A 57031-nucleotide genomic window follows, 5' to 3' on the forward strand; every position below is an offset into this window, starting at 1 on the left:
GCCGCAGGAAAAGCGCACAGCGTCGCCCTGATCGCTTGCGCCAGGAAGCTCCTTATCTACGCCAACACCGTTGTTGCCCGAGGTACGCCCTGGCGTGAAAATACCGCCGCAACTTAATGGTTGCTACAAGACTGCCGTCGGAGCCTCACTCCGCCAGTTGAAACCGCTCGAAACGGTCGAGCTCCTCCTCGATCACGCGCTTCAGCTCCTTGCGGCCCGCCGTCTTCCTGCCCTGCCCGACCCAGGTCCATTTCTGCATCAACAGCTTCTTGTTCTGCCGGTCGGTCTTGAGATCGAGCGCGGCGACGATCTCGTCGCCGACCAGCACGGGCAGCGCGAAATAGCCGAGCTTGCGCTTGGCTTTCGGCACATAGGCTTCGAACAGGTGGTTGTAGCCGAAGATGAGGTTGGTGCGCTTGCGCTGGATGATCAGGGGATCGAACGGCGAGAGGATGTGGACGAGATCGGGCGACACCTCATGCGGCTCAAGCGCTGCGGGCGAAGCCCAGTGCTCCTGCTTACCGGCGCCCTCGATCGCGACGGGCACGAGCTCGCCGCGGCGGACGCGCGAGGCGATCAGGCGCGCGACCGGCTTCTTGCTGGGCGCATCGAGATGGCAGACCGAATCGAGGCTGACCACGCCCTGCGAGCGCAACGCGCGGTCGAGCAGATAGGCCGTGATCTCGCTTGCCGGCGCCGGCTTCGGCAGCCTGTCCCAGCCGAAATGACGCGTCGTCAGCTCGTAGGTCTTGAGCATGCCTTGGCGCGCGCTGATGGTGACCGCCCCGGTATAGAAGGCGAGCTGCAGCGCCCGCTTCGAGGGCTTGCGGCTCTGCCACAGATGCTCCTTCTCGACGAGCACGTCGTCGTCAATGTCACGGATCGTCAGCGGCCCGCCGCGCAGCAGCCGCATCACCTTGCGCGTGTCGGCCGGCTTCACCGCGGCGAACCATTTGTGCCCCTCGCGGCGGTGCTCGCGCATCGCCGGCAGGAAGAAGCGGAAGTCGTTCGCCGGCACGTAGGAGAGCGCGTGCGTCCAGTACTCGAACACGGTCTTATCGATGCTCTGGGCCTGGCGCAGATCGGCGCGGCGGTAGGTCGGGATCCGGCTGAACAGGATGTGGTGATGGCAACGCTCGATGACGTTGATGGTGTCGATCTGCACATAGCCGAGATGGGCGACAGCGGCCGAGACGGCCTCTGCGCCTTCGCCGAACGGAGCGCGGTCGGTCAGCCGCTGGGCATGCAGCCAGATCTGCCGGGCCTGTGTCGTCGAGAGCGGAAGCGGTTTGGACGTGCGGGGCATTGCAGCGTGCAATGTAGCGGGATTCGCCGCGAGGCAAAGAAGCAGGGACGCGAAAAAGCCGCGCTGCCATCTGCTGGCAGCGCGGCCATGACGTGTGGGATCGGCGGAAGCCTACTTCTTCATCGCCATCGCCTTCTCGGCGCTCATATAGTGCTTGCACGCTCCACGCATGTTGCCCTTGCTCATGTCGGAATTGGCCGCGGCCATCGACTTCCTCGCCGCGATCTTGGCGGGCGTGTCTTCGCCGCCCATGCCGGCAACGAGCTTTGCCATGTTTGCACTGGTGCACGCCATCTTGGCGGCGGATGCGGGGGACAGAGCAAGTGCGGCGAATGCCGTCGCGAGCAACAGGGTCTTCATCAAGTTCTCTCCTCGAGTAGGCAGCCGGCCTGATGCCGGCCAACGCACCGCCATTCTTCAGCCACAAGTTTGCAGGGAAAAGACAATTTCGTTGCTGCGCTGCAGTGATACCCGCTTTTCAGCGTGCGGCTTTTGGGCGCTCCCCGACGCTGCCGGTGGCGACCTCCGGGTCGCAGATGGCCTTGCCACGTCCTTCTGCCTGGCAGCGATAGACACTGCCGGTGAGGCGATCGACCAGCCAGACGTTCTCGTCTGTCGGCCCTTCGAGCCCGACATAGCGGTTGGTCAGCCCGGTGATCAGGGTCGACAGCAGGATGGCCACCGCGATCATCGCCGCACCGATATAGATGGGCATTGCGTTCAGGGTCACTGTCCGATCCGGCGGGCCGCTGCGATGGAATTGATAGTCGCGCTGATAGTCACTTGGCCTCGGCACAGGACGGAACTCGGCTCCCCTCGCGTCAAATTATCGAATGATTGAAGTGTGTTAGGCGGACATCTGGACGAATTCTTGTTCGCGGGCGGGCGGTGAGGCGACGCCTTTGCGACGTTCGGGTTTCCCGGAACCCAGTACGGCCGGCTCTAAGCAAACTGTGAATGATCGAACCGGACCACAGTGCCCTCGGCTCGCCGCTTCCAATGTGACCAAGATCACATCAGAGCCGTTGAACCTGCCCTACGCTCGCAGCATCAAATCGCCATCAGGCGTAACAGCGAGGATACCACCATGACCCATTTCAATAAGTCTTTTGGACTGACGGCGATCACCCTGACAGCCGTCCTGTCGATGACGGCCGGCCTTGCGCTGGCTGGCGACAACAACATCTCCGCCGGCCAGATCGTCGATGCGCTGAAGCCGAAGCCGGCGACCCGCGGCCTGTCCGTTGGCCCCCAGACCGACACGACCGTGCAGGCCAAGGAGGCGACCTTCCTGAACACCGTGCGCAACCGCTCGACCCGGTCGCTCTCGACAGGCGAGCGCGAGCAGATCGCCGAGCTCGCTGCCACCAAGCCGAAGATCGATCTGGAGATCCAGTTCGACTACAACTCGGCCGACATCGCCAAGACCTCGATGGCCTCGGTGCAGGCGCTCGGCAAGGCGCTGTCCGATCCGGCGCTGAAGGGCTCGACCTTCGTGGTCGCCGGCCACACCGACGCGACCGGTGGCGAAGCATACAATCAAGGTCTCTCCGAACGGCGCGCCGACACCATCAAGAAGTACCTGATGCAGAATTACGGCCTCAACGGCAACGATCTCGTCACCGTCGGCTACGGCGAGACCAAGCTGAAGGATGCCGCCAACGGCGCTGACGCCATGAACCGCCGGGTCCAGGTCGTGAACATGGACACCAAGACCGCAGCGAAATGATTCTCGGCTCCTGGAGTAAAACACGCCGCCTGCCGCAGCCCGGCGGGCGGCGAACTCATATCCAGCTTTGGAACAGCATCAGCCGGTTGAAGCCCCCCATCGAGGTGCCGACGAAGGCCGCGGAAATCGGCAGCATCACCGCAAAGCCGGCCGCCGCGACGCCGACATAAGCCCACAACAGCCAGCGCGGCAGACCCTCGCGGCGCAGCACATAGACCAGTGCCAGGGACGCCGCGGTCGCGGCCGGCAGATAGTAATAGATGAAGCCCAGCGTGCGCGGCAGCAACGCCCAGGCGAGCCAGGGACCGAAATAGAATGTGGCGATCAGGAATGCATCCCAGCGCCGCGCCACGATGAAATCGCGCAGCACCATGGCGAGTGCAGGCAGAGCCGGCCACAGCACGAGCGGATTGCCGAGGAAGACGATCGCGGCGATGTGGTCCTCCGCGGTCTTGTCGAACAGGAACCAGACCGGGCGCGCGAGCAGCGGCCAGGACGGCCATGCGCTCATATAGGTGTGGCCGGCGATGGCCGTCGTGGTGTTGTCGGCAAAGATCCGCCGCTGCGCCTCGATCAAGTCCGGCAGCGATAACCCGTAGAGCGGAACGAAGGCGGCAAGATAAGCCAATGCCGGCAGGACGGCGAAGCAGAGCGCGACATGATGCAGCTTCAGGCCGGGCCAAAGCTCCGGCCGATACCAGTCGTCCGGCTTCGCGTCGGCGAACAGCGTATGCCAGCCCTGCATCAGGCGGATCACCGCAACAATGACGATGCAGACGCCGAGCGGGAACAGGCCGCTCCATTTACACGCGGCCGCAAGGCCGAACAGGCTGCCCGCCACCGCGAACAGCGCTTGCGGCCGCTCTCTGCGAAACCCATGCATGAAGGCGGCGGTGGCGAGCAGGCCGAAGCCGAGCGCAAAGACATCGAGCATCGCGATGCGCGCCTGGACGTACAGCATCTGGTTGAAGGCTGCGATCAGCGCGGCGGCGATCGCCGGCCCCTGCGCGGCGAACAACGCGAGTCCGCACAGATAGATCGCGACGATCGCGAGCGCGCCGAACAAGGTCGCGGGATAACGCCATCCAAGCGCGTTGTCGCCGAACGTTGCGATCGATGCCGCGATCATCTCCTTGGCCAGCGGCGGATGCATCGGATTGAGCATCGGCTGCGACATCGCGGGCGTCAGCATCTGGCGCGCCGCCGGCACGTAATGCACCTCATCGAACACGAATTTTTCCGGCGTGACGACGCCGATCAACAGCGCCAGATGCGCGACCAGGAAGATCGCGACAGCAATCACTGCACTCCGCGACACCTCAGGAACCGCAGGCAATTCGCGCATCTTTTCTGGGGCTGTCTTGCGTGGCAAATTGGCTTCACCGCGGAGAAAAATAAACTGCTTCCCGTCATTGAACGCATTCTGCCGCAACTGTCACTAAGCATGACGCAGGTCCTGCGCCGCTTGTGATAATTCCGCCACATCAGAAGCGCGCGCGATCCGGTACGATCAGGGACACATCGATCGGTTGCGAAATGAATTTGCGTTTTTGCCTTTTCTCCACACTGCTCACGGCCGCAATCTGTGCGGCATCCGGCGCCGAAGCGCAGACGCGCGTCGGCCAGGCTGTCGTCATTCAGAACGAAGTGGTGCGCGTCGCCGCGACCACGACGCCGATCAATGTCGGCGACAGCATGCTGCGCGACGAGACCGTGCGAACCGGCGCCGACAGCGCGGCGCGTTTCGTGATGGCCGACAGCACCAATCTATCACTGGGGCCGAGCGCCACGCTGAAGCTCGACCGCACCGTCTTCAACGACGAGCACAGCTATCGTGACGTCGCGATCCGCATGACCACCGGCGCCTTCCGCTTCGTCACCGGACGCTCCGACAAGGCCGCCTACAAGATCACGACACCGCTCGCCACCATCGGCGTGCGCGGCACCACGCTCGACATTCTCTCGCAGCGCGGGCGCTCCGTCGTTGTGCTTCAGGACGGCGCGGCCAGCGTGTGCACGAAGAGCGCCCAGTGCGTGCAACTCACCCAGCCCGGCGACACCGCCATCATCACCTCGACTGGCGGCAAGGTGAGCATCACCAAGAGCAACACGCCGCCCTGGACCTTCGCCGCCAATTGCGCCGCGAGCGCCGGGTTGTGCGCAGTCAACCAGTATGCCGGCGCCTCGCCGACCATCACGCCTGCCGTCGAGGACGACGCCATGCTGTGCGGGCGCTGACGATGGCGAAATTCACCGTTCGGCGCCTCATCCTTGCCGCTGCGCTGGCCGCATCTGCGGCGTTTGCGCTCGTCACGTTCGATGCCCGCCCGGCGGCTGCACAGGCCTCGGAGTGCGGGTCCGAGTGCGGTGAACCAGAGCCCACTCCGTCCCCAACCTATTCGCCGTCGCCATATCCGTCCCCGACCTATTCCCCGTCGCCGAATCCCTCGCCCACGCCGACCCCCTCCCCATCGCCCAGCCCCTATCCGTCGCCTTCACCGAGCCCGGCTCCGTCGCCGTCGGGACCGACGGGCGCGGATTCCAGCGGCAATTCGATCGGCGGCCTTGCCAATCAGCGCTTCAATCAGATGATCACCAACCGGGTGCTCGGCACCGTGCTGCTCGGCGTCAACGAGCAGATCAATTGCGGCGACTGCATCAGCGCGTTCGGCTCGGCCGGCTCGTTCTCGGCCGGCATCCATGGTCGCAAGGCGCTGACCAACAATCTCTCGCTGCTCGCCGGCATCGCCTATACGCACTACGAAGGGCGCGGCTACGAGATCACGAGCGCACCGATCGGCGCTTTCGCGCTGCGCTACGACTTCACCGACTGGGGCTCGTCGCGCCCGTTCTTCGACGTCGGCGCGATCCTGACGCCATGGGAGAAGGCGCGCTACACGCGCAGCTACGACACCAGCCTCGGGCCGGTGACCGTGACGAGCTCGACCAACGCGTCCAACTACGCCGTTTACGGCCGCGCCGGCTGGATGAGCCGCCTCTCGCCGCGCGACGAGGTCGCGGCCTCGATCGAGGTCTGGCAGCTCTGGCAACGCGTCTCCGGCTATCGCGACAGCGCGGTGGCGTTCAATCCGTTCGACGCCAGCATCGCTGATGGCACCGACCGCACCAGCCTCGTCAAGATCGGCGGCCAGTGGACGCATCTGTTCGGCAGCAGCATCGAGACCAACATCAATGGCGGCTGGGTGCAGTCCTTCGCCAGCCACAGCGGCATCGTCGCCACAGTGACCGGCCAGGGCACGGTGGTGCCGACCATGGGTAACCAGGGCTGGTTCGAATATGGCGGCCGCCTCGGTTTCCGCGTGCAGAAGGGCTGGATCGTGGACCTCTTCGCCAACGGCACGCTGGGCCCGCAGCCGGTCGGCAACACGATCCATGGCGGCGTGGGGCTGCGGATTAATTATTAGCCGGCGAGAATCCCGCCTCACATTCCGCTGTCATGCCCCGGCTTGACCGGGGCATCCAGTACGCCGCGGCCCATCGGTTTAATCACTGCCGTCTCGGAGTACTGGATCGCCCGGTCAAGCCGGGCGATGACAGTGAGTATGTGGCGAGAGCGACCTGCCCTCACGCCGCCGACTTGCCCTCGAACGCGCGCCGCAACACCTCGACATCCAGCTTGACCATCTTCATCATCGCGTGCATCGCGCGCGCGGCTGCGGCCTTGTCCGGGCTCGACAGGAACTCGAACATCACCTTTGGCACGATCTGCCAGGCCACGCCCCAGCGATCTCTCAGCCAGCCGCACTGCTCCGCCTTGCCGCCATGGGCGAGGAACGCGTTCCAGACACTGTCGACCTCTGCCTGGTCGTCGCAATGAATCATCAGCGAAATGGCGTGGGTGTATTCCATCTTCATGCCGCCATTGAGCGCGACCAGCTTCTGTCCGGCCACGGTGAACTCGACGACGAGCACGGAGCCTTCCTTGCCGGAGGGGCCGTCCGAAACGTTGCGCTGAACGTGTGTGATCGCCGAATTCGGGACCAGCGAGACGTAGAATTTTGCAGCGTCCTCGGCATCGCCGTTGAACCACATGCAGGGCACGAGCTTGGACATGGTGAATGCTCCTCTTGAGGTCTGCTGTTTCGGCTCAGGCGTTCGCCAGGTCGGGCTGCAGAGGGGCGGCTGAAAGGTCCATCCAGTTCACGCCCCACATGTGGCCGTCCGGATCCTCGAAGCTGCGGCCGTACATGAAGCCGTATTCGTCCTTCGGGCTGGGATCGGCAACGCCTCCTGCAGCCTCCGCCCTGCCAACGATGTCATCGACCTCGCTGCGGCTGTCCGCGGACAGGCAGAACAACGCTTGGTTCGAGGTCCTGGCGTCCGCGATCGGCTTCGGCGTGAACTGGCGGAATTTGTCGTGGGTCAGCAGCATGGCGAAGATGGTCTCGGAAAAGACCATGCAGCTCGCGGTCTCGTCGCTGAATTGCGGGTTCTTGACCGCGCCGACCGCCTCATAGAAGGCAGTCGCGCGCTTGAGGTCGGTCACCGGCAGGTTGACGAAGATCATCTTGGGCATCGGAAGCTCCTTGGCGGGGTTCTGGCCAAGGACGGATGGCCAGGCCGCCATCCGACATCACTTCCGACAAATTTTTCGGACCCCGACTGCGGGGGCCCTGTCGCGCCGCTCTCCGCGCCCCTGAAGGGACTTACTTCTTCTCGTTGGGATCCCGGTGCACCGGGTCGATCCACAGCACGGTCTCGGGCTTCTCGACCGGCTCAATGTCGAGGTTGATGGCCACCGCCTCGCCGTCGCTGCGCACCAGCACGCATTCCAGCACCTCGTCCGGGCTGGCGTTGATCTCCTGGTGCGGCACGTAGGGCGGGACGAAAATGAAGTCGCCGGGGCCGGCTTCCGCGGTGAATTGCAGGCTCTCGCCCCAGCGCATGCGCGCCTTGCCCTTCACGACATAGATGACGCTTTCGAGATGGCCGTGGTGATGCGCGCCGGTCTTGGCATCCGGCTTGATGCTGACGGTGCCCGCCCACAATTTCTGGGCGCCGACGCGGGCGAAATTGATCGCGGCCGCACGGTCCATGCCCGCTGTCGACGGCACGTTGGTATCGAGCTGATTGCCGGGAATGACCCGCACGCCGTCATGTTTCCAGCGGTCATCATGATGATGACCATGGTCATGGTGGGAATGCGAATGGTCAGGGCCGGTCATGGGACTTGCTTTCTGTTGGTTCCGTGCGCGGCAAACTAACCCAAAGCCGCAGCCGCAAGCCATGCCAAAATCGGAACCCTCGTAGCCATCAGGCGTTGTCATTCCAAGCAAATCGAAAGGAGATTTCCATGGGCAGCACGACCGACAAGATCAAGGGCACCGCCAACGAGGCGATCGGCAAGGCCAAGCAGGGCGTCGGTGAAGCCACCGGATCCGATCGGATGAAAGGCGAAGGCGTGGTGCAGGAAGTGAAGGGCAAGGGCCAGCAGGCCATGGGCGATGCCAAGGACGCCGCGAAGGATGCGATGGATCGCGCCGCCGCTGCGGCTCGCCGCGCGGCGGAGTGACGCGCGTAAGATTGAAAGTGAAAAGACCGGCCCTAAGGCCGGTCTTTTGCTTGTATCGATTTCATCCGTCATGGCCGGGCTTGACCCGGCCATCCACGTCTTGACCGCGGGGCACGAAGATCGTGGATGCCCGGGACGAGCCCGGGCGTGACGACGTCAGTTATTTCACCGCGAGCAATTCCACGTCGAACATCAGCGTCGCGTTCGGCGGGATCACGCCGCCGGCACCGCGGGCGCCGTAGCCGAGCTGCGGCGGGATGATCAGCGTGCGCTTGCCGCCGACCTTCATCGAGGCAACGCCCTCGTCCCAGCCGGCGATGACGCGGCCCTTGCCGATCGGAAACTCGAACGGCTCCTTGCGATCGACGGAAGAGTCGAATTTCTTGCCCTTCTGGCCGTTCTCATAGAGCCAGCCGGTATAGTGCATCACGCAGATCTGGCCAGGCTGCGGCGAGGCGCCGGTGCCGACGGTGGAGTCGATGATCTGCAAGCCTGAAGCTGTGGTCATGGTCTTTCCTGCGGTCTGGGCCGAGGCCGTTGTGGAAACGAAATGCGACACGTTGGCGATCACGGTGATCGCGAGTGCCGACATCAGGGCGAGGAGCGCGCGCTGGAAACGCTGCATAAAACACCTTCCGTTTGAGGCGGGAGGTGTCTAACCCAAGGCGGTCGCCGTTTCCACCCCCTTTAGAGCTCGATATCTTCGAGCCGGACCGGCAGCCTGCGGATACGCTGTCCCGTGGCATGGTAGACCGCATTGCAGATCGCAGCATTGGTGCCGACATTGCCAAGCTCGCCGAGGCCCTTCACGCCGACGGGGTTGATGCGATCATCCTCCTCGGAGAGCAGAATGACCTCGACACCGGGCACATCGGCATTCACGGGCACGAGGTAATCGGCAAGATTGTCGTTGACGTAGCGCGCATTGCGCTCGTCGATCTCGGTGGCCTCGAGCAGCGCCGAGGACATGCCCCAGATCAGGCCACCCATGAGCTGGCTGCGCGCGGTGCGCGGATTCATGATCCTGCCTCCCGCGAACGCGCCGACCAGGCGGGGGCAGCGGATCTCGTGCGTGAAGCGATTGATGCGGACCTCGACGAACTCGGCGCCGAAGGCATAGGCGATCTGGTCCTTCATTTGATGGCCGCCGATCAGCCGGACCTGCCCGCTGTGCATGGCCCTGAAGGAATCCAGCGGCGCGCCCTCCGGCTTCCACTCGCCATATTCTTCGACCACGCCGACGCCGAGCGCATCGAACGCCTTCTCGATGTCGAGCGAGCGATCGCCCTTGGCCGCCTGGGTCGAGGGAGCCGGGCTGATGCCGACGGTCTCCTTGGCCTTGTCGGCAAGGCTGTCGCTGGGCATCAGCGCCTTGAACAACCGCTGTCGGATCTGATCGCACACCATCATCACGGCCGAGCAGGTGCTGGCAGTAGAATTGGAGCCGCCGGCAACCGGCGCGGGCGGCAGGTCGCTATCGCCCATGAAGACCGCCACCTTCTCAAGGGGCACGCCGAGCCGCTCGGCAGCCGTCTGGGCGATGACGGTGTAGGCGCCGGTCCCGATCTCATGGCCAGCGATCTCGACGCGCGTGCGGCCGTCGCGCTGCAGGCGCACGCGCGCGGCGGACGGTCCCGCCAGCGTCGGATAGCACGTGGCGGCGCAGCCGTAGCCGATCAACCAGTCGCCATCCGACATCGATTTCGGCTGTGGCGAGCGCTGCGACCAGCCGAACGCCTTGGCGGCTTCGTCGAAGCACGCCATGAGCGATCGCGACGTGTAGGGCTTGCCATCGATGGGATCCCTGGTGGCGTCGTTGATGCGGCGAAGCTCCACCGGATCCATGTTCAGCTTCACGGCGAGCTCGTCCAGCGCGCTCTCCAGCGCGAACAGGTACGGCACCTCGGGGGGCGAGCGCATGAAGCCCGGCGTGTTGCGATCGGCACGCACGATCGAGACCAGACTATCCACGTTCGGGCAGGCATAGAGGCGGGTCGTGGTCTTGGTGCCGCCGACGCAATAGGCGTCGGGGCGCGAGGAGACTTCGGCCCCCTCATGCCTCAAGGCGACCAGCCTGCCGTCGCGGCTCGCACCAAGTTTGATCTCGTGACGGGTCTCGGCGCGATGAGTGGTAATGGTGAAGCCCTGGTCGCGGGTCGGGACCAGCTTGATCGGACGGTTCAGGCGCCTGGCCATGGCGGCGATGATGGCGGTGCGCGGCGTCATCGAACCTCGCGAGCCGAATCCGCCGCCGACATAGGGATTGACCACGCGCACCTTGTCGGCGTCGATCCCGAGCTGCTCTGCCACGCCGTTCTTCAGGCCATGGACATACTGGCTGCCCTCGTAGATGACGAGATTGTCGCCCATCCAGGTGCAGCTGGTCGTGAACAGCTCCAGCGGATTGTGATGCTGCGTCGGCGTCTCGTAGGAGGCGGTCAGCTTGACCTCGGCCGCGTCGAACGCCTTGGCGAAATCCCCGACCTTCGGGTCTTCCTTGAACTGCGAGTTTTGTCCTTTCGCGGCGGCTGTCGTCGTCCCCGGCGAATCGAAAGTCGCGCTGGGCGTAGCAGCGCTATAGCTGACCTTGACGCGGTTGGCCGCTTCGCGCGCGGTCTCGTAACTCTCCGCCACCACTACGGCGATGATCTGGCCGTCATGGGCGATCTCGGCCGATTTCAACGGCTGGATCGTGGTGCCGGCATAGCCGCCATTGCTGTACAGTTTCGACTCCTTCAGTTTCGGGGCGTTCTCGTGCGTGACGATGTCGATCACGCCGCGGACGCGCTTGGCATCGTCGAGGTCGAAGCGGTCGATCCGGCCCTTGGCGATGGCGCTGGTGACCAGGAATGCGTAGGCCGGATTGTCCAGCGGCATGTCCGAGGCATAGGTCGCCCGCCCCGTCACCTTTGCGGCCGCATCATAGCGCGGCACGGGCTGCCCCATATTCGTCCTTGGCCCGGGAGCTGCAGCGGTCATGGTCAGATCTCCATCGTTACGGCCTGCTGGAGCGCGCGTGCCACGACACGCTTGCCGAGCGCGATCTTGAAGCTGTTGTGCCGGCGCCCGCGGGCGTCTGCGAAAGCTGCATCGGCGACGCGCTGTGCCAGAGCTTCGTCGAACCTCTGTCCCTTCAACAGCGCCTCGGCCTCACGCGCCCGCCACGGTACGGTGGCGACGCCACCGAGCGCGACGCGCGCGTCGCGGATCGTGCCGTCTTGGACGTTGAGCGCGATCGCGGCTGACGACAGCGCGAATTCGTAGGATTGCCGGTCGCGGGCCTTCAAATACACGGAGCGTGGCCAGCGGCCGGAGATCGAGAACGCCGAGATCAGCTCGCCGGGCTGAAGCGCAGTCTCGATGTCGGGCGTGCTGCCTGGTGCCCTGTGAAGCTGCGCGAACGGCATGCTGCGCGTACCGGCCTTGCCGGTGATCTCGACCATGGCATCGAGCGCGATCAGCGCCTGCGCGAAATCGCCAGGATACGTCGCGATGCACTGATCGGAGGTCCCGAGCACCGCATGCATGCGGTTAACGCCGTCCATTGCGGCACAGCCGGAGCCTGGATTGCGCTTGTTGCAGTTCTCATAGGAGACATCGCGGAAGTAGTTGCAGCGCGTCCGCTGCATCACGTTGCCGCCGAGCGTTGCCATGTTGCGCAGCTGGGCGCTCGCGGCGAGCTTCAGCGAATCCGCGATCACGGGATAGCTGCGCTGGATCTCGGCGTGCGCGGCGACGTCGGACATCTTGGCGAGCGCGCCGAGGCGCAAGCCGTCGCCGCCTGGCGCGATCGCCGACCAGGCGGGGGCCAGCGGATTGATGTCGACGATCGCGGTGGGTCTCATCACGTCGAGCTTCATCAGATCGATCAGGGTGGTGCCGCCGGCAAGCGGCTGCGCCGCCGCCTTCGTCAGCGGATTGTTTGCAGCTGCGGCGACGCCGAGCGCCTGCACGGCCATGTCGGGGTCTGATGCCCTTTGATACGAAAACGGTCGCATGCGCCTAGCCTTTCATGATCTCGGGCGCGGCCTGCTTCACGGCAGCGACGATATTGGGATAGGCGGCACAGCGACAGATGTTGCCGCTCATGTATTCGCGGATGTCGGCCTCGCTGCCGGCATGGCCCTCCTTCACGCACGCGATCGCCGACATGATCTGACCGGGCGTGCAATAGCCGCACTGGAACGCATCGTTGTCGATGAAGGCCTGCTGCATCGGATGCAGGCGGTCGTCGGTGGCGAGGCCCTCGATGGTCGTGATCTCCTGCCCTTCGGCGGCGAGGGCCAGCGTCAGGCACGACACCACGCGGCGATCGTCGATCAGCACCGTGCAGGCGCCGCACTGGCCGTGGTCGCAGCCCTTCTTGCTGCCGGTGAGCTTGAGATGTTCGCGTAAGGCATCGAGCACCGTGGTGCGCGCATCGATGCTCAGGCGCTTGTCCTTGCCGTTGACGCGCAGCGTGACCTCGACGGGAAGCGACGGATCCTGCGCGGCCGGCGCCCGGGCATCCTCCGACGCCGCGCGCGCCGTGATCGGGATCAGCGCGCTGCCCGCCGCGCCGGTCATGAAGGCCCGCCGGTCGAATCCGGATGATCTGGAACCTGGTTTGTCGGGCATGGCAGGCCTCCGCCGCTGATCTGCAAAGCAGCGCACGCCTGCACCGCTCATCGCCCCTTAACCTGGAGCAATGGGCGCAGTTCCGGATGAGAGAAGGGCGGCGCAGCAAATGCCGCGCCGCCCTTCGTCAACTTTTCCTGATCTTGCGTGGGGAACTGCGCCGGCGATCAATAACCCAGCGCGCAGCCGTCCTTGCGCGGATCGGAGCCGCCGGTGAGCGTGCCCTTGTCCCAATCGATCCAGATCGCCTGGGCGCCGCCGAGCGGGCCGACCACGCTGGTGGTCTTGTGGCCGAGCTTCTTCAGGCCCTCGACGACGGCCGCCGGCACGCTGTCCTCGAGCTGATACTGTCCCTCGTAGTGCAGGCCGCGCGGCATGTCGATCGCCTCCTGCACGTCGCAGCCGTAGTCGAGGATGTTGGTCAGGAGATGAGTCTGGCCCGTCGGCTGGTACTGGCCGCCCATGACCGCGAACGACATCGTGGAACGGCCGCCCTTGGTGAGCAGGCCCGGCATGATCGTGTGCAGCGGGCGCTTGCCGCCTTCGATGCAATTGGGATGGCCCGGCTGGATGCGGAAGCCGCCGGCGCGATTCTGGAACAGGACACCGGTCTTGTTCGAGACAATCGCCGAGCCGAAGGAATGCGCAACCGAATTGATGAACGAGCAGACGTTGCGGTCCTTGTCCACGACCGTGATGTAGATGGTCGAGGGATTCATCGGCGGCGCGACGTTCGGCAGGTCGAGCATGCCGTCCAGGCGGATCTTGCTGATGTACTCGTCGGCAAAGCCCTTCTCGAGCATCTCGGCGACGTTGATCTTCATGTGCTCGGGAGAGGCGACATGCATCTCGCGGTTCATGTAGGCGATGCGTGCCGCTTCCGCTTCGAGATGGAAGCGCTCGACGCTCACGGGCGCGTACTTGGTCAGATCGAACCGCGACAGGATGTTGAGCATCAACAGCGCGGTGACGCCCGGGCCGTTCGGCGGGCACTGCCAGACGTCATAGCCCTTGTACATGGTGCCGATCGGCGTGGTCACTTCGGTCGTGTGCGCGGCGAAATCGTCGAGCGTGTGCAGGCCGCCGATGCCCCTGAGGGTCTCGACCATGTCCTCCGCGATCTCGCCCTTGTAGAACGCGTCGCGGCCGTCCCTGGCGATCGCGCGCAGCGTCTTGCCGAGCTCGGCCTGGCGAATGACGTCGCCGGCGACCGGCGGCTGGCCGCCCGGCAACAAATAGCGCACGGTGTTGGTACCGTTCTTCAGCTTCTCGAACTGGTTCTTCCAATCGAAGGCAATGCGGGGCGCGACGACATAGCCTTCCTCCGCTGCCTTGATCGCGGGCTGGAGCAGCCGGTCGAAACCGAACTTGCCGTGATCGCGCAGCACGGTCGCGAAGGCATCGATCACGCCAGGGATCGAGACCGCATGCGCCGAGGTGAGCGGCACGGAATTGATCTTGCGTTCGAGATACCAGTCGGCATTCGCCGCCTTTGGCGCGCGGCCGGAGCCGTTATAGGCGACGATCTTGCCCTCGCCCCGCGGCTGGATCAGCGCAAAGCAATCACCGCCGATGCCGGTCGATTGCGGCTCGATCACGCCGAGCAGGGCCGAGCCGGCAACCGCCGCGTCCACCGCGGTGCCGCCCTCGCGCAGCACCTCGATCGCGGCGAGCGAGGCCTGCGGATGCGAGGTCGCCACCATCGCGTTGGTGGCGTGGACCGTGGACCTGCCGGGGAAATGGAAGTTTCTCATCGAATGTCTTGCTCTCTTGGCCGTCGGCGCGGTTGGCGCGCCATCTCGAAAACCGCGTCTACATGGCACATTCCCGCCCCGCGGGGCAATGCTGGCATACCAGGAAAATGGCTGCTATCCGCTGGGCGTATGGACCTTTTGCAGGCTCTTGCGATGCGGGTTTTCCGGGCGCGAGCCGCCTGCTAAACGAGCGGCCATGACGTCGAGCAATACGCCTTACAAGGTCTGCGCCTTCTATCAATTCGTCGCCCTCCCGGATTACCGCGAGCTGCGCGAGCCGCTGCGCGCCTGCTGCGCCGGCCTTGGGCTGAAGGGCAGCGTGTTGCTGGCGCAGGAGGGCATCAACGGCACGGTCGCCGGCGCACCGGAGGCGATCGAGGCCTTCGCTCACGGGCTCGCACGCGGCGACATGTTCGGCGGCAGGCTCGACAATCTCGAATTGAAATTCTCCGCCGCGGAGGCGATGCCGTTCGGACGGCTGAAGGTGCGGCTGAAGAAGGAGATCGTCACCCTGGGCGATGCGGCCGCCGATCCGACGCGTCAGGTCGGCACCTATGTCGATCCGCACGAATGGAACGCGCTGATCGCAGCACCCGATACGCTCGTGCTCGACACCCGCAACGCCTTCGAGGTCGCGATGGGCACGTTCGAGGGCGCGCTCGATCCCGGCATCAAGAGCTTCGGCCAGTTCAAGGACTTTGCCGCCGAGCGGCTCGATCCGGCACGGCACCGCAGGATCGCGATGTTCTGCACCGGCGGCATCCGCTGCGAGAAGGCGAGCGCGCATCTGCTCGCGCGCGGCTTTGGCGAGGTCTATCACCTCAAGGGCGGCATCCTGAGATATCTGGAAGACGTGCCGGAGGCGGAGAGCCGCTGGCGCGGCGAATGCTTCGTGTTCGACGAGCGCGTGGCGCTCGGCCACGGCTTGCGCGAGCGAAACAAGGACGTAACGCGTGACGAATGAGATCAAGACGCTGAGCGAGCGCATCGACACGCTGGAGACGCGCCTCGCCTATCAGGACGATACGATCGAGACGTTGAACCAGACCATCACCGCGCAGTGGAAGCAGATCGACAGGCTGACGCGGCAGATCACCGAGCTTAATGCTCGGCTGCAGGACGCCGAGGCAAATGCGCCAGGGCCTGCCAACGAGCCTCCGCCGCATTACTGAACGGTGTTACTGGCCGGACGCCTTGGGCAGCAGATCCATGACCTCGCCGGACATCACCAGGCGGTTGCGGCCTGCGGCCTTGGCGGCATAGAGCGCCCGGTCGGCAGCTTCGACCAGCGCAGCGACCCCCGCGGTTCGTTCGAACGCCGGCCGGCAGGCTGCGCCGCCAAGCGAAGCGGTGACGCATCCAGCCGCCTCATTGCTGCCATGCGCGAGGCCGGCCTCGTGAATGGCGTTGCGGATCCGTTCGCCGATCCGGGCGCAGCCGGCGGCATCGATGTTCGGCAGCAGCATGGCGAATTCCTCACCGCCGTAACGCGCCGCCAGATCGCCGGCGCGCTGCGCTTCGGCCGCGATGATCTTGGCGATCAGGCGCAGGCAGGCATCGCCCGCGGGATGGCCATATTCGTCGTTGTAGGCCTTGAAGTGGTCGACATCAATCATCAGCAAAGCAAGGCTGGAGCGGTCGCGATAGGCACGCGCCCATTCCTCCTTCAGGCGCTCGTCGAAGCGGCGGCGATTGGCAAGGCCGGTGAGGCTGTCCTCGATCGCAAGCGTCTCGAGCCTGGTTTCCAGCCTCTTGTGCTCGGTGATGTCGCGGGAGATCGCGACCACGCCATCGACCTGGCCATTGTCCTTGCGCGTCACCCGCATGGTCGATTCGAGCCAGATCTCGCCGTTCTGCCGATGCGAGTTGCGGTAGGTGAGACGCGCCTCCTCCTTCTCACCGCGCTTCATCGCGTCGACGATCGCCTGGACTTCCGGCAGGTCCTCCGGATTGATACCCGCAAGAGCCGGCGTGCCGATCAGTTGATTGGGACGCCAGCCGACGATGCGGACCGACGAGGGCGAGACATAACGCAGTCGCTCATCGAGGCCGATCCGCGTCACCATGTCGCTGGAGCCTTCCGCGAGCAGGCGGAAATGCGCCTCCGTCTCGGTCAGCGCGACAGCCATGCGCTGGCCGCGCTGCAACTGCCGCACCAGCACGCCGCCGATGACTGCGATCAGCATCACCAGCGCGAACACGTAGAGCATGCGGGAGATCGCCGCCGCGCGCCACGGCGCGAGCAGCTCGTCCTTGTCGACGGTGGCGAGCAGGAGGAGCGGGAACCGACCGCTGCGATTGAAGAAGCTGACGCGTTCGACACCGTCCAGCGACGAGGTGAAATGATGGGCGCCGCTCGGCCGTTGCAGGCTCGGCTCGCGGAACAACGGCTTGTCGGCGACGCTGCGCCCGACGAATGTCTCGTTGCTGGGATTGCGCGCGACGATCAGTCCGTCGCCATGCGCCAGTGACACGGAGCTGTTGCGGCCGATCTCGAACTGCTTGTAGAAGTGCGACAGATAGTTCGAGCTGATGGTCGCGAGCACCACGCCGCCGAAGCTGCCGTCCTGCTTGCTGAAGCGGCGTGACAGGGTGACGACCCATTCGCCGTCCAGCAGGCTCTTCACGGGACGGCCGACATGGGCCTCGCGCTTCGGCGAGAGCTGGTGATGTCGGAAGAAGGCATCGTCGCTGAAGGTCGTGCCGATCGTACCGGGTGAGGTCAGCCAGTTGCCCTGATCGTCGATGATGGCGAGGCTGTGAATGCGCGCGATCGCCTTCTTGCGCACATCCAGCAAGGTGCGCAGCTTCGCGATCGTGACCGGTGCGGTGCCGTCCATCTCCAACCGGCTGACCACGCCGACGACACCGGAATCCAGGAGATCGAGGCTGTCTTCGGCATGCTGGGTCAGCGAACGGGCCACGTTCGCCATCTCCATCTCGGCGGCCTTGAGCACCGCATCGCGTGCCGTCCATTCACGCCAACCGCTGACGCCGAGGATCGTCGCGCAGGTCAGCGCCACGAAGGCCGCCGCGCGCAGCGGCAGGCGGCTCCATCCGGCTCGTTGGGTAGCGCTCATGTGGCAGGGTTCTCCGATCGTTCGGAAACCTCTGCCGCTTCTGTTATTTAATTCTGAAATCGCTACCAGACTACGCGGCGCTTTCAGCCCTTTCCAGTAGTCTTACGGACGCGGCGATCGGTGCATCGCTAACAAGACATTAGCGGGCCGATCGGAATCCGGCGCCCGCCGCCGCTAGCTGAAGATGGCCTTAACCTTGGCCCAGAGCGAAGGATGCTCGGCATCGGCGTCGGCCTTCGAGGGCGTCGGCTGCGCCACGCTCACGGGATCGGACGCTGGGAACGTGTCCCTCAGCCCGTCGTCGAGCTTGGACTGCCGATCGGCAGCGAGCGCCTCGCGCAGGTCTTCGGCGTGCTTGTCGTGCGGCGCGGGATTGAATGTCTCAGCCATGATCTCCTCCATTGGCTGGTCAACGCGGCCCGATCATCCAGGTTCCCCTGTTCCGCTGCGGGCCGCGGCGGTGTATCAGGAAGCACAACCTGCTTCAGGACCATTCGTGCCCCAGTCTTCGACGAAACCCTTCATCGACGTCCTCTCCGGCCAGCGCCAGACCGTCCCGCCCATGTGGATGATGCGCCAGGCCGGGCGCTACCTGCCGGAATATCGCGAGGTGCGCGCCAAGGCGGGCGGCTTCCTCGATCTCTGTTTCAACCCGGAGCTTGCCGCCGAGGTGACGCTGCAGCCGATCCGGAGGTTCGGTTTCGATGCGGCGATCATCTTTTCCGACATCCTGGTGATCCCCTATGCGCTCGGACGTTCGGTGCGGTTCGAGGTCGGCGAGGGCCCGCGGCTCGAGCCGCTGGACGATCCGGCCAAGGTGGCGACGCTGGCGCCGCGCGCCGATTTCGGCAAGCTCGAGCCGGTGTTCGACGCGTTGAAGATCGTGCGCGGCGCGCTCGATCCCAGGACCGCGCTGATCGGCTTCTGCGGCGCACCGTGGACGGTGGCGACCTACATGGTCGCAGGCCACGGCACGCCGGACCAAGCGCCGGCCCGGATGATGGCCTACCGCCATCCGGAAGCTTTTTCGCAGATCATCGACGTCCTGGTCGAGAACTCTATTCAGTATCTGCTGGCACAGCTCGACGCCGGGGCCGACGCGTTGCAGATCTTCGACACCTGGGCCGGCGTGCTGCCGCCGACCGAGTTCGCGCGCTGGTCGGTCGAGCCGACGCGGCGCATCGTCGAGGGCGTAAGGGCCAAGGTGCCGGACGCGAAGATCATCGGCTTCCCGCGCGGCGCCGGCGCGCAGCTCCCCGGTTACGTCGAGGCCACCGGCGTCAACGCCGTCAGCATCGACTGGACCGCGGAGCCTGCCTTCATTCGCGAGCGGGTGCAGAGCAAGGTCGCGGTGCAGGGCAATCTCGATCCACTGGTGCTGATCACGGGCGGCGCCGCGCTCGATGGCGCGGTCGACAACGTGCTGGCCAATTTTGCTGCCGGGCGGCTGATCTTCAACCTCGGCCACGGCATCCAGCCGGAGACGCCGATCGCCCATGTCGAGCAGATGATCCGGCGCGTGCGGGGGTGATTTGTTTTGCTGCTTCGGGCGCGGCAAAACAAGAGTCGAAAAACAACCCCATGCACAGTAGGCAAGTCGTTGAAAATACTAGGCGGGCATGACTCGCCCGTGCGTTTTGACTTGTCGGGCAAAACAGGTGCAAAATGACATCATCAGAGATCGTGATTTCGGCATGCTTACCGCGGCCGGCTGCGCTCGATGATCTCCGCCGCACCCTTCGTCAGCAGGTCCAATCCCACCGCGCGGCCGAGCTCGCGCGGACGGTTGGCCGGCCCCGTATGCGAGGCTTCGATGATGGTGTTGCCGGAGAGATCGAGCACCGAGGCGGTGAGCGACATCCGATCGCCCGTGATGGTCGAGAAGCCCGCCACCGGTGAATTGCAGTGGCCGTTGAGCACCCACAGCACCTCGCGCTCGGCGTCGGCGGAGGCGTGCGCAGCGGCGTCGTCGATCGACGACAGGATCTGTCGCGTCTGCCAATCCTGCGCGGCGCATTCGACCGCGACGATGCCCTGCCCTGCCGCGGGCAACATCTCCACTGCTGTGAATTCGTAGGCGATGCGATGGGACAGGCCGACGCGATCGAGGCCCGAGCGCGCCATGATCAGCGCATCGGCGGGCCCCACAGCGCCGCCATCCGGCAGGCGCTGTTTCTCGCCATTGTCGAGCTTGCGCACACGCGAGTCGGCGGCGCCGCGGAAGTGAATCACCTCGACATCAGGGAACAGCCGCCGCGCATAGGCTGCGCGGCGCACCGCGTTGGTGCCGATCTTGAAACCCTTGCCGCGGGACTGCCGCAGCGCCTCCAGCGTCACACCCTCGCGCAGCACCAGCGCATCACCAGGCGGATCGCGCGACAGCGTGGCACCGATGACGAGGCCGGGCGTGTCCTCGTTGCCAGGCATGTCCTTTAACGAATGCATCGCCGCCTGGAGCTCACCCGACAGCACGGCGGCACGGATCTGCGCCACGAAGGCGCCGCCTTTGCCGCCATGCGGCAGCAGCTTGCTGGTCTGGTCGAGATCGCCCGTGGTATCGAATTTGACGATCTCGACGTCGAGACCGGGCACCGCGGCGGTCAGGCGGCGCGCAATCTCTTCCGTCTGTGCCAGCGCCATGGCGCTCTTGCGTGTGCCGATCTTCAGTCGCGTAGCCAAGTCCGGATCCTTTCAAAGCGCGAATTTAACGCGCATCCTCCAATATCATGTCGGAGGCCTTTTCGGCGATCATGATGATCGGCGCATTGGTGTTCCCTGACACCAGATCGGGCATGACCGAGCCGTCGACGACACGCAAGGCTTCGAGTCCCCTCACCTTCAGCCGCTGATCGACCACCGCGAGCGCGTCATTGCCCATACGACAGGTCGAGGTCGGATGATAGATGGTGCTGCCGCGTTCGCGGCAGTAATCCAGGATCTCGGCATCCGAAGATACTTTCGCGCCGGGGTCGTACTCGCTGACCACGAACGGTTTCAGCGCCGGAGCGTTCAGGATCTTGCGCAAGATCTTGATGCCCTCGACGTTGGTGGTGCGATCGGTCTCGGTCGACATGTAGTTGATGCGGATTTCCGGCGGCACGGCCGGGTCGGCACTCTTGATGCGGAGGGAACCGCGACTTTCAGGACGGAGCTGGCAAACCGAAGCGGTGAAGCCGGAGAAATCGTGCAGCTTCTCGCCCATCTTGTCGGTCGAGAACGGCAGGAAATGAACCTGGATGTCGGGCGAGGCGAGGCGCGGACTGGTCTTGAAGAAGGCGCCCGCCGTGCCGGCTGCGATCGTCAGCCATCCCTTGCGAAACAGCGCATAGCGTGCGCCGGCCATGGTGCGGCGAAGCGGATGATTGATGGTGTCGTTGAGCGTGATCTTCTGCGAGCAGCGCATGACGATGCGGACCTGCATGTGATCCTGCAGATCATGCCCCACGCCGGCAGCATCGAGCACCACCTCGATGCCATGCTTGCGCAGGAGATCGCCGGGCCCGACGCCGGAGAGCTGAAGCAGCTGCGGCGAGTTGTAGGCGCCGCTCGACACGACGACTTCCCGCCGCGCGCGGGCGCGGCGCAAGGTGGCGCCTTGCCGGTATTCGACGCCTGCGGCTCGGCGCCCTTCGAACAGGATGCGCTGAGCGTGGGCGGAGGTCTCGATCTTCAGATTGCTGCGCGCCTTCGCGGGACCGAGATAGGCCACCGACGTCGAGGCGCGCCGGCCGTTGCGCGTCGTGGTCTGAAACAGGCCGACGCCTTCTTGGGTCGCGCCGTTGAAATCAGGATTGTAGGGCAGACCGCTCTCGACGGCAGCGTCGATGAAGGCCTTCGACAGCGGATCGGTCACGATCATGTTGGACACCGGCAGCGGCCCGCCCGTGCCGTGATACTGGTCGGCGCCGCGCGACTGGTTCTCGGCCTTCTTGAAATAGGGCAGCACGTCGTCATAGCCCCAGCCGGTGTTGCCGAGCTGGCGCCAGCGGTCGTAGTCCTCGTGCTGGCCGCGGACATAGAGCAGGCCGTTGATCGAGCTCGATCCGCCCAGCGTCTTGCCGCGCGGCTGGAACACCTGGCGACCCTTCAGCTCCGGCTCCGGCTCGGTCTGGTACATCCAGTTGACGCTCTTCTCCTTGAACAGCTTGCCGTAGCCGAGCGGGACGTGGATCCAGATGTTGGAATCCTTCGGGCCGGCCTCGAGCAGCAGCACGCTGTGCTTGCCGTTCGCGGTGAGGCGGTTGGCAAGCACGCAGCCGGCGGAGCCGGCGCCGACGATGATGTAGTCGAATTCGGGATCGGTGGGTGTGAGGGCGGAATTTGCGTTCATGCGCTACTGTTCTTCTTGTTAGAGCGGGCGTTTCGAGTTTGTGAGTAGCACACTCAGGCCTTGACGCGCAGCGCCTCGACCAGCGACTTGAACGCACGGGCATATTCCGCGCCCGCCCTTGCGATGTCAGCGCGACCAGCGCAGGCGACTGCGGCTTCCGTCACCGCGCCGAGCAGGAGGCGCGCCAGCGGCTCGACCGGCTGACGCGCGATCAGGCCGACCTCCATCGCGGCGGAGAGCGCGCGCGGCATCTTGCCGCCAAAGTGCTGCGCGTCGATCTCGCGCCAGCGCTCCCAGCCGAGCACGGCGGGGCCGTCACGCAGAATGATCTGGCCGGTCGGCCCCTTCGCGGTCGCGGCAAAGTAATGCTGGGTGCCGGCGACCATGGCGGCGAGTACGTCCTTCTCGGCGCGTGCCGTGCGGTCGATCTCGGCAACGAGGTCGCGCGACACCTGGTCGAACACAGCCTCAAACACCGCCTCCTTGGTCTTGAAGTGATGATAGACCGCGCCTTTGGCCACCGAAGCGCCTTCGGCAATGTCGTCCATAGTGGTCGCGGCAAAGCCTTGCGTCCCGAACAGGCGCCGCGCCGCCGTCAGGATCGCCTCCGATGTCGCCGCCCGCCGCTCCGCCTGTTTGGCCATAAGCTCTCGTCTAGTCGAATTCGCGAGAGCCGGCCAGTTGACTTTTCGACTATCGGTCGGTAATTACCGACTATTAGTCGGTTTTAAATTGTGAGGTCACCATGCCGAGCCGTGAGATCGTGGAAGCCTTTGCGAAGCGGCTGGAGGATGGCGACTTCGTCGGCGCGATCCTCGACTACTACACCGCTGATACCGCGACCTATGAGAATCTCGCCGCGCCGGTGGTCGGGCGCGACAAGCTCGCGGATAAGGAGCGCGGCGTGCTGGCGGCGTTCAAGGAGGTCACTGCCGTGCGCCTCGGCCCGAGCCTGATCGATGGCGACGTCGTCGCCAGCCGCTGGAAGTTCTCCTTCACGGGCGCCGACGGCGCGACGCGGACGCTGGAGGAGATCGCATGGCAGACCTGGCGAGGCAATGAGATCATCGAGGAGCGCTTCTTCTACGATCCGAAGCAACTCGGACGCTGAGCGGGATTCCCCTATCGGTACAGCATGACCACGGCCAGACCGACGAGAGGCGCAAGAAACTGAACGGCCTGCCACCGAGAGCCATCGATCGACCACCGTCCGTAGAAGACGGTGCCGCCGCGTTGGGGCGGCGATGCCGGTTGATCCCGAAATGTCTTCCACCGCGCCTCGGCAGGCCCGAGAAAATCTTCCGCTTTGACCGCCATGTTGGCGCTGCTCAGCACCACCTGGATCGCCTCGCCTTTCGGCTGGAACATGGCCTCGGCCCCGGGTGGCGAGAAGAAGCTGCGCTTCGGGGCGATATGCTGCTCATAGAAGTTTTGACCGACCGTGACGGCCGCAGCGTATGGACTGACATACGGCACCCCCGAGATGCCGGGAACGACCAGATGGCCCACCCCGCGCACCTCCTGCCAGGGAATGAAGAGACCCTTGAGCCATGGCCTGTGAAAGTGGATGCCCGCGGAAGACATGGAGACGACCGCCCGATCCGAATAGAAGTGCCGGTAAGCTGAAAACGCGATCCATCCCAAACCCAGATAGAGCAACATCCAGCCGAAAACGTTCAGCGATGGGTTCACGAGATGAGTCCAATAGTGACTGCGCATGGTGCCGACATAGCTGGAGCCGCCGCTTGGCCCGCCGACGAATACGCTGATCACACCGATCAAGCCGGAGACGATGATCAGGACCAGGACGCCGATCAACAACTCAAGCAGCAAGGGCAGGCCGGACCGCCCGATCAGGCTCGTCAGGGCATAGCCTGCGAATGCCAGCCCCAGCAGAGCCACATAGACGACTGCCAAAACCGCTCCATTCTGGCCGCGGCTCTCGGCGTGCAGCGCGATCGCAAGGCCGGCGACGCAGGTCCACATGGCCCAGGGGACCCGGTCCATCCGCCATTTGTCCGTCGTGTATTCGACAATTGCCGACACGTCGGCTGAAGGCTCGCTCATGGACAGGCCCTCGGAATTTCGAACGCATCCGGTGCCGACGCGGCGCACGGTGGCCTGCCGGTCCACGAAACGTATCACGCGATCGAGGGGGCGTCTCGATCCGCTGACGAGAAGAAAACATCAGCGCAGATTCCGGTGTTGAGGTCCGGATAGGAGGCTGATGATCCCCCGGAGCTTGGGCTTGTCATTTAATGACTGATCGGTCTATATATCGGCATGAGACAAAATACTGCAACGCCGATGCCCCGTGGCCGGCCGCGAAGTTTCGACGTGGACGCCGCCGTCGAACGCGCGATGGATGTGTTCTGGTCGCGCGGCTATCACGCCACGGCGCTGCCCGATCTCCTGCGCGCGACCAGGCTGTCGCGGGGCAGCCTCTACGCCGCTTTCGGTGACAAGCATTCGCTGTTCTTGCGGGCGCTCGATCGTTACATCGCAGATGCCTTGGCGCGGATGGATGTCGAATTCGACCCCCGAAACGATCCGGTCGAGGGTCTGCAGGCCTACCTCGCCGGTTACGTCGAGCGCACCAGCGGGAGCAACGGTCGGCGTGGATGCCTCCTGGTGGCCACGGCCATGGAATTGGCTGGCGGGGATGCCGACGTCGGTCGACGAGTTGCGGGCTTCTTCAAGGCGATGGAGGCCAAAGTGACCGATGCACTGTCCCGCGCGAAAGCGGCGGGCAGGTTGGCCGATGGTGTTGAGCCCGCAACGGCCGCCCGGGTTCTCGTCTGTTTCGTTGAAGGGCTGCGCGTGGTCGGCAAGACGGCACCGGCACGGACCACATCGCAAGCGGCCGTCGACGCTCTCATCGGTCGTTTCGTCAGGTAAGCAACCCCGTGACGCCTGCGCTGATGGCGCGCCCATATTTGGACTGATCGGTCTTTAAAAAGGACATCCGCCATGTCTGCCATCCAGATCGTCTGCGCGATCGCCGTTCCCCTGATCTGGGGTTATCAGTTCGTGGCCATCAAAGTGGGCGTTGCGGAGTTTCCACCGCTCTTCTTCCTCGCACTGCGCTTTCTGGCCATTGCGCTGCTGCTTGTTCCGTTCGTGGACAGGCCCACGCGTCAACAGCTCGGCCCTGTCGCAGCCATTTCGCTTTTCCTGGGCGGACTGAATTTCGGGCTCTTCTACGTTGGCCTCGGGCTCGGCTCGGGAAGCACGTCGGCCCTCGCATACCAACTCGCCACGCCCTTCACGGTTCTGCTCGCATGGCTGCTGCTCGCGGAGAGACCGTCACTCGCCACCTGCGCCGGAGTGATGCTTGCTTTCGTCGGCGTGACGGTGTTGGCAGCGGAGCCTGACCAGTCCGCCAACCCGCTTCCGCTGCTGCTTGTAGTCGGAGCAGCTTTCGCCTTCGCGGTGTCCAACGTCTTGACGAAGCGTTATGGCCCCTTCGATCCCTTGATGTTGATGGGGTGGTCCTCGCTGCTCACGGTACCCCAGGTCATGTTGATGTCGCTGCTCCTTGAACATGGACAAGCGGCGAGCCTTGTGACGGCGGGCGAACTTGGCTGGCTGGCGCTCGCCTACACGATCTTCGCCGGGGGAATTGTCGGGTTTGGCCTCTGGTTCTGGCTGATCGCCCGTTGCTCGATGGTGCGCGTCGCGCCCTTCGGTCTGCTACTTCCGGTGTTTGCCTTGCTTTCGAGCGTACTGTTTCTCGGCGACCGGCTTACGCCCAAGCTGATCGTCGGCGGACTGCTCGCGATCTCCGGGGTCGCCATCACCCAGCTGAGACCGCGCCCCCGCCCCGTTTGATGTCCGGCCTGTCGGGCATTTGTATCGATTTGTTATCGATACTGCGTGAAGAGCACGCAGTAGTGGTCGCGGCCGGCGCGGCAAGCGGGGATAATTCATAGTTCGTCAAAGATTTACGGCGAATTCTCCGGATCGAGCCGAAAAGAACGGCCCGTGCTGCTAGGCTATTGAATGCGGACTCAAACGACCAGCTATGTCGCACGGCTGTTCGCCGGCGATCTGTCGGCCTTTGGCGGCCCCGCAACGGACGAGGCCGTGGCCGGGCATATCCGCGCCGAGCAGATGTCGCTGGTGCTCGGCTATTCGGTCGGCATCATGCTGGCCAATGCCTGCAACGCCATCGTGCTCGCCATCGCGCTGTGGCAGTCGCCGGACAGGATGCCCGCCCTGATCTGGGCGGCGGCTGTCGCCGCCGCCGCGATCGGATTTGGCCTGCAATCCCACGTCGCGCGCCGCATCACCAAGCCGCAATTCGTCTCGCGTCGCGCGATGTACCGGCTGGTGCGCAACGCCTTCATCCTCGGCGCCGCCTGGGGCATCGTCCCGGTCGCCTTCTTCGCCGACGCTTCCAGCGGCGGCCAGCTCGTCATTACCTGCCTGTGCGCGGGCATGCTGGCCGGCGGCGCGCTCGCCTTCGCCACCATTCCGATCGCGGCGATCGCCTTCACGGCGCCGATCTTCCTCGGCATCGCCATCTGCCTCGGCCAGAACGGCGATCTCGCCTTTCTCCTCATCGCCTTTCTCGTCGTGGTCTACGGCAGCGTCCTTTTGCGCGGCGTGTTCGTCAATTCGTTCTCGTTCGCCCGGCGCATGATGCGGCAGATCGAGGCCGAGCGCACGGTGCGGCTCGATCCCCTGACCCACCTGCCCAACCGCGTCGCCTTCAACGAAACGCTCGATGCCGCGCTCAAGCGGCTGGCGCTATCGGGCGAGGAATTCGCGGTGCTCCTGCTCGATCTCGACCGCTTCAAGGAGGTCAACGACCAGTTCGGCCATCCCGCCGGCGACGAATTCCTGGTCCAGGTCGCCAGCCGCCTGCAACGCTGCACGCGCGCCGCCGAGCACGTCGCGCGGATCGGCGGCGACGAGTTCGCGCTGGTGATGGCCAATCTGACACGGCCCGAGGATGCGCTCGAGATCGCCGAACGCTTCGTCGCGGCCTTCAGCGAGCCGTTCCAGATCGAGGGTCGCCAGATCGTCGGCGCGATCAGCGTCGGCATCGTGCTGGCGCCACGCGACGGCAACACACCGCTCGACCTCATGAAGAATGCCGACGCCGCGCTCTACCGCGCCAAGAAGGCGGGGCCGGGCACGGTCTGCTTCTTCGAACAGGCCGACGACAAATCGTCCCGCGAGCGCAAGGCGCTGCAAGCGGACCTCGCAGGCGCGATTGCGCGCAACGAGCTGTTCCTGGTGTTCCAGCCATTCCTCGATCTCGGCACCAACCGGATCACCGGCTTCGAGGCGCTACTGCGCTGGCAGCACCCTTCGCGCGGGCTGGTTCCGCCGAGTGAATTCATACCAGTCGCCGAAGAGACCGGGCTGATCCACGAGATCGGCGAATGGGTCATCCGCCGCGCCTGCGCGACGCTGGCGGACTGGCCCGAAGACATCAGGGTTGCCGTGAATTTCTCGGCCGCGCAATTTCACAACACGGCCATCCTCCAGACCATCGTGCAGGCGCTCGCCGACGCCAGGATCGCCCCGCAACGTCTCGAGATCGAGATCACGGAATCGATGCTGCTGGCGAAGTACGGTTCGGCCGCGACGGTCCTGAACGCACTGCTGGAGCTCGGCGTCACCCTCGCGCTCGACGATTTCGGCACCGGCTTCTCCTCGCTGACCTACCTGCGCAAACTGCCGTTCAGCCGCATCAAGATCGACCAGTCCTTCATCCGCGACATGCTGGTGCAGCCGGACTGCGCGGCCATCGTGAAATCGGTGATCTCGCTTGCGCGCGATTTGCGGATCGGCGTCGTGGCGGAGGGGGTCGAGTCCGCCGACCAGCTCGAATATCTCAGGCAGATCAGTTGCGACGAGGTGCAGGGCTATCTGATCAGCCGGCCGGTGGCCGCGGACGGGGTGATGGCGCTGCTGGAGACGAAGAAGTACCGGGCGATTTACGCGGCGTAGGGCTCTACCGATTGGTCCTTCGTAGCCCGGATGGAGCGGAGCGCAATCCGGGACGAGTGTGCGCCGGAGCAACACCGCCCCAGATTTCGCTCCGCTCCATCCGGGCTACAGGGATTCCCCCAGAGGAGAGAACCCTCACCCGCGCCTTCGGCGCGACCTCTCCCGCAAGCGGGAGAGGTGGAGCCCGCGGCGCCGTCTACTTGCTCCTAGGAGAGTCCCGCTCCGGCCTCCTTCAAACCGCATCCGCCCGCAGCAGCGTGTCCACCGTGATGGTGCCCCGCGCGCGGGAGACGCAGGCGCAGATCCTCTGGTTGCTCTGTTTCTGATGGTCGCTGAAGAAGACGTCGCGATGGTCGATCTCACCGTCGACATCGACCACGTCGATGGCGCAGAGGCCGCATTCGCCGCGCTTGCAATCGGATATCACCTCAAAGCCGCTGGCATTGAGCACGTCGAGCATCGAGCGCTCGCGCGGGATCTCGAGCTCGACACCGGAGTCCTTGAGGCGCACCCTGAACGTTTCGGTGGGCAGCGTGCCGCTGGAGCCGAACGTCTCGTAGCGGAGATCGGGGAGCGGATGGCCGGCGCCGATCCAGGCATGGCGTGCGGCGTCGAGCATGCGCATCGGGCCGCAGAACAGCGCTAGCGTGCCTTGCGGCAATGAGGCGAACAGCGCGTCCATATCGAGCCGGCTGCCTTCGTCGCTGGCATGAACGACGAGGCGATCGCCAAGCATCGCGGCGAGATCGTCGAGATAGGCGGCCTCGCGGCGCGAGCGTACGGCATAATGCAGCGTGACATCCGCCCTGCGCCGCGCCAGCGCCTGCGCGGCGCCGAGGATCGGGGTGATGCCGATGCCGCCGGCAATCAGGCAATAATTCTCGCGAGTCCAGTCCACCGCGAGCAGCGAGGCGGGCTGGGTGATGTCGAGCCGCGCGCCCGGCTGCAAGGACCACATGTAGCGGGAGCCGCCACGGGAATCCTCCGCGCGGCGCACAGCAATTCGGAGGCCGTGCGACGAGGCCTCGCCAACCAGCGAATAGGACCGCGTCTCCGGCAGGCCGTCGATGGTGACGCTGACATTGATGTGGCTGCCGACCGGATAGGCCGCGGCCTCGAACTGATCCGGCTTGATCAGGAATTCGCGGACGTTCGGGGTGAGATCGCGGGTGGCGACGAGCGTTGCTGGGGTCCAGGTCTCGATGAAGCGCATGGTGACTGCCCTCAATCGGTTGCGGTCTTGATCAGCGCGAGCGCCGGCAAGAGGTCGAGATGGGTGCGGTTGCGCAGCGCGAGCCGCAGGTTTCGCACCGCCAGCCGAGCATGCTCGCGCATGACGGCCTCGGCGCGCGCGCCTTCGCGGTTCTCGATGGCGTCGATCACGACCCGATGGTGCTCCTGGGCGATGATCAGGATCTGCTGTGCCTCCGGCAACGCCGATTGCGCCATCACGAAGCCGCTCGGCGAGGCAAACGGCAGCGCCGAGGCGCGGTCGATCTGCCGGATCAGCGGCGGGCTGCGCGACAGTTCCGTGAGCTGCGCGTGGAAGCGCGCATTCAGCGCGACGTAGGACGAGAAAGCATCGACCGAGATCGGCACCTGCCGCAGCAGCTCGTCGATCGCAGCAAGGCACTCCTTCAGCGGCTCGAGCTCGCGCGCAGAGACGCCGCGCTCGGCGGCAAAGCGCGCCGCCACGCCTTCCAGCGTGCCGCGCAGCTCGATGGAATCGGAGATGTCGCGCTCGGAAAACGCCTTCACCATGAAGCCGCCGGAGGGGATCGCCTCCAACAGCCCCTCCTCCTCCAGCCGCACCAGCGCCATGCGCACCGGTGTGCGCGAAGCGCCTGTGGTCTCCACCGCCTGCAGCTCGGAGATGCGCTCGCCCGGCCGCAAGGCGCCCGACAGGATCTGGTCGCGCAGCGCGAGCTGCGCCTTCACGGTCTGCGAGATGGAGCGGTCGACCTCACGCTCGGCCATGTTCTACTCCGCGGCCTGAAGGTGCTTTGGGGCGTTTTCCTTCGCCACCATCCGATCGATCAGCTTGCGCGACCACATCGCGCCGGCGTCGATGTTGAGGTTGTAGAAGATGCGATCGGGGTTTTCGTCCATCGCGCGCTGCTGCGCCTCGAGGATCAGCTCGTCCTCGTGGAAGATGCCGGAGACGCCCTCGCGGATCTCGGTGGTGAGGCGCTGCTCACTGATCCGATAATTGCGGACGAAGGACCAGAAGTAATGGCAGGTCTTCTCGGTCTCCGGCGTGATGGTGTTGAGCACGAAGCCGTTGACGCCCTGCGAGCGGTCGCCTTCCGGCGCACCGGTGCCCGTCGGCGCGACGCCGACGTCGATCGCGATGGTGCACGGCGCCTCGAAGCGGATGATCTGCCAGCGGTCGACGAGGCCGGGCTTGCCGAGCTGCTTGGCCCAGAACGGCGGCGGCTCGATGCCGCGCATCCAGCGCGTCACCGTCACCGTCTTCTCGCCATGGGTGACGTCGAACGGCGCCTCGGCGACGGCATCGTTGCCGATGGAGGAGCCGTGCACGAAGGTCTCGTGGGTGAGATCCATGAGATTGTCGAGCACGAGGCGGTAGTCGCATTTGACGTGGATGGTCTTGCCGTCGCCGGCCCAGGCCGGATCGTGATTCCAGTGCATGTCGGGGACGAGCGCGGGATCGGCGAGCGCGGGATCGCCCATCCAGAGCCAGACGTAGCGGTGACGCTCGACCACGGGATAGGCACGCACGCAGGCGGAGGGGTTGATGGTCTCCTGCGAGGGCATGAAGGTGCAGCGGCCCTGCGCGTTGTATTTCAGGCCATGATAGCCGCAGACGACAGTGTCGCCTTCAAGCCGGCCCTTGGACAGCGGCACCAGGCGATGCCAGCAGGCGTCCTCCAGCGCGGTCACCGTGCCGTCGGCCTTGCGATACATCACGACATGCTTGCCGCAGATGGTCCGCGGCAGCAGCGCAGCCTTGACGTCGGCGTCCCACGCCGCGGCGTACCAGGCGTTCATGGGGAAGGGTTTTGTCATGTCTCACTCCCACGGCTTATGAATACGTTATGTATACAATAACTGAGGGATGGAATTATTCAAGATGGAATAGCTCTACCTTAATACCTTTATCCTCGTGATTGTATACATAACGGGGGAATGACCGCGTCCGGCTCCGGCTCCGCTTACCCTCCGCTGGGGAGGGTAAGACAGCGGCGACCTCTCGGAACAACTTACGCCGCGAACACCTTGGCTAGGCCCGCCTGGGCTTCCTCCTGGATCCGTTTCAGGTGCTCGGGGCTGCGGAAGCTTTCGGCGTAGATCTTGTAGACGTCCTCGGTGCCGGACGGCCGCGCGGCGAACCAGCCGAAATCGGTTTCGACCTTGATGCCGCCGAAGGGCTGGCCGTTGCCGGGCGCCTTGCTCAGCGTCGCACGAACCGGATCGCCAGCGAGGTCCTTGAGGCCGAGCTGCTCTGGCGTGAGGGACTTCAGGATGTTCTTCTGCGGCCCGGTCGCGGCGACGTCGATGCGCGCGTAATGCGGCATGCCGAATTCGGCGGTGAGATCATTGAAGATCTGGCTGGGATCGCGGCCGGTCTTGGCCATGATCTCGGCAGCGAGCAGGCCGAGGATGACGCCGTCCTTGTCGGTGGTCCACACCGCGCCGTCGCGGCGCAGGAACGAGGCCCCTGCACTCTCCTCGCCGCCGAAGCCGAAACCGCCGGTGACGAGGCCGTCGACGAACCATTTGAAGCCGACCGGCGTCTCCACCAGCTTGCGGCCGAGCTTCTTGGCGACGCGGTCGATGATCGAGCTCGACACCACGGTCTTGCCGATCGCGGCATCCCTGCCCCAATCCGGACGGTGCGCGAACAGGTAGGAGATCGCGGTCGCCAGGTAATGGTTCGGATTCATCAACCCGCCGGTGCGCGTGACGATGCCGTGGCGGTCGGCGTCGGTGTCGTTGGCAAAGGCGACGTCGAAGCGGTCGCGCATGCCGATCAGGCTCGCCATCGCGTAGGGCGAGGAGCAGTCCATGCGGATCTTGCCGTCCCAGTCCACCGTCATGAAACGGAAGGTCGGGTCGATCGCCTCGTTCACGACATTGGCATTGAGGCCATAGCGCTCGATGATCGGATGCCAGTAATGCACGGCGGCGCCGCCGAGCGGATCGATGCCGATCTTGACGCCGGCGGATTTGACGAGGTCGAGATCGACGACATTGCCGAGATCGGCGACGTAAGGCGTGATGAAGTCGTAGGCGTGGACATTCGCGGCCTTGCGCGCTTTGGCATAGTCGATGCGCTTCACGTCCTCGAGCTCGCCGGCGAGATAGGCGTTGGCGCACTTCTCGACGGCAGCGGTCACGTCCGTATCGGCCGGGCCGCCATGAGGCGGATTGTACTTGTAGCCGCCGTCCTCGGGGGGATTGTGTGACGGCGTGATGACGACGCCGTCAGCAAGACCAGAGGTGCGGCCCTTGTTATAGGTGAGGATCGCATGCGAGATGACGGGCGTCGGCGTGTAGCCGCCATCCTTGTCGATCATGACCTCGACGCCGTTGGCTGCGAACACCTCGATGGCGCTGACCAACGCCGGCTCGGCCAGCGCATGGGTATCGATGCCGATGAAGAGCGGGCCGGTCAGGCCCTTCTCCTTGCGGTAATCACAAATCGCCTGCGTGGTCGCGAGGATGTGGCCTTCGTTGAAGGTGTTCTTGAACGAGGTGCCGCGATGGCCCGACGTGCCGAACGCCACGCGCTGTGCCGGATCGGACGCATCCGGCTTGCCGGCGAAATAGGCCGTCACCAGCCGCGGAATATTGGTGAGCGCGTCCGGCGAGGCCTGCTTGCCCGCCGCGGGATGAACATCAGCCACTGGAATACCCTCGTCCTGTCGTGAGTGCGGGACACCATAGCATCGGCTAAGCCCCCGCCAAGGCCACAACACGCGCGAGGGGGAAGGCGTTCCTTGGAGGCGCTGCAGTCCCCATGAGCGGCCTTCGTGCTATGCTCGGCAGCACCGCCCTTTCGAATCGTCTGATGATCCCATCGCGCAAGCTGCTCGTACTGATCGCCAGCCTCATCCTGGCCGGTGCACCGGCGCGCGCCGCGGAGTTCTACACCGAGGACCTGCGCATCCCGATGGCGGAGGCCGGACCGCAGGGGCTGGAGGCCTTTCTGGTCCGACCAGTCGGGACCAAGCGCTATCCGCTGGCGCTGCTCAGCCACGGCTCGCCGCGCAAGTTCGAGGACCGCGCGACCATGTCGGCGCACAAATATTATGGCATCGCGCTGGAATACGCCCGGCGCGGCTTTGCGGCGCTAGTGGTGATGCGGCGCGGCTACGGCACCTCGCCGGGCGGGCGCGTCGACAGCGTCGGCGGTTGCGCAAAGGCCGCGTACCTGCCGGCGGCCGCCGTCGCGGTTGCCGATCTGCGCGCCGCGATCGATGCGATGGCGCACCGGGGCGACGTGACGACATCGGGCATGATCGCGGCCGGCCATTCCGCAGGCGGCCTTGCAACGGTGGCGCTGAGCGCACAGGCGCCGGCGGGCCTCGTCGCCGCGATCAATTTTGCCGGCGGCCGCGGCTCGCGCAACGACGACGATGTCTGCAATCCGGATGGGCTGGTGCAGGCCTTCGCCACCTTCGGCAAGACCTCGCACGTGCCCATGCTGTGGGTCTATGCCAGCAACGATTCCTATTTCGGTCCCGACCTCGCGCGCCGGCTCCATGACGGATTTCGCGCCGGCGGCGGCAATGCGAGGTTCGTGGCGGCACCGGCTTACGGCGAAGACGGGCATTATCTCTATTCGGTCGCGGGCCGGCCGCAATGGACACCGTATCTCGACGCCTTCCTGCGCGAGCGCGGGCTCGGCCATGAAGTACTGGGCCTGCCTGATCCGCTGCCGCCGCCACGCCAGCTCAACGAGGCCGCGCGGGCCGAGTTCGCGCGCTATCTCGCCAGCCTGCTGCCGCACAAGGCCTTTGCGGTGTCGCCGAACGGCGGCTACGGCTGGCGCGCCGGACGTGCGACGACCGAGGAGGCCCGGCGCGACTCGCTGGCGGCCTGCATGAAATGGTCGCCCAGCTGCACGCTCTATGCGGTCGATGACCAGCTGGAGGAGCCGTCGCAGGCCAGATCCACCGACCAGAGCGCCCGCGCGCGACCGTGACGCACAAACGCCTGAGGCCGGTTTGTTAACTCCGGCGCTCTATGACAGGCCCATGCTGCGGGATCGGGCACGCTCCATTCTCGGCGCGACGTGGAAGCACGTCGCGGTCGTCCTGCTCGTGTCGGCTCCGATCGGCACACATGCGGCCGACGGCAGCAGCGAGCTCGGCGCCGGCGAAACGCCGTCGTCGCGGGCCATGATCCGAAAGATCATCGAGCGGGAAACCAAGAGCACCAATCTGCCGGCCGATATCGCCGAGGCGGTCGTCTTCGTCGAAAGCGGCTACAACCCGGCGGCCATCGGCAGCGCGGGCGAAATCGGCCTGATGCAGGTGCGCCCCGAGACCGCGGCGATGCTGGGCTTCCGCGGCAGCAGCGCGGAGCTGGCCGAACCCGACGTCAACATCCATTACGGGGTGCTCTATCTCAGCCAAGCCTGGCGGCTTTCGGGCGGGGACCTCTGCCGCGCCCTGATGAAATACCGGGCGGGTCATGGCGAAGTGGAGATGAGCGCGCGGTCGCAGGTCTATTGCAACCGGGCCCGCAACCGGCTTGTCGCGATGAGCGCGATGCCGGGAGAGCGCGAAGCTGCGGCTGCTCCGGATCCGGCGTCCACGGTTGCAGCTGCCGTTGCGGTTGCGGCCGCGGCGCCCGTGAAACCGGCGAGCCGCCCGAAGATGCCGGTGCAGCCGAAGGCGGTCTATGCCCGCTATCATCAAGGCACCGCGGCCGCCAGCCGCGCCTATTGGGCGGCCCATGAGGCCAGGGTCAGCCGGATCAAGGCGCGCATCGAAGCACGCTGGAAGCGCGTCGCATCGCGCTGACGGCGATGTTGCTATTGTCTGAGCATGATCTTGCCGGAAAACCGCTGCACGCTTTTCCGGATCATGCGCTACAGCCGCTCGCTGAGCGCGAGCTTGTAGCCGACGCCGGTGACGGTCGCGATCACGGGCGTGCCGCTGCCGACGAGCTTGCGGCGCAGCCGCGCCACCAGCGCATCGACGGTGCGGATGTCGACTTCGGCCTGGCGGTTGCTGACCACCTCGATCAGATAGTCGCGGCTGAGCGGCCTGCCGTCGGCGCCGACGAGCGCCGCCAGCAGGTCGAATTCGGCGCGCGTCAGCGCCACCGGCTTGCCGTCGTTGCCGAGCAATTCGCGCCGGGTCAGGTCGATGATCCCGTCGCCGAACGCGATCGAATTGTGGTTGCGCGCCGCCTTGCGGTCGATCGAGCGACGCCGCAGCACGCTGCGCGCACGCGCGAGCAGATCGCGCAGGTTGATCGGCTTGGTGACGTAATGGTCGCCGGCGACCTCGAGGCCGAGGATGCGGTCGACGTCGGTGTCGCGCCGCGTCACGAAGATGATGCCCGCGTTGCTGGTGGCCTGGATCTCCTTGGCGAGCTCGAAGCCGTCCCCGTCAGGCAGTTGCACGTCGAGGAAGACGAGATCGGTGCGCGCGCGCAGCGCCTGACGGCACTCCGTGCAGGTGCCGGCGCCGACCACGTCGAAATTGTTGTCGCTGAAATAGTCGACCAGCATGGTCCGCGTCACCGGATCGTCCTCGACGACGATCAGCCGCTCGCGGCCGGGCGGACGAGCGGAAGCTACCGCCGTCCTGGCGGTCCCATGTGCCTGCGTCCCGACCTGCAGATTCAAGTCGCCGCGCAATGCGCCGTCATGTGAACGGGCATTCACAGCCTGTTCGAGCCCCCGAAATTGCCTGCCGCGATACTAAGCGCGTTGTGATGCGCAAACAATATTGGTCATGCTCTTGGCACATTAAGTATGAATTGGCCCACAATTCTCATTCCGCGCACCGTCGCGCCGGCAGTCTCCCGATTTTCGGAAAAGCAGATCGTACTTCGGGCGGCGCTCTGCGGCTTGCTCCCCTGTGAGCTTCGCATCTACTGTGCCTCCAAAAGCCTGCACTCGGAGGTGGCGCATGGAGGTCATACTGCTCGGCACCGGCGGCCCGCGCCCGGACCCGCGCCGCATGGCGACGACCACGCTGATCAGGCTTGGCGAGGAGAACATCCTGTTCGACGCCGGCCGTGGCGTCATGGTGCAGCTTCACAAGGCCGGCGTGCCGCTCGGCGCCATCAACACGGTCTTCCTCACCCATCACCATTTCGACCACATCGGCGATCTCTACGATGTGATGTTGAATTCGTGGATGCACGGGCGCAAGGACGATCTCCGCATCTATGGGCCGCCGGACACTGAGCGGCTCGTCAACACGCTCATCACGCAGGTCTACGACAAGGACATCATCTGGCGGGACCAGGGCGAGCCGAGCTTCGGCGGCTGGAAGCCGGTCGCCGCAACGGACATCATCCCAGGCCCCGTGCTCGACACCGGTCGCTGGAAGATCAGTGCCGAACTGGTCTCGCATGGCGATGGCCTCGACATGCCGCCGGCCTTTCTGGCGCGCTGGATCTGTCTCGGCTATCGCTTCGAAGCGGAAGGCAAGGTCATTGCTATTTCCGGCGACACCGTCCCCTGCCCCGGGCTCGAGCGGCTGGCCGAGGGAGCCGACCTGCTGGTGCAGTGCTGCTTCCTCGCCACGCCGGAGATCAACAACGAGCATTTGCGCCGGCTTGCGAAATACACGATCGCCTGCGGCGACACCGTCGGGAAGATCGCGGCCAAAGCCGGCGTCAAGAAGCTCGCGCTGACCCATCACCGTCCGCGCACCGACGATGCCATGCTGAACGCATTGCTTGATGACGTCAGGCGGGATTATGCAGGACCGGTCGTGCTCGGCGAGGATCTCACGCGCATCGAGGTCTGAGGATGATCGAAGATCGAAGCACGCGCGCCGCAACAAATCATGCGTGCGGAAGCCGTTCGGCGTCAGGACGATCCGACCTCGATCCGGTAGGATAATTCTTCCTCAGCGCCCGGCGCGATGTGCATCAGTCCCGGCTTGTCGGCGAACTCGCCATGGAAGCCGGCGGGACTTGCGTAGCCGCGCCAGGGCTCGATACAGAGGAACGGCGCGCCTGACGGTTTCGACCAGACGCCGAGCTCGCGAAATCCGCGCCAGGACATTTTCAGCCATGGCCCGGTCGATGCACCTCCCGCCGCGGCATAGCGGACCGAAGTGCTCTCGATGCGGTCGAAGATGATGGCGTCGTCGACGAACAGGGAGTCCGACAAGGGAAGCGAGGTGCCTTTGACCGGGCTCGGCTCCGCTGCCGGCCGCAGCAATCCACCTTCGAGACGGCGGACCGGAGACGGTTCGGCGCTCGCGAAAGTCAGCGCATGGCTCTCCTTCGCCGCGCCGAGCTGCAGCGGCCAATTGAAGGCGGGATGACCGCCGAGCGAGGCCGGCAACGTCTCCTTGCCGGTGTTGGCGATCGTGAGCGTCAGATCGAGGCCGGACTCATCGATCGCATAGGCCGCCGTCAGCCGGAACGGGAACGGATAGAGCGCGCGCGTCGTCTCATTATCATCGAGCACCAGGGTGCAGCGGCTCTCGCCGCGTTCTGCCCACACGAAGCGGCTGTCGCGGGCGAAGCCGTGCTGCGTCATCCGATACGTCCTGCCCTGATGCCGCAATTCGTCATTGGCAAGGCGCCCGACGATCGGAAACAGCAGCGGCGCGTGACGCGGCCATTCCGGCCCCGCCTGCCAAAGGAATTCGGTGCCGCCGCCCTTCAGCGAGCAGAGCTCGGCGCCGTGCGCCTTGACGGTCGCGGTGAGCGAGCCGCAGCGGAAGGAGTGGGTGTCATCGGTCATGGCCGACCTCTACACCCCGGCCTGGCACGCAGCAAGGCGACGCCGGGCCATGCAGGCCGCGCCTCCGAGCCATGCCCGGCTGCGTCATATTTCTGTACCTAACGATTGCTCACGTGCGGCTCCTCCACCGCGAGCTCCCCGCGAACCCGGCCGGAACTCCATGAACCATCGTGGTCCCCAATTGAAATTCTTCATCAACGGCCGCTTTCTGTCGCAAAAGCTCACGGGCGTGCAGCGTTATGCCGCTGAAATGGTCAAGGCGATCGACGTGCTGCTCGCGTCGGAGCAGATTCCGGCCTCGCTGCGCAACGCAGACTGGCAATTGTTGAAGCCCGCGGATGCAAGCGAGGAACTTGATCTCGACCGGATCAAGATTCGCGCTGTCGGCCGGCTGCATGGGCACGCGTGGGATCAAATCGATCTCGCCCGCGCTGCCGCCGGAGGCCGCTTGATCAGCCTGGCCAATTCCGGGCCCGTCCTCCATCGCGACCACATCGTCGTGATTCATGACGCCCAGGTCTTTCGCAGGCCCGACTTCTTCAACTGGCGCTATCTGACCGTCCATCGCACGATGGGGCGGATGCTCGCGCGGCACGCAAGCATCGCAACGGTGTCGGGTTTTTCCCGCAAGGAGCTTGCGGACGTGCTGAATCTCTCGGCATCGCGCATTCCCGTCTTCCCCAACAGCGCCGAGCACTTTGCAGCCACGCAGCCCGATCCCGGCATCCTGGCCCGACTTGGCGTTCAGCCGCAGAAGTTCTTCCTCTTCGTGGGCTCGAAAACCAAGAACAAGAACCTGTCCGTCGCGATCCGCGCCATCCAGCTGCTCGACCGGGCAGACGTTCCCCTGGTCATCGTCGGCGGCGACAACAGCAAGGTCTTTCAGGATAATTCGGGCGAAGGGGCTTCCGGCCTGGTGCTGGCCGGCCGTCTGACCGACAGCGAGATTGCCGCGCTCTATGCGCACGCATCGGCCTTCGTGTTTCCCTCGCTCTACGAGGGGTTCGGCGTGCCGCCGCTCGAAGCCATGATCTTCGGCTGCCCGGTCATCGCCTCGAGGGCCGACGCCGTCGTGGAGACGTGCGGCGACGCGGCTGCGTATTTTGACGCCACGGATTTCGAGGCGCTGAAGCAGCTCATGCTCGAAAGACTGGCAATCGGCGCGATCTCTGACCAGGAACGCCGGCGGCAACAGGATCGCGTTGCATTCTATTCGTGGAAGAAATCGGCGAAGGCGTTGCTCGATCACCTCGCAGCGCCGGCGAACGTCGCCAGCGCTGCGTGAAACGCGGCACGGTTCGCCTATCGCGCGCAACGGTTTTTGCACAAACAGTTTGCAACTCGCAGCTCTTTGCCTGGTTCCATGACTCTTCTTCGTTCTTGCGATGATCGCAAGCGCGAGCGCCTTGGCGCAACATGACCACATCGCTGCCCCAATATCGCTACGTATTCGAGGAACTGTGTTTCGCACTAGCGAACACAGAACAGGGATACAGATGTCCGGCTCTCCAACGCGGCCCTACGCAAGGCAAACGATGAAAGTGCTGCACATCGCCGAAACGATCCGTGGCGGGATCGCGAGCTATCTGAACGAGTTGCATCCTCAACAACAGGCCAGCTTCGGTGCCGAGAACGTACATTATGTCGTGCCGTCGGATCATCGGGGCGACCTTGGCGCAATCGATGACAACCAGATTACAACATTCGAACGATCCGGCCGGAGCGTCGCCGGCCTATTCCAGATGCTGCGTGCGAGCATGCAAGCGCTGGATGCCTTCAGACCGGACGTGGTGCACCTGCATTCTTCCTTGGCGGGGCTCGTGCTCCGGCCCGCGCTGGCAGCCCGCTCAGGCGGACCGCGCGTCGTCTATTGTCCGCACGGCTGGGCATTTTCGCGCGAGACCGGCCGCTTCAGTCATTTGCTGACCAAGTCCGCGGAGAACCTGCTTGCGCGCACCTCCGACCGAATCATCTGCATCTCGAGCGACGAGTATAACGAGGCGGTGCGCGCGGGAATTCCTGCCGACCGCCTCACCGTGGTCCACAACGGCATCTCGAAGAGCCGCACGCCGCAGCCCGTCGCGGCTGACTGGACCTCCAAAAAGGTCAAGGTGCTGTTCATCGGACGCCTGGACCGGCAGAAGGGGTTCGATCTGCTGATCGAAGCGGCACGCGCGCTCGAGGATGTGCTGGACGTCCGCATGATCGGCGCCTCCGTCGTCAACAAGTACGAAGGTCCGACCGTCCCGTCCAACGTGTCCCTGCTGGGCTGGCTCGACCGCCCGATCATCGAGACCCAGCTCGAGGCCGCCGACCTCGTCGTGATCCCGTCACGTTGGGAAGCCTTCGGCCTCGTTGCCCTGGAAGCGATGCGCGCGGCCAAGCCCATCCTTGCGTTCCGTAGCGGAGCTTTGCCCGAGATCGTCGTCGATGGCGTGACCGGCGTGCTTTGCGAGCCCGTCGCGGTCCAGCCGCTCGTGGATGGTTTCCGGCGCGCACTCGACCTCGATCTCAAGGTGCTGGGACAGCGCGGCTACGACCGCTTCAAGCAGCTCTATGACGTCGAGAAGACGCATGCGCAATTGCAGCAGGTCTATGTCGAGCTGCTTCAGGACGACCGGACGCCCGTCGCAACGAAGGCGGCGCTGCAGTCGGATCTCTCCAAGAATTTCTGATGGCTGCACCGCTCCCACGCACCTTGGTTCGCGACAGTCTCCGCCTCGCGAGCCTCATCGCATCCATTCTCCTTCCGGTCTCGGTCTGCGCACAGCAGGCGCAACCGCTCGATGTCCGATTTCTGCTCGGGGTCGGCACGCATCAGGGGCTGGGCGGCCCGGTGAGCGCGCGCGGATACGTGCCTTCGGAAAACGTCGCCCAGATCAAGCAACTCGGTCTCAATTCCTTTCGCGATGATTTTCCCTGGTCCGAGTTCGAGGTTGGGGGACGCCGGATGGGCTTCACACCCCGACTTGGCAGGCTCGAAGCGCAAGTCAAGTCCGGCGTCGCGCGCCCTCTCCTGATCCTCGCCTTCGGCCATCATCTCGTTCCGAATTCCTCGCCACCGACGACGGACGAGGCGCGGCAGCGGTTCGCCGATTATGCGGCGGCGGCCGCGCAATCGGTGGTGGCGCAGCATCCGCTGTTCGAGCTTTGGAACGAATGGAACCTGGCGGCGAAGAAAGATCCTGCGTTCTCGCCGGAAAACTATCGGGCGCTTGCCGAGGTCACGCGGCCGGTAGTCAAGCGGGTGGCGCCGAATGCACCCTTCCTGGTCGGCGCCCTCGGCGACGATCTGGGCTGGACATGGACCGAGAAGATGCTGCGGACGGGCATTCTTCAATATGCGGACGGCGCATCGATCCATCTCTACAATTTCTGCATGGGCCCGAGCAAACGCACCTCGGCCGAAATCATCGACAGGCTGACGGCGTTTCACCGCCTGGTCGGCCAGGCGAGCGGAAACCCCGATTTTCCGATCTATGTCACCGAGACGGGGTGGACCACGGCTGCCACCAATAAATGCGGCGTCAGCGAACAAGCCCAGTCCGACAATAGTGCGCAGCTCATCTTGTGGGCATCAACCGCGGCGCGCTGGCTCAAAGGAATGTGGTTCTACGAACTCAAGGACAGTGGAAAGGACGCATCGGATCTGGAGCACAATTTCGGGCTCTACCGTTTCGACAATTCGCCGAAGCCCGTCGCCTGCGCGGTTCAGGGCGCCTGGGCTTTCATCCGCTCCAGCCTGAGCGCCGAGAAACGCGAGCTCGCCAGCGGCGTCGTGTCGATCAATGCAACGACTACGTCCGGCGCCAGAGTTGCGGTGTGGTCCGAGACTCCCGAGCGGCGTTACGAGGTCCGGATCAAGGGCGATCAGGACGGCGCAACCTTTGCGATGCCGTGCGACTCGGCCGCAAGACCTACGTCCGGTGCCTGGATTCCGGTTTCGACCACGCCGGTTCTCATTGCAGCGAGCAACGGTGCCATGCCCGCTTTGGAGATAAGGCCGGCGCGGTAAGCGCGATTTTGCAAGACATGAGGTTCAGTGATGAAAGTTCTTTTGACGTCCACGCTTTATCCGACGCCTCAGGCCCCCAAGATCGTCGGCGGTGCGGAGATCTTCGCGCGGCGCTTCGCCGAAGGCCTGGTGCAGCGCGGAGACGAGGTCGAGGTGATCCGCAGCGCATCCGCGCCCGAGCAGGCTCGTGAAAGCTGCAACGGCATCAACGTCTATTCTGCGCCGGTGCGCAACTTCCATCTGCCCTTCTCGCTGCCGAAGAACATCGTAAAGCGCAGCATCTGGCATGCGGTCGACGACTGGCAGATGCAGGCGCCGCTGATAGCGGAACGCATCCGGGCCTTCAAGCCGGACGTGCTGCACTCCAACAATTTGTCGGGTCTCACCACCGCGATCTGGCGCGTCGCCGCCCAGCTCGGCGTGCCGGTGCTGCATACGCTTCACGATTATTATCTGACCTGCCCGCGCTGCTCGCGCTTCGACAAGGGACGCTCTTGCGAGCACACCTGCACGAGCTGCGGGATCCTGACCTTCCATCGCAAGCGGGCGACGCACTGGCTGAGCGCCGTGGTCGGCGTGAGCGAGCGCGTGCTGTCGATCCATACCGACATGGGCATGTTCGCGGAGACGCCGATCCGAACCGTGATCCGCAACGCCTCGACCGAGCCGCCGCGCGAGCCCTACCCTCGCCCGGTCTGCACCACGGAAGTGACGTTCGGGTTCATCGGCCGCCTCACTGAGGAGAAGGGCATCGACAACCTGATGCATGCCCTTGCCATGCTGCCCCCCGACCGCATCCGAATGATGATCGCCGGCCGGGTCAGCGAGGAGGAGCAGCGCCGCCTCAAGGCGCTCGCGCCGGATGCGCGCATCGAGTTCATGGGCTTCGTGGCGCCGGACGATTTCTACAGGCAGGTCGACGTGGTGGTCGCGCCCTCGATCTGGCACGACCCCGGTCCACTCGTCGTCGCAGATGCCAAGGCGGCCGGCAGGCCGCTGCTCGGAACGCGCTTTGGCGGCATGCCCGAGGTCATCGAGCACGGCGTGACGGGTTGGCTGACCGAAGCCGATCCCCAATCCCTGGCCGACAGCATGCTTGCAGTCGCGTCTGATCCGCACAAGATCGACGAGATCAGCCGGCGCCTGATCGCAGATACCAACAAATGGGTATTTGCCGACGTGCTGTCATCCTACAAGAATCTGTATGAGCAATTGCGCGAGCAGCGCATGTCGCGCGTGCGCGCAGCAACGACTGAAGCGCCGCGGGCCGTCGGCAAGGAGCGCCTCATTCCGAGATGACACGCCTCTTCGCGATGGCGGGCTACCTCTATCAGAGCGCCGCGGCGATCATCCTGATCTTCGCGATCAGTCATCTGTTGCCCGCCTCCGACTACACCAATTTCTCGCTGGCACTGGCCTCGAGCCAGTTGCTCTGCGTCCTGATGTTCGAGTGGCTGCAACTCGCCGGATTGCGTTTTCTGGCAGCAGCCGGGGAGAACGAGGCGGCGCGGCTGAGGTGGTCGCTCTTTGCCGCGGGCCTGTCGAGCGCAGGCGCGCTCGTCGTGGTCGGCGGCTGCGCATCTCTGGCCAGCGTACTCCCGGCCGGGATCATCGCGCTGGGCCTCGGCATATCCGTGCTTCAGGGCCTGACCGACCTCTATTTGCTGTCGGTCCGCCTGTCCGACCGGCTGGGTGTCGCCTCCTCTCTCCTGGCGTTTCGCGCTACCGCCCTTCTGACCGGAGCCGCCGCGGGTGCGGCGATTTGGGGAACGGCGGAAGCGGCGCTGCTCGGCGTCAGTGCGGGCCACGCCCTGGGCCTGCTCGCGGGGCTGGTGGCCTATCGCACCCCCCTGGAGCGCGTTCCGCTGCGGACGATGCTGGCCGACTGGAAGGATTTCTCCCGCTACGGCATGCTGGCGGCGGGTGCGTCCGTCATCCATCTCTCGGTGCCGGTGCTGCTCCGCTTCATCATCATCGGCCGGCTGGGCGCGACGGGCGCCGGCGCCGGATTCTCGATTGCGCTCGACCTGCTGCAACGCCCGTTCTGGGTCCTCAATGCAGCGATCCACACCGTGAGCTATCCCGATGTCGTGAAGGATTTCGAGCACGGAACCGTCATGAAGTCGGTGCAATCGACGCGGCGAATGTTCGAGTTCATGGTCTGCACGACCCTCGTGCTGCTCGGCGGTCTCGTCGGCTTCATTCCGGATGCAGCCCGTATCCTGGTGCCGCGGGAGAGCCTTGATGGCTTCCTGACGACGGCACCTGTTGTGGCCGTCTTCTATTTCCTGCACACGCATCTCCAAGCGACCGTCGCGGTCGTTCCGCACCTGGAGAAGCTCGCAACGAGGCTCGTGATCGTTGCGGCCGGCCAGCTCGCGATCGTCGCTGCCGTCGCGCTGGCCGCGGCATGGGCCGGCCTGTCGCCGCAACAGGCGGTCGGCTGCGCTTGCCTCGCCACGCTGGCAGCGATTCTGTTTGCGCTCGGTCCGACACTGCGGTTCGAGGCATTCCCGCGCTGGTCACTGGTCGCGCAGGCGCTGGTGGCCGCCGTCCTGATCGGATCACTCGGCGCGATGCCGACCGAGCCCGCGACATGGCTTGCCGGCAAGATCGTGATCGCCGCGCTCGCAACGGCGATCGTCGGATGGCGCGGTGACTTTCTGATGCTGGCCCGTCGCGGCTAGCCCAATTCGCCGCATCCGGCACGGATCGGACACAGCGGGCGAGCAACTGAGCCGTTGGGCCACGGCTCAAATTCAGGTCCTGGACGGAACCATTGCGCCTTCCCGATCAAACCAAGCGGTCATATCCGGGAAAATACGGATACAACCAGTGCGATAAAATCTTTCAGATTGATCGCCCATGAAAATGGCATCTGCCGACTCCCTGTGCCATCCGATGACGCAGACGAAAGAGTCGCACCCCACCGCCGCGTTCGTATGACACGCTCTCAAGCCGAAGCGTTGGATCGAACTCGCACAGCTTGCGCATATATTTAGCAGCGTGAATCGTGGAAATCTTGAAAGCGCCATTCTCACGCCATCCTGCACGGGCATCGCATCAGCATTCTGCTGCAATACGAGTCGAGCTGTTCCTGCACAAGGAACCGCATTTCACTCGCGATTTGTAGCTTCGATTTTTATCTGAAATTCACACTCGACAGAGAAGCTTCGACGCAAATCCCTGCGAGCAATTTCGTTCGCGCTGAAACCCGAGTTTGCAATGCCTGATCAAACCATCCTGTCCGCCAGCAGCTTCATCAACTCCATCGGCGTCAACACGCACGCCGGTTTCGGATGGACCGGCTACAACAACCTCGCGCTGATGGCCGACAGCCTCGAATATATCGGCGTCACCCATCTCCGCGACGCGATGGGGACGAACCCCGCTGCGCAGCCGGTCGTCGAGGGCCTGGCCGCCGCCGGCTACAAGTTCGACTTTCTGGTATCGTCTGCGCTGCCCCAGTCCGGTACGGTCGGGTTGCAGAACTACATCGCCTCGCTCCAAAAATTCGCGACGAGCTATTCGGGCAGCATCACCGCCATCGAGGGGCTCAACGAGGCCAATCACCAGCCCTTCAGCTACAATGGCAGCTCCAGCCTTTCGGCCGCGGCCCAGTTCCAGAGTGCGCTCTATCAGGCCGTCAATGCCAACGCGACGCTCGCCAGCATCCCCGTCTACAATCTGTCACTGGCCTACAACGATCCGCAAGGCTACAGCCAGCTCGGCAACATGTCGGGCTCGGTCGACTATGCCAACGCCCACGCTTATGTCAGCACCGGCCTCAATCCGAGCAGCTCCATTGCGGCGACGCTGAGCGCCGTCATGGCCGCGGCTCCGGGAAAGCCTGTCGTCATCACGGAAACCGGCTACACCACGCAAAACAACACCCAGTATCTCGGCGCCAACGAGATGGTGCAGGCCAAATCGATCCTGAACACGCTTGTCGTCGCCTACAAGGCCGGCGTGAGTGCAACTTACCTCTACGAGCTGTTCGACCGCGACTCGTCTGCAGCCAACACCAATCCCGAAGCCAATTTCGGCCTGTTCAATTCCGACGGCACGCCCAAGCTCGCCGCGACGGCGATTCACAACCTGACGACCATTCTGGCCGACGACGGCAAGGGCGGCCTGCAGCCGACTGACCCATTGAACTACACGTTGAGCAACATGCCGGCCACCGGCAACAGCATGGTGCTCGGCAAGAGCAATGGCGCCTACGAACTCGTCGTCTGGGCCGAGCCGAAGCTCTGGAACGATGCCACCGATACCGAGCTGTCCAATGCGGCCCAGACGGTGACGGTGAACCTCGGCGCCGTCCATCATACCGTGAAGGTGTACGACACGCTGACCGGCACCACAGCGATCGCCAGCTACACCGACGTCAGCACCATCACCATTCCGGTCAGCGATCACCCTGTGATCATCGAGATCGACGCGCCCCCGACCACGCCGCCCGCCCCGGACACAAGGACCAGCGTCACCGGAACGGCTGCGGAGATCGTACCGCAACTGTCCGATCTGAGCGACTCGACGGCGCTGCAGACAATCACCCTGACCGACTCCCACGTCCTGCAGGTCGCGTCGAAGGCGACCATGGACTACATGATCGCCCATTACGGCAACGCGCTCTCGAAGATCCAGGGCGGATATTCGTTCTCGGTGACGAACTCGGCGGCGACCTGGACCAGCACGAGGACTTACGATTCGAGCGGCAAGCTGCTCTCGAAATCCGACACCGGCCTCAATTCAAGCGGACAGCCGACCTCGACCACCATCGTCCACAGCGACGGCTCCAAGGACGTGATCAGCTACACCGGCGGCGTGCAGACGAAGTTCGTTCATGTCGGAACCGACGCAACCCGGACAACCGACACCTACAACACGGCCGGCACCCTGCTGAGCGAAGTCGTCCAGAAGTCCGACGGCTATTACTCCACCACGCTCTACACGAACGGCGTGAAGACAGCCGCCTACGTCAAGAACGCGGACGGCTCGCAGGACAACTATACCTACAACATCACGGGCAAGAGCTTCACCACCCAGGTGCAGCATCTCGACGCGTCGGGGAAGGTCACTTCGGTGATCCGCAGCCATGCCGACGGCTCGCTGGACTCGACCCAGGTCTACAATAGTGACGGCAGCAGCGTGATCACGTTGTACAGCGCCACGGGAGTGAAACAGGTCGAGACCGCCTACCATGCCGATCGCAGCAAGGATGTCTGGACGTACAACATCAAGGGCCAGAACTATACGACCCAGCACGACGTCTACGATTCGACCGGATTCCTCACGACCCTGACGCGCCTGCATGCCGACGGCAGCCTGGCCTTCGAGCTGATGCAGACCGCCGACGGCACCAAGACGACCAACTGGTACAATGCCGCCGGCAGCCTCACCAGCGAGGTGGTCCAAAAGGCCGACGGCTTCGCCTCGACAACCCTCTACAGCAACGGCGTCAAGACGAAAGTTTACATCAAGAACGCCGACGGTAGTCTGGACAACTATGCCTATGGCATCACCGGCCAGAGCTACACCACGCTGATCCAGCACATCGATCCGTCCGGCAAGGTCACGTCCGTCACCCGCAAGCACGCGGATGGCACGCTCGACTACACCCAGGTCGTTAACAACGACGGGAGCAGCGTCGTCACCATCTATGACTCGACGGGAGTACGGACGAAACAATCCGAGTACCACGCTGATGGCAGCAAGGATGTCTTCCTCTACAACATCACCGGCCAGAACTACACGACCGAACACAATGTCTACGATGCAACCGGCTTCCTCACGACGCTGATCCGGAAGCACGCGGACGGCAGCATGGCGTTCAAGCTGGTGCAGAGCAAGGACGGGACCAAGACGACGGACTGGTACGATGCCAAGGGGGTCCTCACCAGCGAGGTGATCACGAAGGCCGACGGTTACAGCTCGACAACGGTCTATACCAACGGCCTGAAAACTGCGGCCTACATCACCAATGCCGACCTGAGCCAAGACAATTACACCTACAACATCACCGGGCAGAGCTATGCCACGCAGCACCAGCATCTCGATCCGACCGGCAAGACGACGGAGGTGACCCGCTGGCACGCCGACGGCACGCTCGACTATACCCAGGTCGTCGGCAGCGACGGTGGCAGCGTCGTGACCAATTACGACGCTTCAGGCCTCAAGAAGATACAAACCGACTATCACTCCGACGGCTCGAGGGATGTCTATCTCTTCAACGTCGTCGGTCAGAACTACACGAAAGAGCACGATACCTACGATACCACCGGTTTCCTGACGCACATCGTGCGGACCCACGCCGACGACAGCCTGGCATTCACCCTTGTGCAGAGCGCCGACGGCACCAAGACCTCGGGCTGGTATGACGCCAAAGGAATTATCACCAGCGAGGTGACGACCAAGAGCGACGGCTACAGTTCCACCACGGTCTACACCGGCGGTATCAAGACCGCTGCCTATATCAAGAACGCCGACGGCACGTCGGACAACTGGAACTACAACATCACAGGCCAGTCCTACACGACGCAGCACCAGCACCTCGATGCCTCGGGCAAGATCGTCGAGATCACAAGGACCCACGCCGACGGCAGTCTGGACTATACCCAGGTCATCAACAATGACGGCAGCAAGCTGACCGACATCTATAACAGCGCCGGCATCAAGACCCAGGAGATCGCCAGCCACGCCGACGGCTCGAGGGACGTCTTCCTGTTCAACTTCAACGGACAGGCCGGCGTCACGCAGCACGAGAGCTACAACACCGCCAAGGCGCTCGAGTTCATCGATCAGACCAAGTCCGATGGCACCCACAACGTCACGGCCGTCGCCAGCGGCGTGACGATCCAGGGCGGGGCCGGCAATGACGTGTTCTCGGCGGCGCCGAACTCGACGACCATCGCGTACGACCACGGCCAGGACCAGATCCTCAACTTCCAGGCCGGCAGCGGGACGACGCACGACACGATCGCGATCTCGAAACTGCTGGCGGAGGACTACAGCCAGCTCCAGATCACGCAGTCCGGCACGAACGCGCTCATCACGTTCTCGGCGACCGACTCGATTCTGCTGAAGAACGTCTACGTCTCCAGCCTGACGAGCCACGACTTCGTGTTCGTTTGAGCCGGTGAGACCTGCCCAAACGGGCGCCAACGTCGCTGGGGCCGGGACCATGTCCCGGCCCCTGATCGCTCGTTGGTCGGGCGCCTGCCTCATCGATGAGCAAAGGGCTCTCTGCCATCCGCAATTGGATGAGCCCCATGAATTCGGAGGGATCGTCGGGTTGTGCCGCCATCGGCCGCCGCGCTTGCGAACTTGCGTCACAATTCGTCTCTAGAAGAGCGACGAAACGTGCAAGGAAACCGAGCCCCGATGGAAGCCAGTGAAGCAAGACGTTTTGTCGTTCTCGACTTCTACCGCTTCGTCGCCGCGCTCGGGGTCTTCATCTTCCACCTGAAGCTGATCGACAAGGGCATCTCACCGGCCTGGAACGGGTCCTATGGCCTGTTCGTGGACATGTTCTTCATCCTGTCCGGGTTCGTGATTTCCTACTCCTATCCTTCAACCTCGACAGGCCCGCGCTCCTATGCGCGCTTCCTCATTAGGCGGATCGCGCGAATCTACCCCTTGCATCTGCTCACATTGTTGATATTCGCGGTCCTTGCTCTCATGGGCATATCCGGTCCGACCTCGCACGCGAGCTTGACGGATTTCATTCAAAACCTCTTCCTCGTGCAGGCGTGGGGTATCACAGATCATCTCAGCTTCAACTCGCCGGCTTGGTCCATCAGCGCCGAGCTGTTCTGTTACCTATTATTCCCATTGTTCATGCTGCTGGCCGGGAGGATCTCGCCGCTGATGCTGGCGATCATCGTCGCGCTCTCTTACGGCATCCTTGCCCATGCTCACCTGCCGATCTGGCAGGAACGCTCTCAGATGTACGGGGCAACTTTCGATTTCGGGATGTTACGGGCGCTTCCGAGCTTCCTGAACGGGATTCTCCTAACCGTCCTGTTCAGGCTCTCGAGCGACTATCGCAAGAAGCCGGTTGCATTCGCCGGAATAGCGCTGTTTGCCGTCTCGGTTCTGGTTCTCAACTTCTTTGCCAAGCCCGACCTTGCAATCATACTGTTCTCTCTCGCGATCCTCGTCACAGCCACGGGAGAAAGCGCCTTCGCGCGGTTTCCCGGCTCCGATTGGCTCGGCCGCCTCGGCAACACGTCATATGCCATCTACATGATGCACGAAGTGCTGTTGATCCTGCTCTTCAAGCCGGCCTGGCACTATTTCGGACTTCAGCCAAGCATGTTTCCGGTGTTTGCATTGGTCTGCTGCATCGTTCTGACAGTCGTTGCCGACGTGACATATCGCTACGTCGAAGATCCCGCTAGAAGATTGATCAACCGGCTTGCGCCTGGCGGGGCAAGATCAGCCCGCGTCCCGAAGCCCGAGCCGCTCGATCTTGCCGAGGCCAGACAGGCGGCCAACGCAAGCTAGCTGGTGCGTGCAGGCCGAATTCTGGCTAGGTCTTAGACGATCGCCGCACACGACCCCAGACTTCCTGGCATATCCGCACCACGGCCGGCCGGGCGACCGCCATGACAACGGCAAGATAGACCGAAGAACCAAGCAGCACGAGCGCGGAGAGACGCAGCCATGGCGACGTGGCCGGCATGGTAACGGAGGCAGCAACCACCGCGCACGCCATCACCGCGGAGCCCGCAAGTGCCGGCATCAGCGCCGCGGCATAGGGCCTGATGCCGAGCGCCAAGATCCGCATCGAGGCTCCGGCGGACAGTGGATACAGCAACAAGGCGCGAACGACGTAGCCGACAGCGATGGCGATAAGGCCAAATGGCGCAGCGAGGATGAAGATCGTTATGTTCGAAACCGCGTATATCAGCGTCAGCCAAGTCTGCCAGTGCGGTTTGCCGAATGCAAGGATCACCGAGTGATTGTAGAGGCCGATCGTGGTCAAGAACCCGGTGATCGACATGATCGCGAGTAGAGGGGCGGCCTCGCCCCACTTGGATCCGAAGAAACCGACGATGAGATCCGGTGCCAGAGCCGCTATGCCCGCGAAAAGCGGGGCCGTCAGCAGTGACGTGTACTTGACGAAGTCGACCAGCGTCGAACGCGATGCTTCCCGGTCATGCTGGAGGCCAGCGATGGTCGAAAAGAACACGCGGTTCAACGCATTCCCGATCACGGTACTCACGGCGTTGACCAGGCGCTTGGCAAGGCTGTAGAAGCCCGCGCCGGCGGCGCCGGTATACCAAGTGACGAAAATCAGATCGGAATTGGCATTGGCAAAGTTCGTGATTCCCGTCAGCGCCACGTAGCGCGCATAGCTCAGGAGATCGATAACAGCCTGCCGGCTGACCCGGAGCCGAGGGCGCCAGGGCGTCAGGATCCAAAGGCTGACCAGCGAGATCAACGAAGTCGAGACGAGCTGTCCGACCAGCGCAACGACCCCGTAACCCTGTATCGCCAGCGCGATCCCTACGGCTCCGCCAACCGAGATTGAAGAAAGCGAACGGATGGCGAGGGATCGAAAGAGTTGATTGCGCGTCAGCCAGGCTTCGTGCGTCCGTGACAGGCCTTGCACGGCCACCACGATGCAAAATCCTTTGAGAACGATGGCAAGATCCGAAAGACCGGAGAATCGTTCGATGGCGCCGCTCGAGGCGAACAGTGCGAGTGCTGCAAACAAGGAGAGGCCCGCGATGAGCCAAAACGAGGCAGTGTAATCCTCATCCTTCGGATCGGGACGCGCCTGGACGGCAATCGCGATGCTTTCGATCAGGACTGCCCGGCAGAACTCGAGCGCCAGCGCTCCCGTTGCCACGATGCCGAGAATCTGCGGCGACAGCAGCCGCGCCATGATCATGTAGATTGCGAGCGTGAGCGCCTGCCCGACCGCGGAATCGAGCGCCGACCAAATGACGCCCGAAACGATCGAGCGCGGCTTGATAATCTCGTGGCGCAATTGGAAGCCTGTCACAATTCGGGGTTAGGTCGACATTCGTCGATGAGCCATTGGCTGCTATGGTCCAATAGTCGCCTTGTTTACGAGGACACTACGGCAAGAAAGCAGCTACATCCGAGGCAGCATGAATTTTCGAGGCAATCTACGACGGCTGATCAACGAGGTCGGCTGCGACTTTATTCATCAACTGCCCTATCCGCACGTGGACTTGTTCTTCTGGCGTCCCGACGACGGAACGATCAATTTCGGTGATCATCTTTCGATCGTTGTCGTTGACCATCTCTTGCGGCAATTCGGCTATACGCTCGTCGATGAGGTGCCGCGGCAAGCGCGCTTGTTCGCGATCGGCTCCGTGCTCCACTACGCGCGAAATGGCGATGTGATCTGGGGAAGCGGCGTAAACGGACGCCCCGGCCAAGGTGACCTCAACCATCGCGTGCAGAATTTGGACGTGCGAGCGGTGCGCGGCCCCCGTACCCGGGAAGTTCTGCAGCGCCGGGGCATCGCGGTTCCCGAAGTGTTCGGAGATCCGGCCTTGCTGCTTCCTCAGCTATTTCCAAATCGTTTTCGCCCTACTGCCAAGAAGCCGTGGGTGTTTGTTCCGAATTTGCACGATTTGAACATCGTCGACCCTGCCGCCGATACGGTGGTCTCACCGCTCGGATCCTGGAACCGGCGAATTGACGCCATTCTCGAAGCTGAACTGGTGCTGGCCAGCTCGCTCCACGGCATCATCGTCGCCGAGGCATTCGGGATACCTGCTCGATACGTACGGCTGAGCAGCGGAGAGGCCGAGTTCAAGTATCATGACTATTATGAGGGCACCGGCCGGTTCGCCGTCGAGTTTGCGACGAGTATTGACGAAGGTCGCGAGATGGGGGGAGCTGCGCGCCTCAACTTTGATCATCGTGCCTTGATGAGTGCATTCCCGATCGACCTCTGGAGCGGAAAGAACTAGCATGGCCAAGCGCCTTCGCGTGGCCATCTACGCGCCGCATTTTGCGGAATATTCCTACCGGCTCGCATCGGGACTGGCGCATCATTGCGACGTTCGGCTTGTGCTCAACCGCAAAGACGCGAACCAGCAATGGGAGCTTGCCGATATCGCTGTGACGGCGCCGTTCGAGACACGGATTCGCGACCTCAGTCTGCGGCGCGGCGGCGCAATCGGCATCCCTGCCTCGTTCATCGACATAATTTCCTTCCGCCCGGACGTGATCCATTGTCACGAAGTTCCCGAGATCTACACGTCCAAGCTGATTCAGCTCCTGCGTCCGCTCGGCATTCCCCTGGTGCTGACCGTTCACGATGCTATCCCGCACTCGGAGGGCGGCTCCGGCACCTCGCCCCGTGAAGATGCCTGGCGCGGACGCATGCGTGCGGCCGCCTCGATCGTCACGACGCACGGCGAGAGCTGCATTGCAGATTTTCATCGCGCCTCGCCCGACTTCAAGGGCGAGACGGTTTCCAGCATGCACGGCGTGCTGATGGTTCCGCCGGACAAAAGCTCGTTCACCGAGCCCGAATCCGGACGCATCCTGTTTTTTGGACGGATGTGGGCTTACAAGGGCCTCGACGTTTTCATCGACGCGATCGACATGTTGGCCCAGCGCGGCGTCGCGCATGAAGCGATCGTCGCCGGGCGCGGCCCCGAGATGACACGGCTCGGCGCCCGGATGGAGGCAATGCCGACGGTCAAGACCATCAATGCCTACATTTCGCCTGCGGATACCGGACGTCTATTTCAATCTGCTACGGTGGTTGCCTTGCCCTACAAGGATGCATCACAAAGCGGGGTGCTCGCATCCGCCTATGGGAATGCGCGTCCCGTCGTCGCCAGCGCCACCGGTGGCATTCCCGACGTCGTGACGGACGGCGTCAATGGTCTCCTGGTCCCTCCCGGCGATGCCACTGCGCTCGCCGATGCACTCGAGCGCGTGCTGACGTCGAATTCACTCGCCACAACGTTGGCTGACGGCGCGCGGCAGACCGCGGCCGGCCCTCTGAACTGGGACCACATTGCCGAACGGTTGCTTGGATCCTATCACAGGCTCGCCGGTCGTACCGTGTGAGCGCGACACGCGCTTTCTCAAGCCGATTGCCCCACTTTCAGCGGTCGAAAGAACGTGCTGCGGAACGCGCCGTCCAGCAAGCGCCTCAGCCGGACCTCGATCAGTTCATAGCTGATCGCACTTGCAGCCAGTGACATCACCAGCCCGAGTCCGATGAAAGCCGCCCATAGCAGCCAGCGGTCGACGCCGGCGGCAACCAGCTTCAGGCCAACCACTTGCAAGGGGAAGAGCACGAAGGGGTGCACGAGATAGAGGCTGTAGCTGATCTTGCCGATATATTGGAGCGCCGGCGTGCTCAGGGCCTTCCCGAGGCCTGATTCCGGGGCGAGCACCATGGCGAACAGCAGAAATCCGGGAATGAGGCCCACGAACGGATGAAACAGCACCAGGCTCGCGTACAGCGCGGCCCCGCAGACGAGCCCTGCGACCAGACCGAGCCGGCCGGGAATGGAAATGCGAAATCCCGTCGCGCTGAACAGCATCCCGATGCAGAAGAACGCGGTGATCGGCCAGCGCATCAGGCAGGCCACGCCCAGCAGGATCAGAGGCGCAGCCAGCAGCCTGCCGCCGGCGCGCCACATCGAGAATGTCAGCGCAAACCAGATGTAGAATGCCCACTCATAGGTCAGCGTCCAGGCATTCTGCTGGGCAATGGGCAACCCGAGCGCGTCCTGCACGAAGAACAGGTTGGCCGCAAAGATCGCGAGATAGCTGGTGAGATCGATCCCGCGGAAGAACTTGTAGGCCACGATCGGCCCGATCGCGAACAGCGCAAGATGCAGCACGACGAACACCGGCATGATGCGCAGGACGCGGTCGAAGAAGAACCGCGACAGCGAACCGTGGCGTATCAGACTGGCCGGGATCAGGAAGCCGCTGATCATGAAGAACAGCTCGACACCGTGCCCGCCGACATTGATCACCGACTGCAGCCAGGGCCAGAGCGGCGGCAGAAAACCGGGATTCGGGATGTCGTACATGCCTGCCTTCGGCATGTCGTAGAAATGATCCATCAGCACGCTCAGCGCCGCGATGGCACGAAGGCCCTGGACCGAAGGAAGGAACGATCCATCATAGGCGGCGCCCGGCTGGTGAGGTGCCTTGATCACTCTGCGGCACCCTGGGTGCTGAGCACTGGCTCGAGGACGACAGGCTTTCTTCGCGCGGAGCGGAATCTTTGCCCGAAGGAAATGCTGGGCTTCTCGATGAACGTGTATGTCATCCAACTGACGAGGATCGACAATGCCAGGATGACGACCAGGAAGATCGACCATCCGAGGGGTCCGTCGCCGAACCATACCAGGCGGTGGACGTAGACGATCACGAACGGCGACATCAGGTAGACCGAATAGCTGATCACGCCGACGAATGCCATCGGGCGCCAGGCCATCCGTTCGCCGAACACGGCAAAGCCGATGAAGACAAGCGCCGCGCAGATATAGGCCGATCCGATCGAATAACTGTAGAAGAAATTCTCGTGATACACGCCGCCGAACCGCCGGTCGGACAGGGTGGCGGCGAAGACCGCATACAGAAGCGTGCAGACGGTCACATGCGTCCACCGCAGCTTGCCGCCAATGACGGTGTCGCGGATGATCTTGCCCAGGAACATCGCCGAGAGGTTCAAGCCGACCTCCATCACCGAGGAGACTGCCCTGCTCTCAACGAAAAGTGCAGCTGTGGTTCCCACCAGCGCGGCGGCAACGACGATGGTCACCGCCGTGAAGCGCCGGTTGAGCAGCCCCATCGCAAAGAGAATGGTGCATCCGACGTAGAACAAGAGTTCGATCGCCAGCGTCCAATAGAACACCCAGAGATTCGGGACGTTCACGAAAGTCTGCAACATCGTCACGTTAGCGGCGATCTGCCCCAGCGGAAAACTCTTCGAATCCAGCAGCTGCACCGACACGAGCCCGACAACGATCGAAGTCCAATAAGCCGGATAGAGCCGGAAGAAGCGGCTGATCGTAAAATCGCGCACAGGCGTGGCGCTGTCCGGGAAGCTGAACGGAATGACGAAGCCGCTCACGAAGAAGAACAACACGACCCCGAACCGGCCAAAGTTCATGTAGTAGCCGAATATGTCGTGGAGGGGCCCGTAATAGACACCCGTCGGGTGCTTTTCCAGGATGACCTCGAATACGTGCTGGACCAGGACGGCCAGCACGGCAATGCCGCGCAGCGTGTCGATGAATGCGAGCCGTTTATGCATTGTTCGTTCTCACCTGCTTCCGCTCGCCGCCGGTACATCCGGGCGGAAGCCTTCTAATGACGGCATCGGTGGCCGTACGATGATTGGCACGGTGTCGCCCGCCCGCGCGGTGGTCGCGCGCCGCGAGAACACCTCGCTGAAGCTCAACGCGATGATCAGCAGGCCGGACGCCGGGCCGTAATTCAGAACGGTGATCGTGAACAAGTTGACGACGAAGATCAGCGTCAGCTTGTAGACGTCGGTCGTGCCGAACGTCGCCCGGAATACCATCACCATGAATGCGACGAACGGGAGTCCGAACATCAGATACGTGCCGATGTAGAAATTGTCGACGGGAACCCAGAAGGCGGCGAGCGGCGAGAACAGCTTCTGCGGATAGTTGAAGCAGCCCACGCCGCAGCCGGTCACGAGACCAACGGGCATGAGCTGGCTCAGGTAGACGAACGGCAGTTGCCAGCTGTTGTTGATGCGGTCGACGATGCTGAACAGGGTCGTGTGCGGCACCG

Annotated in this window: 51 protein-coding genes (1 of these 51 cut by a window edge); 23 read left to right on the forward strand and 28 right to left on the reverse strand. The window is 64.0% G+C overall.

Annotation, left to right across the window (positions count from 1 at the left end):
* Positions 1–145 precede the first annotated feature (145 nt).
* The 3 genes from I6F20_RS24240 to I6F20_RS24250 all read right to left on the reverse strand — a co-directional run bounded on the left by I6F20_RS24240 (position 146) and on the right by I6F20_RS24250 (position 2021).
* Positions 146–1306 carry a winged helix-turn-helix domain-containing protein gene (locus I6F20_RS24240; RefSeq protein WP_225128112.1) on the reverse strand — a complete coding sequence of 387 codons (1161 nt, stop codon included), beginning with the start codon at positions 1304–1306 and terminating at the stop codon, positions 146–148.
* A gap of 111 nt (positions 1307–1417) precedes the next feature.
* On the reverse strand, positions 1418–1666 hold the full coding sequence (locus I6F20_RS24245) for a hypothetical protein (RefSeq protein WP_036035285.1): 249 nt from the start codon (positions 1664–1666) through the stop codon (positions 1418–1420).
* A gap of 118 nt (positions 1667–1784) precedes the next feature.
* A complete protein-coding gene (locus tag I6F20_RS24250) occupies positions 1785–2021 on the reverse strand; it encodes a hypothetical protein (RefSeq protein WP_225128381.1) in 237 nt (78 codons plus the stop codon).
* Positions 2022–2393: 372 nt separating this feature from the next.
* Here I6F20_RS24250 and I6F20_RS24255 point away from each other — a divergent pair, with 372 nt between their 5' ends.
* Positions 2394–3035, forward strand: a complete 642-nt coding sequence (locus tag I6F20_RS24255; RefSeq protein ID WP_225115083.1) for an OmpA family protein — start codon at positions 2394–2396, stop codon at positions 3033–3035.
* A gap of 55 nt (positions 3036–3090) precedes the next feature.
* Here the strand turns inward: I6F20_RS24255 and I6F20_RS24260 are convergent, their stop codons facing one another.
* Positions 3091–4380, reverse strand: coding sequence for a phospholipid carrier-dependent glycosyltransferase (locus I6F20_RS24260; protein ID WP_225128113.1), 1290 nt, complete (start codon positions 4378–4380; stop codon positions 3091–3093).
* 191 nt (positions 4381–4571) lie between these two features.
* Here I6F20_RS24260 and I6F20_RS24265 point away from each other — a divergent pair, with 191 nt between their 5' ends.
* Positions 4572–5273, forward strand: coding sequence for a FecR family protein (locus I6F20_RS24265; protein ID WP_057026234.1), 702 nt, complete (start codon positions 4572–4574; stop codon positions 5271–5273).
* Between the two features lie 2 nt (positions 5274–5275).
* The gene (locus I6F20_RS24270) at positions 5276–6460 is read left to right on the forward strand and encodes a hypothetical protein (RefSeq protein ID WP_192893325.1); all 1185 of its coding nucleotides are present in this window, start codon (positions 5276–5278) and stop codon (positions 6458–6460) included.
* 160 nt (positions 6461–6620) lie between these two features.
* Here the strand turns inward: I6F20_RS24270 and I6F20_RS24275 are convergent, their stop codons facing one another.
* The 3 genes from I6F20_RS24275 to I6F20_RS24285 all read right to left on the reverse strand — a co-directional run bounded on the left by I6F20_RS24275 (position 6621) and on the right by I6F20_RS24285 (position 8221).
* Entirely contained in the window at positions 6621–7109 is a 489-nt protein-coding gene (locus tag I6F20_RS24275) for a VOC family protein (protein ID WP_225112442.1), read from the reverse strand.
* Between the two features lie 34 nt (positions 7110–7143).
* Positions 7144–7572 carry a VOC family protein gene (locus tag I6F20_RS24280; protein ID WP_225112441.1) on the reverse strand — a complete coding sequence of 143 codons (429 nt, stop codon included), beginning with the start codon at positions 7570–7572 and terminating at the stop codon, positions 7144–7146.
* A gap of 130 nt (positions 7573–7702) precedes the next feature.
* On the reverse strand, positions 7703–8221 hold the full coding sequence (locus I6F20_RS24285) for a cupin domain-containing protein (protein WP_036024770.1): 519 nt from the start codon (positions 8219–8221) through the stop codon (positions 7703–7705).
* Between the two features lie 128 nt (positions 8222–8349).
* On the opposite strand from I6F20_RS24285, the gene I6F20_RS24290 reads away from it, so the two are divergent.
* Entirely contained in the window at positions 8350–8568 is a 219-nt protein-coding gene (locus I6F20_RS24290; RefSeq protein ID WP_036013900.1) for a CsbD family protein, read from the forward strand.
* Between the two features lie 160 nt (positions 8569–8728).
* Here I6F20_RS24290 and I6F20_RS24295 read toward each other — a convergent pair whose 3' ends face one another.
* From I6F20_RS24295 to ggt, 5 genes are all read right to left on the reverse strand, one after another.
* Entirely contained in the window at positions 8729–9193 is a 465-nt protein-coding gene (locus I6F20_RS24295; protein WP_036024769.1) for an FKBP-type peptidyl-prolyl cis-trans isomerase, read from the reverse strand.
* A gap of 62 nt (positions 9194–9255) precedes the next feature.
* The gene (locus I6F20_RS24300) at positions 9256–11547 is read right to left on the reverse strand and encodes a xanthine dehydrogenase family protein molybdopterin-binding subunit (protein ID WP_225128114.1); all 2292 of its coding nucleotides are present in this window, start codon (positions 11545–11547) and stop codon (positions 9256–9258) included.
* A 2-nt stretch (positions 11548–11549) separates the two neighbouring features.
* A complete protein-coding gene (locus tag I6F20_RS24305; protein ID WP_225112439.1) occupies positions 11550–12566 on the reverse strand; it encodes an FAD binding domain-containing protein in 1017 nt (338 codons plus the stop codon).
* 4 nt (positions 12567–12570) lie between these two features.
* The gene (locus I6F20_RS24310; RefSeq protein WP_036013925.1) at positions 12571–13185 is read right to left on the reverse strand and encodes a (2Fe-2S)-binding protein; all 615 of its coding nucleotides are present in this window, start codon (positions 13183–13185) and stop codon (positions 12571–12573) included.
* 167 nt (positions 13186–13352) lie between these two features.
* Positions 13353–14939, reverse strand: coding sequence for a gamma-glutamyltransferase (ggt, locus tag I6F20_RS24315; RefSeq protein WP_036024766.1), 1587 nt, complete (start codon positions 14937–14939; stop codon positions 13353–13355).
* 196 nt (positions 14940–15135) lie between these two features.
* On the opposite strand from ggt, the gene trhO reads away from it, so the two are divergent.
* A complete protein-coding gene (gene trhO / locus I6F20_RS24320) occupies positions 15136–15903 on the forward strand; it encodes an oxygen-dependent tRNA uridine(34) hydroxylase TrhO (protein ID WP_225128115.1) in 768 nt (255 codons plus the stop codon).
* Positions 15893–16111 (forward strand): SlyX family protein, encoded by a 219-nt coding sequence (locus I6F20_RS24325; RefSeq protein WP_036024763.1) that lies wholly within the window; start codon positions 15893–15895, stop codon positions 16109–16111. The genes trhO and I6F20_RS24325 overlap by 11 nt, the downstream gene beginning before the upstream one ends.
* Positions 16112–16117: 6 nt before the next feature.
* Here the strand turns inward: I6F20_RS24325 and I6F20_RS24330 are convergent, their stop codons facing one another.
* Together I6F20_RS24330 and I6F20_RS24335 are read right to left on the reverse strand one after the other, a co-directional pair.
* Positions 16118–18019, reverse strand: a complete 1902-nt coding sequence (locus I6F20_RS24330) for a diguanylate cyclase (protein ID WP_036013907.1) — start codon at positions 18017–18019, stop codon at positions 16118–16120.
* 174 nt (positions 18020–18193) lie between these two features.
* On the reverse strand, positions 18194–18409 hold the full coding sequence (locus tag I6F20_RS24335) for a hypothetical protein (protein ID WP_036013926.1): 216 nt from the start codon (positions 18407–18409) through the stop codon (positions 18194–18196).
* 106 nt (positions 18410–18515) lie between these two features.
* On the opposite strand from I6F20_RS24335, the gene hemE reads away from it, so the two are divergent.
* Positions 18516–19550, forward strand: coding sequence for a uroporphyrinogen decarboxylase (hemE, locus tag I6F20_RS24340; RefSeq protein ID WP_225128116.1), 1035 nt, complete (start codon positions 18516–18518; stop codon positions 19548–19550).
* Positions 19551–19717: 167 nt separating this feature from the next.
* On the opposite strand, the gene hemC is transcribed toward hemE, so the two are convergent.
* From hemC to I6F20_RS24355, 3 genes are read right to left on the reverse strand one after another with little or no spacing between them, the layout of a single operon-like run.
* Positions 19718–20698: a hydroxymethylbilane synthase gene (gene hemC / locus I6F20_RS24345; protein ID WP_225128117.1), complete on the reverse strand. Its 981-nt coding sequence runs from the start codon at positions 20696–20698 to the stop codon at positions 19718–19720.
* A gap of 25 nt (positions 20699–20723) precedes the next feature.
* A complete protein-coding gene (locus tag I6F20_RS24350) occupies positions 20724–22349 on the reverse strand; it encodes a GMC family oxidoreductase (protein WP_225128118.1) in 1626 nt (541 codons plus the stop codon).
* Positions 22350–22402: 53 nt separating this feature from the next.
* A complete protein-coding gene (locus tag I6F20_RS24355; RefSeq protein WP_036013912.1) occupies positions 22403–22993 on the reverse strand; it encodes a TetR/AcrR family transcriptional regulator in 591 nt (196 codons plus the stop codon).
* Between the two features lie 101 nt (positions 22994–23094).
* Here I6F20_RS24355 and I6F20_RS24360 point away from each other — a divergent pair, with 101 nt between their 5' ends.
* Positions 23095–23460 carry a nuclear transport factor 2 family protein gene (locus tag I6F20_RS24360; protein WP_225128119.1) on the forward strand — a complete coding sequence of 122 codons (366 nt, stop codon included), beginning with the start codon at positions 23095–23097 and terminating at the stop codon, positions 23458–23460.
* Positions 23461–23471: 11 nt separating this feature from the next.
* On the opposite strand, the gene I6F20_RS24365 is transcribed toward I6F20_RS24360, so the two are convergent.
* Positions 23472–24482: a hypothetical protein gene (locus I6F20_RS24365; RefSeq protein ID WP_225128120.1), complete on the reverse strand. Its 1011-nt coding sequence runs from the start codon at positions 24480–24482 to the stop codon at positions 23472–23474.
* 204 nt (positions 24483–24686) lie between these two features.
* On the opposite strand from I6F20_RS24365, the gene I6F20_RS24370 reads away from it, so the two are divergent.
* The 3 genes from I6F20_RS24370 to I6F20_RS24380 all read left to right on the forward strand — a co-directional run bounded on the left by I6F20_RS24370 (position 24687) and on the right by I6F20_RS24380 (position 28313).
* Complete coding sequence (locus tag I6F20_RS24370; RefSeq protein WP_518513066.1) at positions 24687–25247, forward strand: TetR/AcrR family transcriptional regulator; 561 nt, start codon at positions 24687–24689, stop codon at positions 25245–25247.
* 72 nt (positions 25248–25319) lie between these two features.
* A complete protein-coding gene (locus I6F20_RS24375; protein WP_225128121.1) occupies positions 25320–26180 on the forward strand; it encodes a DMT family transporter in 861 nt (286 codons plus the stop codon).
* 171 nt (positions 26181–26351) lie between these two features.
* Complete coding sequence (locus I6F20_RS24380) at positions 26352–28313, forward strand: putative bifunctional diguanylate cyclase/phosphodiesterase (protein WP_225128124.1); 1962 nt, start codon at positions 26352–26354, stop codon at positions 28311–28313.
* Between the two features lie 232 nt (positions 28314–28545).
* Here the strand turns inward: I6F20_RS24380 and I6F20_RS24385 are convergent, their stop codons facing one another.
* From I6F20_RS24385 to pgm, 4 genes are all read right to left on the reverse strand, one after another.
* Positions 28546–29526: a PDR/VanB family oxidoreductase gene (locus tag I6F20_RS24385; RefSeq protein WP_225128125.1), complete on the reverse strand. Its 981-nt coding sequence runs from the start codon at positions 29524–29526 to the stop codon at positions 28546–28548.
* A gap of 11 nt (positions 29527–29537) precedes the next feature.
* Positions 29538–30290 (reverse strand): GntR family transcriptional regulator, encoded by a 753-nt coding sequence (locus I6F20_RS24390; RefSeq protein WP_225128126.1) that lies wholly within the window; start codon positions 30288–30290, stop codon positions 29538–29540.
* 3 nt (positions 30291–30293) lie between these two features.
* Entirely contained in the window at positions 30294–31343 is a 1050-nt protein-coding gene (locus I6F20_RS24395) for an aromatic ring-hydroxylating dioxygenase subunit alpha (protein WP_225128127.1), read from the reverse strand.
* 194 nt (positions 31344–31537) lie between these two features.
* Positions 31538–33184, reverse strand: a complete 1647-nt coding sequence (pgm, locus tag I6F20_RS24400; protein WP_225128128.1) for a phosphoglucomutase (alpha-D-glucose-1,6-bisphosphate-dependent) — start codon at positions 33182–33184, stop codon at positions 31538–31540.
* Positions 33185–33348: 164 nt separating this feature from the next.
* Here pgm and I6F20_RS24405 point away from each other — a divergent pair, with 164 nt between their 5' ends.
* Positions 33349–34485, forward strand: coding sequence for an alpha/beta hydrolase family protein (locus I6F20_RS24405; RefSeq protein WP_225128129.1), 1137 nt, complete (start codon positions 33349–33351; stop codon positions 34483–34485).
* Positions 34486–34537: 52 nt separating this feature from the next.
* Positions 34538–35308: a transglycosylase SLT domain-containing protein gene (locus I6F20_RS24410; RefSeq protein ID WP_225112424.1), complete on the forward strand. Its 771-nt coding sequence runs from the start codon at positions 34538–34540 to the stop codon at positions 35306–35308.
* 68 nt (positions 35309–35376) lie between these two features.
* On the opposite strand, the gene I6F20_RS24415 is transcribed toward I6F20_RS24410, so the two are convergent.
* Positions 35377–36180 carry a response regulator gene (locus I6F20_RS24415; RefSeq protein WP_225112423.1) on the reverse strand — a complete coding sequence of 268 codons (804 nt, stop codon included), beginning with the start codon at positions 36178–36180 and terminating at the stop codon, positions 35377–35379.
* Positions 36181–36427: 247 nt separating this feature from the next.
* On the opposite strand from I6F20_RS24415, the gene I6F20_RS24420 reads away from it, so the two are divergent.
* Positions 36428–37276 carry an MBL fold metallo-hydrolase gene (locus I6F20_RS24420; RefSeq protein ID WP_225128130.1) on the forward strand — a complete coding sequence of 283 codons (849 nt, stop codon included), beginning with the start codon at positions 36428–36430 and terminating at the stop codon, positions 37274–37276.
* Between the two features lie 62 nt (positions 37277–37338).
* On the opposite strand, the gene I6F20_RS24425 is transcribed toward I6F20_RS24420, so the two are convergent.
* A complete protein-coding gene (locus tag I6F20_RS24425; protein WP_225128131.1) occupies positions 37339–38226 on the reverse strand; it encodes an aldose 1-epimerase family protein in 888 nt (295 codons plus the stop codon).
* A 181-nt stretch (positions 38227–38407) separates the two neighbouring features.
* On the opposite strand from I6F20_RS24425, the gene I6F20_RS24430 reads away from it, so the two are divergent.
* The 7 genes from I6F20_RS24430 to I6F20_RS24460 all read left to right on the forward strand — a co-directional run bounded on the left by I6F20_RS24430 (position 38408) and on the right by I6F20_RS24460 (position 50749).
* The gene (locus I6F20_RS24430; RefSeq protein ID WP_225128382.1) at positions 38408–39511 is read left to right on the forward strand and encodes a glycosyltransferase family 4 protein; all 1104 of its coding nucleotides are present in this window, start codon (positions 38408–38410) and stop codon (positions 39509–39511) included.
* A 250-nt stretch (positions 39512–39761) separates the two neighbouring features.
* Entirely contained in the window at positions 39762–40901 is a 1140-nt protein-coding gene (locus I6F20_RS24435) for a glycosyltransferase (protein ID WP_225128132.1), read from the forward strand.
* Positions 40901–42241 (forward strand): hypothetical protein, encoded by a 1341-nt coding sequence (locus I6F20_RS24440; RefSeq protein WP_225128133.1) that lies wholly within the window; start codon positions 40901–40903, stop codon positions 42239–42241. The genes I6F20_RS24435 and I6F20_RS24440 overlap by 1 nt, the downstream gene beginning before the upstream one ends.
* A 30-nt stretch (positions 42242–42271) precedes the next feature.
* On the forward strand, positions 42272–43540 hold the full coding sequence (locus I6F20_RS24445) for a glycosyltransferase family 4 protein (protein WP_036013938.1): 1269 nt from the start codon (positions 42272–42274) through the stop codon (positions 43538–43540).
* Positions 43537–44928 (forward strand): hypothetical protein, encoded by a 1392-nt coding sequence (locus I6F20_RS24450; RefSeq protein ID WP_225128136.1) that lies wholly within the window; start codon positions 43537–43539, stop codon positions 44926–44928. Before I6F20_RS24445 ends, I6F20_RS24450 begins: the two co-directional genes overlap by 4 nt.
* A gap of 538 nt (positions 44929–45466) precedes the next feature.
* Positions 45467–49375 carry an RHS repeat domain-containing protein gene (locus I6F20_RS24455; protein ID WP_225128138.1) on the forward strand — a complete coding sequence of 1303 codons (3909 nt, stop codon included), beginning with the start codon at positions 45467–45469 and terminating at the stop codon, positions 49373–49375.
* 249 nt (positions 49376–49624) lie between these two features.
* Positions 49625–50749: an acyltransferase family protein gene (locus I6F20_RS24460; protein ID WP_051057155.1), complete on the forward strand. Its 1125-nt coding sequence runs from the start codon at positions 49625–49627 to the stop codon at positions 50747–50749.
* A 25-nt stretch (positions 50750–50774) separates the two neighbouring features.
* Here the strand turns inward: I6F20_RS24460 and I6F20_RS24465 are convergent, their stop codons facing one another.
* Positions 50775–52241, reverse strand: coding sequence for a lipopolysaccharide biosynthesis protein (locus I6F20_RS24465; RefSeq protein WP_225128140.1), 1467 nt, complete (start codon positions 52239–52241; stop codon positions 50775–50777).
* A gap of 124 nt (positions 52242–52365) precedes the next feature.
* On the opposite strand from I6F20_RS24465, the gene I6F20_RS24470 reads away from it, so the two are divergent.
* Together I6F20_RS24470 and I6F20_RS24475 are read left to right on the forward strand one after the other, a co-directional pair.
* Positions 52366–53199: a polysaccharide pyruvyl transferase family protein gene (locus I6F20_RS24470; RefSeq protein ID WP_225128142.1), complete on the forward strand. Its 834-nt coding sequence runs from the start codon at positions 52366–52368 to the stop codon at positions 53197–53199.
* Between the two features lies 1 nt (position 53200).
* The gene (locus I6F20_RS24475; RefSeq protein WP_050995919.1) at positions 53201–54313 is read left to right on the forward strand and encodes a glycosyltransferase family 4 protein; all 1113 of its coding nucleotides are present in this window, start codon (positions 53201–53203) and stop codon (positions 54311–54313) included.
* Between the two features lie 17 nt (positions 54314–54330).
* Here the strand turns inward: I6F20_RS24475 and I6F20_RS24480 are convergent, their stop codons facing one another.
* The 3 genes in view from I6F20_RS24480 to I6F20_RS24490 are tightly spaced (at most 9 nt apart) and all read right to left on the reverse strand, a layout consistent with a single transcriptional unit that may run on beyond the window.
* Positions 54331–55422: an acyltransferase family protein gene (locus I6F20_RS24480; RefSeq protein WP_036013946.1), complete on the reverse strand. Its 1092-nt coding sequence runs from the start codon at positions 55420–55422 to the stop codon at positions 54331–54333.
* Positions 55419–56525: an acyltransferase family protein gene (locus I6F20_RS24485; RefSeq protein WP_126260563.1), complete on the reverse strand. Its 1107-nt coding sequence runs from the start codon at positions 56523–56525 to the stop codon at positions 55419–55421. Before I6F20_RS24485 ends, I6F20_RS24480 begins: the two co-directional genes overlap by 4 nt.
* A gap of 9 nt (positions 56526–56534) precedes the next feature.
* A protein-coding gene (locus tag I6F20_RS24490) for a hypothetical protein (RefSeq protein ID WP_109145053.1) crosses the window boundary here: on the reverse strand, positions 56535–57031 show its 3' portion. It continues 841 nt past the right edge of the window; only the last 497 of its 1338 coding nucleotides appear in the window; the start codon falls outside the window, past its right edge; its stop codon occupies positions 56535–56537.

The organism is Bradyrhizobium sp. IC3123, assembly GCF_020193625.1.
Lineage (GTDB): Bacteria > Pseudomonadota > Alphaproteobacteria > Rhizobiales > Xanthobacteraceae > Bradyrhizobium > Bradyrhizobium yuanmingense.

What these genes read in the sequence shown, in the direction of transcription:
- I6F20_RS24310 (WP_036013925.1), bottom strand. Translation starts at nt 13,185, where the DNA reads ATGCCCGACAAACCAGGTTCCAGATCATCCGGATTCGACCGGCGGGCC.
- I6F20_RS24295 (WP_036024769.1), bottom strand. Translation starts at nt 9,193, where the DNA reads ATGCAGCGTTTCCAGCGCGCGCTCCTCGCCCTGATGTCGGCACTCGCG.
- I6F20_RS24265 (WP_057026234.1), top strand. Translation starts at nt 4,572, where the DNA reads ATGAATTTGCGTTTTTGCCTTTTCTCCACACTGCTCACGGCCGCAATC.
- I6F20_RS24380 (WP_225128124.1), top strand. Translation starts at nt 26,352, where the DNA reads ATGCGGACTCAAACGACCAGCTATGTCGCACGGCTGTTCGCCGGCGAT.
- I6F20_RS24420 (WP_225128130.1), top strand. Translation starts at nt 36,428, where the DNA reads ATGGAGGTCATACTGCTCGGCACCGGCGGCCCGCGCCCGGACCCGCGC.
- I6F20_RS24270 (WP_192893325.1), top strand. Translation starts at nt 5,276, where the DNA reads ATGGCGAAATTCACCGTTCGGCGCCTCATCCTTGCCGCTGCGCTGGCC.
- I6F20_RS24450 (WP_225128136.1), top strand. Translation starts at nt 43,537, where the DNA reads ATGACACGCCTCTTCGCGATGGCGGGCTACCTCTATCAGAGCGCCGCG.
- I6F20_RS24350 (WP_225128118.1), bottom strand. Translation starts at nt 22,349, where the DNA reads ATGAACGCAAATTCCGCCCTCACACCCACCGATCCCGAATTCGACTAC.
- I6F20_RS24285 (WP_036024770.1), bottom strand. Translation starts at nt 8,221, where the DNA reads ATGACCGGCCCTGACCATTCGCATTCCCACCATGACCATGGTCATCAT.
- I6F20_RS24355 (WP_036013912.1), bottom strand. Translation starts at nt 22,993, where the DNA reads ATGGCCAAACAGGCGGAGCGGCGGGCGGCGACATCGGAGGCGATCCTG.
- I6F20_RS24445 (WP_036013938.1), top strand. Translation starts at nt 42,272, where the DNA reads ATGAAAGTTCTTTTGACGTCCACGCTTTATCCGACGCCTCAGGCCCCC.
- I6F20_RS24300 (WP_225128114.1), bottom strand. Translation starts at nt 11,547, where the DNA reads ATGACCGCTGCAGCTCCCGGGCCAAGGACGAATATGGGGCAGCCCGTG.
- I6F20_RS24245 (WP_036035285.1), bottom strand. Translation starts at nt 1,666, where the DNA reads ATGAAGACCCTGTTGCTCGCGACGGCATTCGCCGCACTTGCTCTGTCC.
- I6F20_RS24455 (WP_225128138.1), top strand. Translation starts at nt 45,467, where the DNA reads ATGCCTGATCAAACCATCCTGTCCGCCAGCAGCTTCATCAACTCCATC.
- I6F20_RS24240 (WP_225128112.1), bottom strand. Translation starts at nt 1,306, where the DNA reads ATGCCCCGCACGTCCAAACCGCTTCCGCTCTCGACGACACAGGCCCGG.
- I6F20_RS24475 (WP_050995919.1), top strand. Translation starts at nt 53,201, where the DNA reads ATGGCCAAGCGCCTTCGCGTGGCCATCTACGCGCCGCATTTTGCGGAA.
- I6F20_RS24375 (WP_225128121.1), top strand. Translation starts at nt 25,320, where the DNA reads ATGTCTGCCATCCAGATCGTCTGCGCGATCGCCGTTCCCCTGATCTGG.
- I6F20_RS24405 (WP_225128129.1), top strand. Translation starts at nt 33,349, where the DNA reads ATGATCCCATCGCGCAAGCTGCTCGTACTGATCGCCAGCCTCATCCTG.
- I6F20_RS24395 (WP_225128127.1), bottom strand. Translation starts at nt 31,343, where the DNA reads ATGACAAAACCCTTCCCCATGAACGCCTGGTACGCCGCGGCGTGGGAC.
- I6F20_RS24260 (WP_225128113.1), bottom strand. Translation starts at nt 4,380, where the DNA reads ATGCGCGAATTGCCTGCGGTTCCTGAGGTGTCGCGGAGTGCAGTGATT.
- I6F20_RS24335 (WP_036013926.1), bottom strand. Translation starts at nt 18,409, where the DNA reads ATGGCTGAGACATTCAATCCCGCGCCGCACGACAAGCACGCCGAAGAC.
- I6F20_RS24255 (WP_225115083.1), top strand. Translation starts at nt 2,394, where the DNA reads ATGACCCATTTCAATAAGTCTTTTGGACTGACGGCGATCACCCTGACA.
- I6F20_RS24290 (WP_036013900.1), top strand. Translation starts at nt 8,350, where the DNA reads ATGGGCAGCACGACCGACAAGATCAAGGGCACCGCCAACGAGGCGATC.
- I6F20_RS24305 (WP_225112439.1), bottom strand. Translation starts at nt 12,566, where the DNA reads ATGCGACCGTTTTCGTATCAAAGGGCATCAGACCCCGACATGGCCGTG.
- I6F20_RS24250 (WP_225128381.1), bottom strand. Translation starts at nt 2,021, where the DNA reads ATGCCCATCTATATCGGTGCGGCGATGATCGCGGTGGCCATCCTGCTG.
- I6F20_RS24390 (WP_225128126.1), bottom strand. Translation starts at nt 30,290, where the DNA reads ATGGCCGAGCGTGAGGTCGACCGCTCCATCTCGCAGACCGTGAAGGCG.
- trhO (WP_225128115.1), top strand. Translation starts at nt 15,136, where the DNA reads ATGACGTCGAGCAATACGCCTTACAAGGTCTGCGCCTTCTATCAATTC.
- I6F20_RS24385 (WP_225128125.1), bottom strand. Translation starts at nt 29,526, where the DNA reads ATGCGCTTCATCGAGACCTGGACCCCAGCAACGCTCGTCGCCACCCGC.
- I6F20_RS24360 (WP_225128119.1), top strand. Translation starts at nt 23,095, where the DNA reads ATGCCGAGCCGTGAGATCGTGGAAGCCTTTGCGAAGCGGCTGGAGGAT.
- I6F20_RS24485 (WP_126260563.1), bottom strand. Translation starts at nt 56,525, where the DNA reads ATGCATAAACGGCTCGCATTCATCGACACGCTGCGCGGCATTGCCGTG.
- I6F20_RS24330 (WP_036013907.1), bottom strand. Translation starts at nt 18,019, where the DNA reads ATGAGCGCTACCCAACGAGCCGGATGGAGCCGCCTGCCGCTGCGCGCG.
- I6F20_RS24470 (WP_225128142.1), top strand. Translation starts at nt 52,366, where the DNA reads ATGAATTTTCGAGGCAATCTACGACGGCTGATCAACGAGGTCGGCTGC.
- ggt (WP_036024766.1), bottom strand. Translation starts at nt 14,939, where the DNA reads ATGAGAAACTTCCATTTCCCCGGCAGGTCCACGGTCCACGCCACCAAC.
- I6F20_RS24410 (WP_225112424.1), top strand. Translation starts at nt 34,538, where the DNA reads ATGCTGCGGGATCGGGCACGCTCCATTCTCGGCGCGACGTGGAAGCAC.
- I6F20_RS24435 (WP_225128132.1), top strand. Translation starts at nt 39,762, where the DNA reads ATGAAAGTGCTGCACATCGCCGAAACGATCCGTGGCGGGATCGCGAGC.
- I6F20_RS24460 (WP_051057155.1), top strand. Translation starts at nt 49,625, where the DNA reads ATGGAAGCCAGTGAAGCAAGACGTTTTGTCGTTCTCGACTTCTACCGC.
- I6F20_RS24425 (WP_225128131.1), bottom strand. Translation starts at nt 38,226, where the DNA reads ATGACCGATGACACCCACTCCTTCCGCTGCGGCTCGCTCACCGCGACC.
- I6F20_RS24280 (WP_225112441.1), bottom strand. Translation starts at nt 7,572, where the DNA reads ATGCCCAAGATGATCTTCGTCAACCTGCCGGTGACCGACCTCAAGCGC.
- I6F20_RS24440 (WP_225128133.1), top strand. Translation starts at nt 40,901, where the DNA reads ATGGCTGCACCGCTCCCACGCACCTTGGTTCGCGACAGTCTCCGCCTC.
- I6F20_RS24275 (WP_225112442.1), bottom strand. Translation starts at nt 7,109, where the DNA reads ATGTCCAAGCTCGTGCCCTGCATGTGGTTCAACGGCGATGCCGAGGAC.